The sequence below is a fragment of the Streptomyces oceani genome, assembly GCF_001751245.1.
Lineage (GTDB): Bacteria > Actinomycetota > Actinomycetes > Streptomycetales > Streptomycetaceae > Streptomyces > Streptomyces oceani.
Genome location: NZ_LJGU01000093.1, coordinates 11,727 through 68,955, shown reverse-complemented (window position 1 = coordinate 68,955; position 57,229 = coordinate 11,727). Strand labels below are relative to the sequence as shown.

At 69.4% G+C, this 57,229-nt stretch carries 48 protein-coding genes and 2 pseudogenes; 24 read left to right on the top strand and 26 right to left on the bottom strand.

Annotated elements, in window-relative coordinates; all coding sequences use genetic code 11:
• Positions 1-51 precede the first annotated feature (51 nt).
• Both AN216_RS01750 and AN216_RS01745 read left to right on the top strand, forming a co-directional pair.
• Positions 52-1,170: a quaternary amine ABC transporter ATP-binding protein gene (locus AN216_RS01750; RefSeq protein WP_070194777.1), complete on the top strand. Its 1,119-nt coding sequence runs from the start codon at positions 52-54 to the stop codon at positions 1,168-1,170.
• The gene (locus AN216_RS01745) at positions 1,163-3,778 is read left to right on the top strand and encodes an ABC transporter permease/substrate binding protein (RefSeq protein WP_070194776.1); all 2,616 of its coding nucleotides are present in this window, start codon (positions 1,163-1,165) and stop codon (positions 3,776-3,778) included. Before AN216_RS01750 ends, AN216_RS01745 begins: the two co-directional genes overlap by 8 nt.
• A 212-nt stretch (positions 3,779-3,990) precedes the next feature.
• On the opposite strand, the gene AN216_RS01740 is transcribed toward AN216_RS01745, so the two are convergent.
• The 3 genes from AN216_RS01740 to AN216_RS01730 form a co-directional block, all read right to left on the bottom strand.
• Entirely contained in the window at positions 3,991-5,286 is a 1,296-nt protein-coding gene (locus AN216_RS01740) for a glycoside hydrolase family 18 protein (RefSeq protein ID WP_420855677.1), read from the bottom strand.
• A 205-nt stretch (positions 5,287-5,491) separates the two neighbouring features.
• Positions 5,492-6,166, bottom strand: coding sequence for a response regulator (locus AN216_RS01735; RefSeq protein WP_070194775.1), 675 nt, complete (start codon positions 6,164-6,166; stop codon positions 5,492-5,494).
• A 200-nt stretch (positions 6,167-6,366) separates the two neighbouring features.
• Positions 6,367-7,653 carry a sensor histidine kinase gene (locus AN216_RS01730; RefSeq protein ID WP_070194774.1) on the bottom strand — a complete coding sequence of 429 codons (1,287 nt, stop codon included), beginning with the start codon at positions 7,651-7,653 and terminating at the stop codon, positions 6,367-6,369.
• A 158-nt stretch (positions 7,654-7,811) separates the two neighbouring features.
• On the opposite strand from AN216_RS01730, the gene AN216_RS01725 reads away from it, so the two are divergent.
• Positions 7,812-8,393 (top strand): hypothetical protein, encoded by a 582-nt coding sequence (locus tag AN216_RS01725; RefSeq protein ID WP_070194773.1) that lies wholly within the window; start codon positions 7,812-7,814, stop codon positions 8,391-8,393.
• A 199-nt stretch (positions 8,394-8,592) separates the two neighbouring features.
• Here the strand turns inward: AN216_RS01725 and AN216_RS01720 are convergent, their stop codons facing one another.
• The 3 genes from AN216_RS01720 to AN216_RS01710 form a co-directional block, all read right to left on the bottom strand.
• Complete coding sequence (locus tag AN216_RS01720) at positions 8,593-9,165, bottom strand: cob(I)yrinic acid a,c-diamide adenosyltransferase (protein ID WP_070194772.1); 573 nt, start codon at positions 9,163-9,165, stop codon at positions 8,593-8,595.
• 160 nt (positions 9,166-9,325) lie between these two features.
• Positions 9,326-10,081, bottom strand: coding sequence for an ABC transporter permease (locus AN216_RS01715; RefSeq protein ID WP_079166124.1), 756 nt, complete (start codon positions 10,079-10,081; stop codon positions 9,326-9,328).
• Between the two features lie 11 nt (positions 10,082-10,092).
• Positions 10,093-10,881 carry an ABC transporter ATP-binding protein gene (locus AN216_RS01710; protein ID WP_244502274.1) on the bottom strand — a complete coding sequence of 263 codons (789 nt, stop codon included), beginning with the start codon at positions 10,879-10,881 and terminating at the stop codon, positions 10,093-10,095.
• Positions 10,882-10,956: 75 nt separating this feature from the next.
• On the opposite strand from AN216_RS01710, the gene AN216_RS01705 reads away from it, so the two are divergent.
• The 4 genes from AN216_RS01705 to AN216_RS28945 all read left to right on the top strand — a co-directional run bounded on the left by AN216_RS01705 (position 10,957) and on the right by AN216_RS28945 (position 15,962).
• On the top strand, positions 10,957-11,595 hold the full coding sequence (locus AN216_RS01705; RefSeq protein ID WP_070194770.1) for a TetR/AcrR family transcriptional regulator: 639 nt from the start codon (positions 10,957-10,959) through the stop codon (positions 11,593-11,595).
• 175 nt (positions 11,596-11,770) lie between these two features.
• The gene (locus AN216_RS01700; RefSeq protein ID WP_070194769.1) at positions 11,771-12,619 is read left to right on the top strand and encodes a 3-hydroxyacyl-CoA dehydrogenase family protein; all 849 of its coding nucleotides are present in this window, start codon (positions 11,771-11,773) and stop codon (positions 12,617-12,619) included.
• A gap of 351 nt (positions 12,620-12,970) precedes the next feature.
• Positions 12,971-13,324: an STAS domain-containing protein gene (locus tag AN216_RS01695; RefSeq protein WP_070194768.1), complete on the top strand. Its 354-nt coding sequence runs from the start codon at positions 12,971-12,973 to the stop codon at positions 13,322-13,324.
• A gap of 118 nt (positions 13,325-13,442) precedes the next feature.
• Positions 13,443-15,962, top strand: coding sequence for a P-loop NTPase family protein (locus AN216_RS28945; RefSeq protein WP_070194767.1), 2,520 nt, complete (start codon positions 13,443-13,445; stop codon positions 15,960-15,962).
• A 147-nt stretch (positions 15,963-16,109) separates the two neighbouring features.
• Here AN216_RS28945 and nucS read toward each other — a convergent pair whose 3' ends face one another.
• A complete protein-coding gene (gene nucS / locus AN216_RS01685) occupies positions 16,110-16,790 on the bottom strand; it encodes an endonuclease NucS (RefSeq protein WP_070194766.1) in 681 nt (226 codons plus the stop codon).
• Between the two features lie 224 nt (positions 16,791-17,014).
• Between nucS and AN216_RS01680 the strand changes: the two genes are divergently transcribed.
• On the top strand, positions 17,015-17,407 hold the full coding sequence (locus AN216_RS01680; RefSeq protein WP_070194765.1) for an SCO5389 family protein: 393 nt from the start codon (positions 17,015-17,017) through the stop codon (positions 17,405-17,407).
• 85 nt (positions 17,408-17,492) lie between these two features.
• Here the strand turns inward: AN216_RS01680 and AN216_RS01675 are convergent, their stop codons facing one another.
• The 3 genes from AN216_RS01675 to AN216_RS01665 form a co-directional block, all read right to left on the bottom strand.
• Positions 17,493-18,590: an LLM class flavin-dependent oxidoreductase gene (locus tag AN216_RS01675; protein WP_070194764.1), complete on the bottom strand. Its 1,098-nt coding sequence runs from the start codon at positions 18,588-18,590 to the stop codon at positions 17,493-17,495.
• A 732-nt stretch (positions 18,591-19,322) separates the two neighbouring features.
• Positions 19,323-20,297: an ABC transporter permease gene (locus AN216_RS01670; RefSeq protein ID WP_070194763.1), complete on the bottom strand. Its 975-nt coding sequence runs from the start codon at positions 20,295-20,297 to the stop codon at positions 19,323-19,325.
• Entirely contained in the window at positions 20,294-21,469 is a 1,176-nt protein-coding gene (locus AN216_RS01665; RefSeq protein WP_070194762.1) for an ABC transporter ATP-binding protein, read from the bottom strand. Before AN216_RS01665 ends, AN216_RS01670 begins: the two co-directional genes overlap by 4 nt.
• A gap of 292 nt (positions 21,470-21,761) precedes the next feature.
• On the opposite strand from AN216_RS01665, the pseudogene AN216_RS29880 reads away from it, so the two are divergent.
• Positions 21,762-21,884 (top strand): annotated as a pseudogene (locus tag AN216_RS29880) (RNA-guided endonuclease TnpB family protein); the annotation flags it as partial.
• A gap of 242 nt (positions 21,885-22,126) precedes the next feature.
• On the opposite strand, the gene AN216_RS01655 reads toward AN216_RS29880, so the two are convergent.
• The 6 genes and pseudogenes from AN216_RS01655 to mce all read right to left on the bottom strand — a co-directional run bounded on the left by AN216_RS01655 (position 22,127) and on the right by mce (position 29,386).
• Positions 22,127-22,906 carry an ABC-2 transporter permease gene (locus AN216_RS01655; RefSeq protein ID WP_070194760.1) on the bottom strand — a complete coding sequence of 260 codons (780 nt, stop codon included), beginning with the start codon at positions 22,904-22,906 and terminating at the stop codon, positions 22,127-22,129.
• A 3-nt stretch (positions 22,907-22,909) separates the two neighbouring features.
• Positions 22,910-23,947: an ATP-binding cassette domain-containing protein gene (locus AN216_RS01650; RefSeq protein ID WP_070194759.1), complete on the bottom strand. Its 1,038-nt coding sequence runs from the start codon at positions 23,945-23,947 to the stop codon at positions 22,910-22,912.
• A gap of 156 nt (positions 23,948-24,103) precedes the next feature.
• Positions 24,104-25,084, bottom strand: coding sequence for a coiled-coil domain-containing protein (locus AN216_RS01645; protein WP_070194758.1), 981 nt, complete (start codon positions 25,082-25,084; stop codon positions 24,104-24,106).
• 29 nt (positions 25,085-25,113) lie between these two features.
• Positions 25,114-25,278 (bottom strand): annotated as a pseudogene (locus AN216_RS01640) (DivIVA domain-containing protein); the annotation flags it as partial.
• Between the two features lie 126 nt (positions 25,279-25,404).
• Positions 25,405-28,764, bottom strand: coding sequence for a polarized growth protein Scy (gene scy, locus AN216_RS01635; RefSeq protein ID WP_070194756.1), 3,360 nt, complete (start codon positions 28,762-28,764; stop codon positions 25,405-25,407).
• A 178-nt stretch (positions 28,765-28,942) separates the two neighbouring features.
• A complete protein-coding gene (mce, locus tag AN216_RS01630; RefSeq protein ID WP_070194755.1) occupies positions 28,943-29,386 on the bottom strand; it encodes a methylmalonyl-CoA epimerase in 444 nt (147 codons plus the stop codon).
• A gap of 132 nt (positions 29,387-29,518) precedes the next feature.
• Between mce and AN216_RS01625 the strand changes: the two genes are divergently transcribed.
• Both AN216_RS01625 and meaB read left to right on the top strand, forming a co-directional pair.
• Positions 29,519-30,724, top strand: coding sequence for an acetyl-CoA C-acetyltransferase (locus tag AN216_RS01625; RefSeq protein ID WP_079166122.1), 1,206 nt, complete (start codon positions 29,519-29,521; stop codon positions 30,722-30,724).
• Positions 30,725-30,793: 69 nt separating this feature from the next.
• Positions 30,794-31,753 carry a methylmalonyl Co-A mutase-associated GTPase MeaB gene (meaB, locus tag AN216_RS01620; RefSeq protein WP_070194753.1) on the top strand — a complete coding sequence of 320 codons (960 nt, stop codon included), beginning with the start codon at positions 30,794-30,796 and terminating at the stop codon, positions 31,751-31,753.
• 52 nt (positions 31,754-31,805) lie between these two features.
• Here the strand turns inward: meaB and AN216_RS27950 are convergent, their stop codons facing one another.
• Positions 31,806-32,240 carry a hypothetical protein gene (locus AN216_RS27950; RefSeq protein WP_070194752.1) on the bottom strand — a complete coding sequence of 145 codons (435 nt, stop codon included), beginning with the start codon at positions 32,238-32,240 and terminating at the stop codon, positions 31,806-31,808.
• Between the two features lie 131 nt (positions 32,241-32,371).
• Between AN216_RS27950 and AN216_RS01610 the strand changes: the two genes are divergently transcribed.
• Positions 32,372-33,037, top strand: coding sequence for a response regulator transcription factor (locus AN216_RS01610; protein ID WP_070194751.1), 666 nt, complete (start codon positions 32,372-32,374; stop codon positions 33,035-33,037).
• A 25-nt stretch (positions 33,038-33,062) separates the two neighbouring features.
• Positions 33,063-34,724 (top strand): sensor histidine kinase, encoded by a 1,662-nt coding sequence (locus AN216_RS01605; RefSeq protein ID WP_420855676.1) that lies wholly within the window; start codon positions 33,063-33,065, stop codon positions 34,722-34,724.
• A 57-nt stretch (positions 34,725-34,781) separates the two neighbouring features.
• On the opposite strand, the gene AN216_RS01600 is transcribed toward AN216_RS01605, so the two are convergent.
• Positions 34,782-35,276 (bottom strand): MarR family winged helix-turn-helix transcriptional regulator, encoded by a 495-nt coding sequence (locus AN216_RS01600; protein ID WP_070194749.1) that lies wholly within the window; start codon positions 35,274-35,276, stop codon positions 34,782-34,784.
• Positions 35,277-35,482: 206 nt separating this feature from the next.
• Here AN216_RS01600 and AN216_RS01595 point away from each other — a divergent pair, with 206 nt between their 5' ends.
• The 6 genes from AN216_RS01595 to AN216_RS01570 all read left to right on the top strand — a co-directional run bounded on the left by AN216_RS01595 (position 35,483) and on the right by AN216_RS01570 (position 41,177).
• Complete coding sequence (locus AN216_RS01595; RefSeq protein WP_070194748.1) at positions 35,483-35,842, top strand: DUF3817 domain-containing protein; 360 nt, start codon at positions 35,483-35,485, stop codon at positions 35,840-35,842.
• A complete protein-coding gene (locus AN216_RS01590) occupies positions 35,839-36,129 on the top strand; it encodes an MTH1187 family thiamine-binding protein (RefSeq protein WP_070194747.1) in 291 nt (96 codons plus the stop codon). Before AN216_RS01595 ends, AN216_RS01590 begins: the two co-directional genes overlap by 4 nt.
• Positions 36,130-36,254: 125 nt before the next feature.
• Positions 36,255-38,087 (top strand): glycosyltransferase family 2 protein, encoded by a 1,833-nt coding sequence (locus tag AN216_RS01585; RefSeq protein WP_079166121.1) that lies wholly within the window; start codon positions 36,255-36,257, stop codon positions 38,085-38,087.
• Positions 38,088-38,224: 137 nt separating this feature from the next.
• Positions 38,225-38,803 carry a MarR family winged helix-turn-helix transcriptional regulator gene (locus AN216_RS01580; RefSeq protein WP_107401866.1) on the top strand — a complete coding sequence of 193 codons (579 nt, stop codon included), beginning with the start codon at positions 38,225-38,227 and terminating at the stop codon, positions 38,801-38,803.
• An 85-nt stretch (positions 38,804-38,888) separates the two neighbouring features.
• A complete protein-coding gene (locus AN216_RS01575) occupies positions 38,889-39,221 on the top strand; it encodes a DUF3817 domain-containing protein (RefSeq protein WP_070194746.1) in 333 nt (110 codons plus the stop codon).
• Between the two features lie 255 nt (positions 39,222-39,476).
• Positions 39,477-41,177 (top strand): coenzyme B12-dependent isobutyryl-CoA mutase large subunit, encoded by a 1,701-nt coding sequence (locus AN216_RS01570; RefSeq protein ID WP_070194745.1) that lies wholly within the window; start codon positions 39,477-39,479, stop codon positions 41,175-41,177.
• A 158-nt stretch (positions 41,178-41,335) separates the two neighbouring features.
• On the opposite strand, the gene AN216_RS01565 is transcribed toward AN216_RS01570, so the two are convergent.
• Positions 41,336-41,953, bottom strand: a complete 618-nt coding sequence (locus AN216_RS01565; RefSeq protein ID WP_244502273.1) for a TetR/AcrR family transcriptional regulator — start codon at positions 41,951-41,953, stop codon at positions 41,336-41,338.
• A gap of 337 nt (positions 41,954-42,290) precedes the next feature.
• Between AN216_RS01565 and AN216_RS01560 the strand changes: the two genes are divergently transcribed.
• The 4 genes from AN216_RS01560 to AN216_RS01545 all read left to right on the top strand — a co-directional run bounded on the left by AN216_RS01560 (position 42,291) and on the right by AN216_RS01545 (position 46,546).
• Positions 42,291-43,259 (top strand): tetratricopeptide repeat protein, encoded by a 969-nt coding sequence (locus tag AN216_RS01560; protein WP_079166120.1) that lies wholly within the window; start codon positions 42,291-42,293, stop codon positions 43,257-43,259.
• 592 nt (positions 43,260-43,851) lie between these two features.
• The gene (locus AN216_RS01555) at positions 43,852-44,466 is read left to right on the top strand and encodes a DUF6230 family protein (RefSeq protein ID WP_070194742.1); all 615 of its coding nucleotides are present in this window, start codon (positions 43,852-43,854) and stop codon (positions 44,464-44,466) included.
• Between the two features lie 90 nt (positions 44,467-44,556).
• Entirely contained in the window at positions 44,557-45,201 is a 645-nt protein-coding gene (locus AN216_RS01550; protein ID WP_070194741.1) for a DUF6114 domain-containing protein, read from the top strand.
• Complete coding sequence (locus AN216_RS01545) at positions 45,191-46,546, top strand: ICP22 family protein (RefSeq protein ID WP_070194740.1); 1,356 nt, start codon at positions 45,191-45,193, stop codon at positions 46,544-46,546. Before AN216_RS01550 ends, AN216_RS01545 begins: the two co-directional genes overlap by 11 nt.
• 127 nt (positions 46,547-46,673) lie before the next feature.
• Here the strand turns inward: AN216_RS01545 and pyk are convergent, their stop codons facing one another.
• From pyk to pta, 3 genes are read right to left on the bottom strand one after another with little or no spacing between them, the layout of a single operon-like run.
• A complete protein-coding gene (pyk, locus tag AN216_RS01540) occupies positions 46,674-48,104 on the bottom strand; it encodes a pyruvate kinase (protein WP_070194739.1) in 1,431 nt (476 codons plus the stop codon).
• 46 nt (positions 48,105-48,150) lie between these two features.
• Positions 48,151-49,371, bottom strand: coding sequence for an acetate kinase (locus AN216_RS01535; protein ID WP_070194738.1), 1,221 nt, complete (start codon positions 49,369-49,371; stop codon positions 48,151-48,153).
• Positions 49,368-51,506 carry a phosphate acetyltransferase gene (gene pta, locus AN216_RS01530; RefSeq protein ID WP_070194737.1) on the bottom strand — a complete coding sequence of 713 codons (2,139 nt, stop codon included), beginning with the start codon at positions 51,504-51,506 and terminating at the stop codon, positions 49,368-49,370. The genes AN216_RS01535 and pta overlap by 4 nt, the downstream gene beginning before the upstream one ends.
• A gap of 384 nt (positions 51,507-51,890) precedes the next feature.
• On the opposite strand from pta, the gene AN216_RS01525 reads away from it, so the two are divergent.
• Positions 51,891-52,916: a 6-phosphofructokinase gene (locus tag AN216_RS01525; RefSeq protein ID WP_070194736.1), complete on the top strand. Its 1,026-nt coding sequence runs from the start codon at positions 51,891-51,893 to the stop codon at positions 52,914-52,916.
• 149 nt (positions 52,917-53,065) lie between these two features.
• On the opposite strand, the gene AN216_RS01520 is transcribed toward AN216_RS01525, so the two are convergent.
• From AN216_RS01520 to AN216_RS28940, 4 genes are all read right to left on the bottom strand, one after another.
• Positions 53,066-53,974 carry a carbohydrate ABC transporter permease gene (locus tag AN216_RS01520; protein ID WP_079166119.1) on the bottom strand — a complete coding sequence of 303 codons (909 nt, stop codon included), beginning with the start codon at positions 53,972-53,974 and terminating at the stop codon, positions 53,066-53,068.
• Positions 53,975-53,976: 2 nt separating this feature from the next.
• Positions 53,977-54,783: a carbohydrate ABC transporter permease gene (locus AN216_RS01515; RefSeq protein ID WP_107401867.1), complete on the bottom strand. Its 807-nt coding sequence runs from the start codon at positions 54,781-54,783 to the stop codon at positions 53,977-53,979.
• Positions 54,784-54,905: 122 nt separating this feature from the next.
• Positions 54,906-56,255, bottom strand: coding sequence for an extracellular solute-binding protein (locus AN216_RS01510; protein ID WP_070194865.1), 1,350 nt, complete (start codon positions 56,253-56,255; stop codon positions 54,906-54,908).
• A 191-nt stretch (positions 56,256-56,446) separates the two neighbouring features.
• Positions 56,447-57,133: a response regulator gene (locus AN216_RS28940; protein ID WP_070194734.1), complete on the bottom strand. Its 687-nt coding sequence runs from the start codon at positions 57,131-57,133 to the stop codon at positions 56,447-56,449.
• Positions 57,134-57,229 lie beyond the last annotated feature (96 nt).

Below are 57,229 nucleotides of genomic sequence, written 5' to 3'. Positions count from 1 at the left end.
CGGGATCTCCGTTGAGTCGTCGCTCACGTCAAGAAGGTGAATGTGCCCAGTATGAGAGCCGAACACCTCTACAAGGTGTTCGGGAGAAGAGCGGACCGGGCTGTGGCCCGGCTGGAAGACGGAACGGAACGTGACCAGCTTCGGGCGGAAGGTACCACCGCAGCGGTCGTGGACGCCTCCTTCGAGGTCGAGGAGGGTGAGATATTCGTTGTCATGGGCTTGTCCGGGTCTGGCAAGTCCACCCTGCTGCGGATGCTCAACGGTCTCCTCGAACCGACTTCGGGGCGGGTCCTGTTCGATGACGAGGACCTGACGGCGCTGCCTCCGCGTGAACTGCGCAAGGTACGCGCCCACAAGATCAGCATGGTGTTCCAGCACTTCGCGCTCTTCCCCCACCGGAGCGTGCTGGAGAACGCCGGCTATGGCCTCGAAGTGCAGGACGTGCCGCGTACTGAGCGTGAGCGGCGCGCCGCCGAGGCGCTGGAGATGACCGGACTCCAGGGGTGGGAGCGTTCCTGGCCGGACGAGCTGTCCGGTGGCATGCAGCAGCGCGTCGGCCTCGCTCGCGCGCTCGCCACGGACGCCGAGGTGCTGCTTATGGACGAGTCCTTCAGTGCCCTGGACCCGCTGATTCGCCGTGACATGCAGGATCAGCTCCTGGAACTCCAGAGGAAGCTGAAGAAGACCATCGTCTTCATCACCCACGACCTGAACGAGGCGATGCGCCTGGGCGATCGCATCGCAGTGATGCGTGACGGGCGGATCGTCCAGGTCGGCACCGCCGAGGACATCCTGGTGCGTCCGGCAACCGACTACGTCGCTTCCTTCATCCAGGACGTGGACCGTTCGCGAGTGCTGACCGCGGGCTCGATCATGGAGTACGCCGGGACCGACTCCGCCACGGTGCCCGGCCGCGGGCTCAGCAAGGCGCCGACAGTCACCACCGAGACACCGCTGGCCGAGCTGTTCGCTCCGTTCTCGGCCGGTGAGGACACGATCGTCGTCACGGACGGGTCGGGCATGCCGGTGGGGGTCGTCGACAGGGAGCGACTGCTGACCGTTCTGGCCCAGGAGCCGCAGGCCGCGGCCAACGGGAGCGGCGCGCCGAGCGTGCGGGACGCCGGTGCTCTCGGCGGTACCGAGGACGCCGAGGTGAGCGCACGTGCCTGAGTTCCATCCCGGTAACGCGGTCGAGAGCGCGGTGTCCTGGCTGCAACAGCACCTCGCCTGGCTCTTCGACTTCCTCAACACCGTCCTCACCGGTCTCTACGACGGTATGCACACGGTTCTGGGCGGCGCCGAGCCGCTGCTCATGGCGGGGATCTTCGCAGTCGTCGCCTGCTGGCTGCGCGGACTGGCGGCGGGGGCCGTCGGCTTCGTCGGCCTGGCGCTGATCGACTCGTTCGGGCTGTGGGGTGAGGCGATGCAGACGCTGTCGCTCGTCCTGGCCGCCGCCGTCATCACCCTCGCGATCGCGGTGCCGGTCGGTGTCCTTGCCGCGCGCAACAAGGCCGTCAGCGCGGCGGTGCGTCCGGTGCTCGACGTGATGCAGACGATGCCGGCCTTCGTCTACCTCATTCCGGGCGTGATGTTCTTCTCCGTCGGTACGACCCCCGGTCTGTTGGCGACGATCATCTTCGCGATGCCGCCCGGTGTGCGGATGACGGAGCTGGGCATCCGGCAGGTCGACGAGGAACTGGTGGAGGCGGCCGAGGCGTTCGGCACCCCGCCCAAGCAGACCCTCACCAGGGTGCAGTTCCCACTGGCGCTGCCGACGATCATGGCTGGTGTCAACCAGGTCATCATGCTCGCGCTCTCCATGGTCGTCATCGCCGGCATGGCCGGAGCGCCCGGTCTGGGCGAACGTGTCTACGCGGCGGTCACCCAGGTCCAGATCGGTCTCGGCGTGGAGTCCGGTCTCGCGGTCGTGATCCTCGCGATGTACCTGGACCGGATGACCAGCGCTCTCAACGCGCGGGTATCGCCGCTCGGCCGCCGTGCCGCGGCGAAGGCCACCGCGATGATGGGCCGTCTGCGCTTCACCCGCTACAAGCCGCACACATCCGTGGCGCTGTGCGGAGTCGTCGTACTCGCGCTGGTCGCGGGCGGTGTGAACCTCGTGAACTCCGGCTCCGACACCGAGGCGTCCGGATCCACCGACGTGGGTAAGGGCAAGCAGCTGAACATGGCCTACTACCCCTGGGACGAGGCCATCGCGACCTCCTACCTGTGGAAGGAGGCACTGGAGCAGCGGGGCTTCGAGCCCAGTCTGAAGCAACTGGACGCCGGCCCGCTCTACACGTCCCTCGCGCAGGGTAAGACGGACTTTCAGACCGATGCCTGGCTGCCCACGACACACAAGCAGTACTGGGACAAGTACGGCTCGAAGATGGAGAAGCTCGGCGCCTGGTACGGGCCGACCTCGCTGGAGCTGACCGTGCCCTCGTACGTCGAGGGGATCGATTCCCTGGCGGACCTGAAGGGCAAGGGCGAGAAGTTCGACGGCAAGATCATCGGCATCGAGTCGAGCGCCGGCGAGATGAGGATCCTCAAGGAGAAGGTCCTCAAGGACTACGGACTGGAGGGCGAGTACGAGGTCGTCTCCTCCAGCACGTCCTCGATGCTCGCCGAGTTGAAGAGCTCCATCCAGAAGAAGGAGCCGGTGGTCGTCACGCTGTGGTCGCCGCACTGGGCGTACAACGCGTACGACCTGACCAAGCTCGATGATCCCAAGGGCTCCTTCGGCGAGGGCGAGAACATCCACAACGTCGGGCGTAAGGGCTTCTCGACGGACAACCCGATCGTTGCGAGCTGGTTGAAGAACTTCCGGATGACGGAGGAGCAGCTCACATCGCTGGAGGCCCGGATCCAGGACGTGGGGAAGGGCCAGGAGCAGCAGGCCGTCAAGGAGTGGCTGAAGGACAACCCCGGCTTCCTGGACAAGATGGTGCCGGTCCCCGGCGGCGACAAGAGGAAGGGCGAGGGTGCGGGCAAGACCGTCAACATCGGCTACTTCCCCTGGGACGAGGCCATCGCGACGACCTACCTGTGGCAGAACATTCTGGCGGACCGGGGCTACAAGCCCCAGGTCAAGCAGCTCGATCCGGGACCGCTCTACACGGCCATGGCACAGGGGCAGATGGACTTCCAGACGGACTCCTGGCTGCCGACGACGCACGAGCAGTACTGGGACAAGTACCAGGACAGACTCACGGACGTGGGGTCCTGGTACGGCCCCACCTCGCTGGAACTGTCCGTGCCGAAGTACGTCAAGGGAATCGACTCGCTCGAGGATCTCAAGGGCAAGAGCGACAAGTTCGGTGGCAAGATCACTGGCATCGAGTCCAGCGCGGGTGAGATGAAGATCCTCAAGCAGGTCCTGAAGGACTACGACCTCGACCAGGAGTACGAGGTCGTCTCCTCCAGCACGTCCTCCATGCTCTCCGCGGTGGACAAGGCGGTGAAGCAGAAGGAGCCGATCGTGGCCACCACGTGGTCCCCGCACTGGGTCTACAACAAGTACCCGATGAAGAAGCTGAAGGACCCCAAGGACTCCTGGGGCGAGGGTGACGACATCCACATCACCGCCAAGAAGGACTTCGAGAAGGACTTCCCCGAGCTGTACCGCTGGTTGAAGGACTTCAGGATGTCCGAGGAGGATCTCGGTTCCCTAGAGGCCGCCATCCAGGACGGCGGCAAGGGAAACGAGAAGGAGTCCGCGCGCAAGTGGCTGGACTCCCGCCCCGGCCTGACGAACAAGCTGGCTCCCGTCGAGTGAGCGAGTGAGCGCGTTAGCGATCGAGGCGGAGCCCATGACAGAACGGGGAGGGTGGCAGGCGGAAGCCGCCCTCCCCGTTCGACTGTGCGGACAGCGCGTGCCGTACGGGCGTCGCTCAGGGATGCCGCGCGTGCCGTACGGACGTGGCCGTCCTGGTGCGAGCGCCGGGGACGAGCCCAGCGCTGGGGACTAGGCCGGGCGAGCTCTGGGGACTAGGCCAGGCCGCTGTCGATCGCACTGACCAGCTCGCCGTTACCGGTGTCGCCACTGAACTCCCAGAAGAAGGCTCCGCCCAGACCCTGTTGCTTGGCGTAGTTCATCTTCCCGCGGACGGTTTCGGGGGTGTCGTAGCTCCACCACTCGTTGCCGCAGTGGGCGTAGGCGGTGCCGGCGATGGTGCCGGTCGAGGGACAGGACTGCTTGAGCAGCTTGTAGTCCTCGATGCCCGCCTCGTACTTCCCGGCCGCGGGTCCCGTCGCCGAACCGCCCGGCGCGCTCTGGGTGACTCCGGTCCACCCACGGCCGTAGAAGCCGATGCCCAGCAGCAGCTTCTCGGCGGGGACGCCCTGCGCCTTGAGATTCTGGATGGCGTCGTCCGAGTTGAATCCCTTCTGTGGGATGCCGTCGTAGGCACGGAGTGGGGAGTGTGGAGCGGTCGGGCCCTGCTTGTCCCACGCGCCGAAGAAGTCGTAGGTCATGACGTTGTACCAGTCGGTGTACTTCGCCGCCGCACCGTAATCCACCTTGTCGAGCTTGCCGCCCTGTGAGGCGTCCGCCGTGATGGCCGCGGTGACCAACTGGTCGCCGAACTTCTTCCGGAACGCCTGCATCATGTCCGTCATCGCGTTCGGCCCGCTCGTGTCACAGGTGAGGCCGCAGGCGTTGGGGTACTCCCAGTCCAGGTCGATGCCGTCGAACAGGCCCTCCCAGCGCGGGTCGTTGACCAGCTGATAGCAGGACTCGGCGAACGCGGCCGGATTCTTCATCGCCTCACCGAAGCCACCCGACCAGGTCCAGCCTCCGAAGGACCAGAGGATCTTGAGGTCGGGCTTCATCTTCTTCAGCTTCAGGAGCTGGTTGAAGTTGCCGCGAAGGGGCTGGTCCCAGGTGTCGGCCTTGCCGTCGACGCTCTCCGCGGCGGTGTATGCCTTCTCGGTGGCGGCGAACTGGTCACCGATGGTGCACTTGCCGCCCTTCACGTTGCCGAAGGCGTAGTTGATGTGGGTGACCTTGTCCGCGGAACCGCTGGTGACGAGGTCCTTGACATGGTAGTCGCGGCCGTAGACACCCCACTCGGTGAAGTAGCCGAGGTTGATCTTCCCGGCTGCCTGGGGGCTGCCCGGGTCGGCTGCCACCGACCGTGCGGCTGCCCCGGAGCGTTCGGCGGCGGGCTTCCCGTCCGCCGGCGCTGGGGCGGCCAGCCCGACGAGCAGTCCGAGGGGTAGTAACAGGGCGATCGCGAAGGAACTGGCTCTGCGTGTCACACGTCGTGCGGTCTCAGATCTCAAGGGCGCTCCTCGAGTCGGTCCGGAGATCCCGGAGGGGGACGGGTGGGACCTGCGCCGCCTTTCGGGGTGCTCACGGAGCACCACCGGAGCGTGTGTGGGGCACGCTCTCCGCAGTATTCGGGACACTAAAGAGGTCTGGACCAATGGTCAATAGGTCTGTACCAAATCCGAGATTCCGGGTCACGCGCCTCCGCGGATTCGCCGGTCAGGGCCCACTGACGCCCAACTCCTGCGCCAGCACCGCCGCCTGGGTCCTGCTGCGGAGATCCAGTTTCCGCAGCAGCCGACTGACATGGGTCTTCACGGTGGCCTCCGCCATGTCGAGGCGGTGCGCGATCTCCGCGTTCGACATGCCCTCGCCGAGGCAGCCGAGCACCTGCTGCTCCCGAGGGGTCAGCTCCGACAGCCCCGTGGGGTTGGGTGGTTCGTGGCGTCCGAGCCCGGGCCGGGCGAACTCGGTGATCAACCGACGGGTCACTGTCGGGGAGATCATGCCCTCGCCACGCGCCACCGTACGCACCGCCTCGATGACCGCGGAGGCCTCGCTGTCCTTGAGCAGGAATCCGGCCGCTCCGGCACGCAGGGCTCCGAAGACGTACTCGTCCAGGTCGAAGGTGGTCAGCACCAACACGTCGGCCAACTGCTCGGACACCACCTGACGGGTGGCGGCGACCCCGTCCAGCCGGGGCATCTGCACGTCCATCAGCACCACGTCCGGGCGCAGTTCCCGCGCCAGCCGCACCGCCTCCTCGCCGTCCGCGGCCTCCCCGACCACGTCGATGTCACCGGCACTGCGCAGAATGAGCAGCAGTCCCGCGCGTACGGACAGCTGGTCCTCCGCGATCACCACACGGACGGCTGCTGCTGGCTGCTCGTTCACTACAACTCCTTCTCTGGCGAATGGCGAATCGGTGTGCGTCGAGGACGAACGGCGAACGTGTTGCCCCGCGGTGACGGATGCCGACAGTTGGCGGACACCGGCTCGCGTGGCTCGTGCGCGGCCAGGGCAGGCGCGCCGACCCGGCGCCGGTCGGACCGCGACTGGACGGACGGCGGCCGCTCAGCGGTACGTGCCGGGGCTTACGCACGGGACATCGGGAGCACGGCCCGCACTTCCCACACCTTGCCGCCGGCATCCGTGCTGACGGGGCCGGTCTCCAAGGTCCCGTGCAGCAACTCGACCCGTTCCCGCATCCCGATCAGTCCGGCGCCGGAACCGGGCGCTCGGGGACCCTGTGCGTCCCCGAGCGTGCTGGTCACCCGTACGGACAGGGACCGTCGGCTCTCCTCGGCGTATGCCACGCGCACCGTGACCACGCCGGGAACGGCGTGCTTCTGCGCGTTGGTCAGCGACTCCTGGATCACCCGGTACGCCGCCAACTCCACCGGCGCGGGCAGTGGGTCGGCGTCCGGCTGGCGGGTGTCGCTCAGCGTGAACGCGAAGCCCGGCGCCGCCGTGCCGCGCGCCCGCTCGAACAGGGTGTCCAGGTCGGCGAGGGTCGGTGCGGCGATCGGTCCGTCGGTGTCCTCCGCATCCCGGAGAATGCCGATCAGGCGCCGCATCTCGGCGAGGCCCTGCACGCTGTTCTCCCGGATCACGCCGAGCGCGTCATGGGTGGCGGAAGCGGCGGACGTGTCCGGGGTGCCCGAGATGTCCGCGGTGGCGGCGTCGGCAGCGTGTTGCGCGTCCCCCGAGCGCGTGGAGTTCTCGCTGAACGACAGCGCGGCCGTGGCGTGGATGGCGATCGCGGACAGATGATTGGCCACCAGGTCGTGGAGTTCCCGAGCCATCCGGGAGCGCTCCGCGTTCACGGCCTGTGTGCGGTCCATCTCGGCCAGCAGGGCCGTCTGCTCGGCGCGAAGCCGCTCCGCTGCCGCCACCTCGCGATGGTTACGGACGATCGCCCCGGTGAAGCAGGGGGCCATGAAGATCAACCCGATGCTGAGGCCGATCAGCAGGGACTCGGAGGAGCGCGTCGCGATCGGCGGCACGACCGTCGAGATGACGGTGAGCAGGACGCTGATCCAGGGAAGCCGGCGGGCCAGAGTCGGACGACCGTACACCACGGCGGCGTACACCAGGTCGGTGAACATCACCATGGTGGACACCAGAGTGCCCGCGCACACATCGAGGACCAGCGCGCCCGTCGCGAGTAGGAGGCCTGCCTGCGGGGCCGTACGCCGCAGCAACTCGGCCCCGGACATGACCGCGAGAGCGATCAGGGCGGCCCAATTCGGCACTCCGAACAGCGGTAGGTCGCCCCCCAGGCCCACCTCCCAGACCAGCAGCCCGCCGAGCAGGCCGCCGAGGGCGATGAGGACGTCGTCACGATGTGGACGGGTGGGACGGGGGAGCAGCCTGCGCATGGCTCCATGACAGCACGTCGCTCCCGGGCCGCGCGTCGCCACGGGGACGTACATCGAAGGATGCAGCCGGGGATCATCGTTGGCTACGACGCCTTTCCAGGCGGTGTGGAGGAGTGTGGGGTCGTGCAAGCAATGCCCGTACGAGAGGAGCCGGAACTGTGCTCGTCACTCTGATCATCGCGTGTGAGATCGGCTTCTGGGTGCTGCTCGCGGCAGGACTCAGTCTGCGCTACCTGCTCAAGATGCCCCGGGCCGGCGCCGGTGTGCTGTTGTGCGAGCCGCTCCTCGAGCTGGTTCTGCTGATCGCTACAGCGATGGACCTGAAGAACGGTGCCGAGCCAAACTGGATGCACGGGCTGGCTGCCGTCTACATCGGCTTCACCGCGACGCACGGTCACTACATGATGAAGTGGGCGGACGGACAGTTCGCCTACCGTTACGCGGGCGGCCCACGCCCGGTGAAGCGTCCGAAGTACGGCAGGGCTCGTACCGTGCACGAGTGGAAGATGAGCGCCCGGGCCGTCGGGGCCGCGGTGATCGCCGCGGCGCTGCTGCAGTGCGCGGTGTGGTACGTGGACAGTAGCGAGCAGAGCGAGTCGCTCCAGATGTGGCAGCTGCGGATGGGCTTCATCGTCCTGATCGCGCTGGTGGTCGCGGTCAGTTACACCCTCTTCCCGAAGAAGGCCCCCGCGGGACACGCCGAGGCCGAGGCGGCGGAGCAGCAACCGGCGCAGCGTTGAGCTGACAGCGAGCTGGCCAGGTCAGTCAGCGGACGTGGCGGCCGCGGCCGTATGGGCCGCGGCCGCACGGTGTGCGAGGGGCCATCCTCGCAACCGCTCCGAACGACACGGCTGGCTCAGCTCCACCTTCGGTGGGGCATGGGACCCGCTCACGGGTCATACCGTCTGGCAGCGGAGTCCAGACCGGGTCAACCGGAGGTCAGCGGTTCTCGCCCGGGACCCAGAGCACGTCGCCGACTTCCTTGTTGGCCGTGCGGGCCAGGATGAAGAGCAGGTCGGACAGTCGGTTGAGGTAGGTGGCGGTCAGCGGGTTCATCACCTCGCCGTGCTCCTCGAGCGCGCGCCAGGTCGAGCGTTCGGCTCGACGCACCACCGTGCACGCCTGGTGGAGGAGCGCGGCACCAACGGTGCCACCGGGCAGGATGAAACTGCGCAGCTTCTCCAGCTCGGCGAGGAAGTTGTCGCAGTCCGCCTCGAGCTTGTCGATGTAGCCCTGCTCGACGCGGAGCGGGGGGAACTCCGGCGCGTCGACGACCGGGGTGGCTAGGTCTGCACCCACGTCGAACAGGTCGTTCTGTGCTCGGACGAGCACTGTGCGTACGTCTTCCGGGAGTTGACCCAGGGAGACGGCCACGCCGATCGCCGCGTTCGCTTCGTTCGCGTCGGCGTAGGCCTCGATACGGGAGTCCGTCTTGGACGTACGGCTCATGTCGCCGAGAGCGGTGCTGCCGTCATCACCGGTGCGGGTGTAGATGCGCGTCAGATTGACCATGGGAAGAGCCTACGGCGTGGCTGCGCATCCGGGGCTTCGGCGCCTCCTGGCTCTCGCTGGGCGTTTCTCACTGGGGCCGTTGCGCGGATACGGCGGCTTACGATCGCCTGGCTTGTGTGGGGCCGTTGCCCGTTCGGTTCCCGGGGCAGTCCCGGGAGCCCTAGGCGCCCGCCCTTTGGAAGACACGTGTCCCGACGGTCAGGGAGACGACCGCGAGCAGCACCGCCACGCCGGCTCCGAGCGCCACCTCCGGTGCGAGGTAGTCGCCCACGAACGCTCTTCGGACCGCGTCCACCAGATATCGGAACGGCACGAAGTGTGAGATAGCGTCCAACCAGCCCGGGGCGAGCGTCATCGGCAGCAGTACGCCTGACAGAAGCGTCGCCGGCAGGTTCACCGAGTTGACGACCGGTGCGAACTCCTGCGGTGTGCCGACCCACATCGCCAGGGCGTATGACAGCGCGGCGAGGGCCAGGGCCAGCACGCCGACGAACGCGAAACCTATCAGCACCCCCAACAGCGGGGCCCGCAGCCCGAACGCCACTGCCACCAGTACCAGGAGCACGGACTGGGTGAGGAGTTGGACGATGTCGCGCAGCAGACGGCCGAGCAGCAGTGCCAGTCTGCTGACGGGCGTCACCCGCATCCGCTCGATGACGCCGTACTGCTTCTCCATGATGACGGTGAAACCGGCGAACGTGGACGTGAAGAGGCCGAGCTGGACCATGAGGCCCGGAACCAGAGTCTGCCAGGAGTCACCGCCGCCGTTCAGCGGGATGTCCTGGAGCAGTGGGCCGAAGAAGACGAGGAACAGCATGGGCTGCAGGAGTCCGAACAGCAGCGCGAATCGAGAGCGAAGCGTCATGCGGAGATACCGGCCGAAGATGACTCCGGTGTCGGTGAGTAGTTGTGTCACTGTGTGACTCCTCAGATCGAGAGTGCTGCGGTGCTGTCGTGCTGCGCCGGTCCGTGACCGGTGATGGCGATGAACGCGTCCTGCAACGTCGCGTCCGGCGAACCCCCGTGTCGCTCCTTGAGTTGTCTGGCGGTGCCCTCGGCAACGATCCGGCCCTGGTCGACGATGACCAGTCGGTCCGCCAACGCGTCGGCCTCGTCGAGGTAGTGCGTGGTCAGGACGACGGTCATGTCGAGCTCCGAGCGCAGACGGCGCACCAGGTCCCAGAGGTCCGCGCGGCTGCCCGGATCGAGTCCGGTGGTGGGTTCGTCGAGGAAGAGGATTTCCGGTTGGTGGGTGAGGCCCATCGCGATGTCCAGCCGGCGGCGCTGACCACCGGAGAGTGCCGCGCACTTGCGGTCCAGCAGATCCGTCAGGGCGAACTGCCGCGCCAGCTTCTCGGCTCGGACAGCCGACTCGGGCTTGGACGCGCCGTAGAGCCGTGCCTGGGTGGCGAGTTCCTCCCGCACGGTCACTTGTGGATCGACGCCGCCGGCCTGCGCGACATGGCCGATCCTGCGCCGCACCGCGCGCGGATCGTCCGTGAGGTCGCAACCCGCGACGCTCGCCGTGCCACCGGTGGGTGGGAGCAGCGTGGTGAGCATACGGAGCGTCGTCGTCTTCCCGGCGCCGTTGGGCCCCAGGAAGCCGAGGATCTCGCCTCGCTCGACGGTGAGGTCGACGCCGCGAACGGCTTCGACCTCACCGGTCCTGCTCCGGAAGGTGCGGGTCAGCTGGGTGGTGCGGATGGCGGCTGGCATGACGGGCATAAAACCAGAGCGTCTTAAAATTTGCAACGACTACAAAAATTGGTTCGCGCCAGGTATACTCTCGTCATGGTCGGACTCAGGGAGCGGAAGAAGCAGCAGACCAGGCTGCAGATCTCGGACATCGCGACGGGGCTGTTCCTGGAGCGTGGGTTCGACGCGGTGACCATCGCGGAGATCGCGGAGGCGGCCGAGGTCTCGGTGAACACGGTCTACAACTACTTCCCGGCGAAGGAGGACCTCTTCTTTGACCGGGAGTCGGAGCTGATGCGGCGGCCCTCCGACATCGTGCGGGAGCGGGAGCCCGGTCAATCCGCCGCCGAGGCCCTGCTGGAGCAGTTGCGGTCCGACCTTGACGCGCACTCCTGGGAGGTGGGGATGCATGAGGGGTTCGATCGGTTCGTCCGCTGCATCCGTGAATCGCCCGCGTTGCTCGCCAGGTTGTACGGCATGGAGCGGCGGATCGCGGAGCACCTCGCCGAGGTGCTCCGCGAGGAGGTGGCCGCCGATGCCGACGACCCCACGCCGGAGGCTGTCGCCACCCAGTTGGTCGGGATGAACAACGCCATCCATCAAGTGATCTGGAACGGCGTGTACATCGGCCACACGCGGGCGGAAGTCGGCCGTCGGGCGCGGCGAGACCTGGACGTCCACGCCTCCCTGCTGAGCGATACCGTTCTCAACTACGCCACGCGCCCGGAGATATGAGGCGGCTCCCCGAATCGACATGAAGCCACCCGGAACGGACGCTCTCGGTGTGATGTCCGCCATGTGAGACGTGACGCGCGTCTCCCGGCGTCCATGTTCGGGGCTCGAACCGCTAAAGTCCGCCACATAGTGTCACAGCGCCGCAGTGTCGCGGCGTCAGCGAAAGGTGGGTGCCGTGGCGAAGAAACTCGCCGTCATCGGAGCCGGGCTGATGGGCTCCGGCATTGCGCAGGTCTCGGCCCAGGCTGGTTGGGACGTGGTGCTCCGCGATGTGACCGACGAGGCGTTGCGCCGTGGCAGCGACGGCATCCGGGCTTCGTACGACAAGTTCGTCGCGAAGGGCAAGCTCGAGGCCAGCGCGGCGGACGAGGCGTTCGCCCGGATTCGTACCACCACCGAGCTGGCCGCGGTGGCCGACGCGGACGTGGTGGTCGAAGCGGTTTTCGAGCAGGTCGAGGTGAAGCAGGAGCTCTTCGGGATTCTCGACGGTCTGGTGAAGGACGAGGCGGTGCTCGCCTCCAACACCTCGGCCATCCCGATCACCAAGATCGCGGCGGCCACCAGTCGACCGGAGCGCGTGGTGGGCACCCACTTCTTCTCGCCGGTGCCGATGATGGGGCTCTGTGAACTCGTCCGTGGACACAAGACCAGCGACGAAACTCTCGCGACCGCACGTGGGTTCGCGGAGTCGACGGGTAAGACGTGCATCGTCGTCAACCGGGACGTCGCCGGTTTCGTGACCACGCGGCTGATCTCCGCGCTGGTGGTCGAAGCCGCGAAGCTGCACGAGTCCGGAGTGGCCTCGGCGGAGGACATCGACACGGCCTGCAAGCTCGGCTTCGGCCACGCCATGGGTCCACTCGCCACCGCTGACCTCACCGGCGTGGACATCCTGCTGCACGCCACGGACAACATTCACACCGAGTCCCAGGACGACAAGTTCGCCCCGCCGGAACAGATGCGGCGGATGGTGGACGCGGGGGATCTCGGCAGGAAGAGCGGACGGGGTTTTTACCCGTACTGACGCGATGCGGGGCGGGTGCGGCCGTAACCGCCCCGTCCCCGCAGCCGTTGGCCGAGAGCCGGAGGCGGCCGACGTGAGGTCGCCATCCAGGATGGGGCCACAGCAGGCGCCAGCGCGAATCCGAGTGCGCTGACCACTCGCCGGAGTGAATTCAGGTATCGGTTCGAGCACCACGAGCAACTCAGCCGTCCCCGCATCCGTCAGTTGCTCGGGGACATCCGAGAGCACCGAAGTACCAGAAGCACCAAGAGCACCCGCAGTGCAGGAAGTGCGCGAGTGCCTGAAGCACCAGAAGCACCGAAGTACCAGAAGTAAAGGCCACGCAGTCATTCACACTCTCCGGGAGCGGTTATGCACATCAGGGGCGACCACGCCGAGCTGGTCGTCGGAGGTCGACTGGACGTCCGCAGTGCCGCGGACGCCCGCACGGCCCTGCACACTGCCGTCGACTCCGGGATGGGCGACCTGGTGCTCGACCTCGCCGCCCTGGACGCCTGGGACGCGACGGGTCTCGGCGTCATCATGGGCGCGCACCGACGGGCCGGCCGTTGCGGCAGACGACTCGTGCTGCGTGACGTCCCCCCGCAGATGCAGCGTTTGCTCGTCGCCACCAGGCTGCACCGCATCCTGGCGATCGAGGGGGAGGCTCCGCCGGTCACGGATGCTGGGACTGGCAGCCAGCGGCAGATCCTGACCAAGCCGTGATGTCCGGGACCGGGACGCGCCTGCCCCAGCTCAGGAATACTGGTGCGCCGGGTCCACCCGAGACGCCGCGTACACCCGGGACCCCGGCGGCGACACCAGCATCATGGGGGCGGAGGCCATGGCTCAGCAGGACGACAACCAGCCCGCCGGCGACCAACCGTACGAGCAGAGCGTCGCGCCGCACGCTCATACGGTCCAGCTGATCTCGGGTGACTACCTCCTCACCGTCAACCCGGTCGACGGCAGCGAGATCGAGTCGTGCCCACCAGGGCGGCGACCCGCGAGGCCACGGAAGTTCGGCATCGACGAGCGTCCCGGCCCTCGGCACCCCGAACACTCGCTGACCGGAGTGCCTGTTCCGCCGGTGCCGGCCGCTGCCGTACTGCTGGAGCGTGAGGAGGAGCGCGCGGCACTCGCCCAGTCCCTTTCGCACGGCCGCTCCGTACGTCTCACGGGAGCACCGGGGACGGGACGCAGCGCCCTGCTGGACGCCGTCGCGGAGGACGTGGCGACCATCGCGCCGGACGGCGTCGTACGTCTCAGCGGGCACCGCCGCACGGCCGACGACGTGCTACGGGCGCTGTTCGCCGCCACCCACGACTCGCCGTACGTACGGCCCGATACCACCCCCTTGCTGGAGCTGCTGAGCACGGTGGGTGCGGTGGTGCTGGTTGACGATGTCGAGTTCGGCGGGTCAGAGCTGGACCGGCTGCTGGAAGCCGCCCCGGAGTGCGCCTTTCTCGTGACGGCGGCCCCGGGGGTGCCCGCACCCGACCCGATGTCGCGATTCACCGAGACGCAGCTGACCGGCCTGAGCCGTACGGGCTGCGCGGAGTTGCTCGAGCACGCCGTACAGCGCCAGTTGACCGAGCAGGAGACGGACTGGGCCGGGGACCTGTGGTTCGAGAGCGAGGGCCGGCCCCTGCTGTTCGTACAGGCCGGCGCGCTGCTGCGGCAACGGGACGCCGGTCGCGACGACATGACGCCCGGCACCTCGCCGGAGCCGCTGCCGCCTGCGGTCCAGCGGGGCGGTGCCCCGGGGTTGGTGGCCGTGCTCGCCGGCGGGCTGCCGCGTTCCGCCCAGGAGGCACTGTGCCTGGCGGTCGCCCTGAAGGGGGAACTGCCTCACCCGACCAGCCTGGCCGACCTGGTCGAGGACAGCTCCGCGGCGGAGGAGTTCGCCTCGCTGACCGCCTCCGGGCTCGTCAGCACCGCCGGTGGGCGCATGCTGCTGGCTGCCGGGGTCCTCGACGATCTGACGGTGGCGGGATACGGCGAGGGAGCCGCGATCCGGGTGACCAGTGTGGCGCAGCACTACGGCTGGTGGGTGGGCCAGTCCGTCGTCAGCGCGCCACGAGCCAGCGCCGAAGCCGAGGCGATACTCGCCGCGTTGCACGGCGTGCAGGAGACCGAGCAGCCGAGTACGGTCGTGTTGCTCGCCCGTGCGGCGGCCCCGGTCTTCGCCGGAGCGCTGCGCTGGGGCGCGTGGCAGCGTGCCGTACGTGCCGGGCAGGAGGCCGCTCGGGCGACCGGACAGGTCGACGAGGAGGCGTATTTCCGCCATGAGTTGGGGGTGCACGCGCTGTGCACCGGAGACCTGGAGCGGGCGCGGGGGGAGTTGGAAGCCTCGATCGCCCTGCGCGGCTCGTTCACCGACCGAAGCGGTACGGTCGCCGGCCGGCGGGCGTTGGCACTCGTGACGGACCAGGTCGCGGCGGCGGGAGGCGAGCCCGCGCTCGTCAGCACGCCTAGCTCTCCCAACCGGCGGGTGACTCCGACACCGGCGGCACCCGGTTTCGTGGCCCGGGGCGAGTCGCTGTCGGCCGCTGAGCACCGCACCGGGCAGCCGCATCCGCCCGAGTGGCCGCACGCTCTGGAGCCTCCGGCCAGTGGGGCCGCGTCGTCAGGGGGCGGTTCGTCCCCCGCGGGGGACGAACCGTCGTACGGGCCTACGTCGGTGGCCGGTTCGGGCGTGGCGGGCGGCGACCACCGGGACACGGACCGGGACGCGGGCGGCGTACCTCCGGTGCTGCCACTGGGCGCTGGCGCCCCGCCCGACGACCGGGAAGCGGAGACGCTCGTCTCCGCTGGTCCAGCGGCGCGTGGGGAACGTACGGGCTCACCGCGTCGACTCGCGGCGCTTGGCACCCGGCGGAACATGGTCGCGGCCGGAGCGGGTGCGCTGCTGGTCGCCGTGCTCGGCACCGTAGTCACCATCGGAAGCACCTCGAGCAGCAGTGAGGAGCGCTCGCCCGCGGACACCGTGCGGCCCGAGGACTCGACCCCGCAGGGGGCGGACAGCACGAAGCCCTCGGAAGATGTCAGCACTCCACCGGAGACCCCGCCACCACCCGCCTCTGAGCCCTCGGGTCCGTCCTCCGAGCCAGGACCGACCACGAGCGAGGAGACCTCCGCGCCGGAGAACTCCGACAGCCCGCCGAGCAGCTCGCCGGAGGATCCCACGACCAGTCCGGAGGACCCGACGACCTCGCCGGAGGATCCGGACCCCAGCTCCAGTCCGGCGGATACGCCCTCACGGGGGAGTTCACAGCCGCGGTCCGACACCCAGCCCGAGCAGCGGAAGCGCGGTACGGACGGCCCTCGGACCACCCAGCCGTCAGGGCCGTCGATCCGGTAGCCACCTCCCGGGTCCCGGGCCGGTCGGTCCGGTGGCCTGACGAACGCGGGCCGTTCGGGCGGGAGGGTGTGCTCGTTCGCCGCGCACGCACACCGTCCGACGACCCACCACGCCGCGAACCGGCCTGGTGTCATGCCCGTCCGGCGCTCAGAACAGCCGAAGCTTGTCGTCGTCGATGCCGCGTAGTGCGTCGTAGTCGAGGGTGACGCAGGAGATCTCCCGGTCCGCGGCGAGCGTACGCGCCTGTGGCTTGATCTCCTGGGCCGCGAACACGCCTTTGACCGGGGCCAGATGGGGGTCCCGGTTGAGTAGTTCCAGATAGCGGGTGAGCTGTTCGACACCGTCGATCTCGCCACGGCGCTTGATCTCGACCGCCAGTGTGGCGCCCTCCGAGTCCCGTCCGAGGATGTCCACCGGGCCGATGGCGGTGGGGTATTCACGCCGGATCAGCGAACAGCCCTCGCCCAGTGTCTCCATGCGGTCGGCCAACAGCTCCTGGAGATGGGCCTCCACGCCGTCCTTCACCAGACCCGGATCGGTCCCCAACTCGTGCGAGGAGTCGTGGAGCACCTCGGCCAGCGTGATGATGAGCTTCTCGCCGCCCTTGTTCTCCACCGTCCACACCTGGGCCCCGGTCTCCTGCTCCGGTTCGCTCTCCTTCAGCGTGCAGGGCGGCGACATCCAGTTCAGCGGCTTGTACGCGCGGTCGTCCGCGTGTACGGAGACCGAACCGTCGGCCTTCACCAGGATCAGCCGTGGGGCGAGGGGGAGGTGGGCGGTGAGCCGGCCCGCGTAGTCGACGGAGCAGCGGGCGATGACGAGGCGCATGGTCGGTCAGGCTACTGGACGTGGGCGACGTGTGGCGACGTGGGCCCGGTGTGGAGTCGGCGCACCGAGTGGCTTGTTGTGTACGCATTCGTCTGGTGCGTCCGAAGGCGGAGGCTTACGCTACGCATCAAGGGTGTCGCCGTCCGGAATTGCGTGACCGATGGCGGGGTTCCCGGTAACAGCCGTGAGATCCCGGGGCTCCCGGGGTCGCGAGAGGAGTACTCATGTCGCTCGACGTCTCACCGGCCCTTCTCGAGCAGGCCGAGCGAGGCGAGGTCGACGAAGCGGACTTCGTCGACTGCGTCCGTACGTCCCTGCCGTACGCATGGGAAATGATCAGCTCGCTGGTGGCCCAACTCACAGTGGACGGAGGAGAGTTCGCGGACAACCAGACCCCTCCGCCAGATGAGCGGGCGCGCGGCCAGCTATTGCGCGCGCTGGCGAGTGACGCCATACGCGGGGCGCTGGAACGTCACTTCGGCGTCCGGCTGGCCTTCCAGAACTGCCATCGCGTGGCCGTCTTCCCGCTGGACGGCGCGGTCGACGACCGGCTCGCGCGGTTCACCTCCGTGCGTGGCCAACTGCTCAACCAGTCGCCCGAGATGCGCGACTGCTGAGCACCCCGCCCGACCGCCCGGCGGTCGGCCCACGGGGGAGTACGGTGTGCCGCCGCGGCTTACCGGGGCGCGGCGGCACGCCCGTTCACCGCAGAAGCGGCAGTACCTCGCTGCCCAACCGGGCCACGTTGGCCTCCGTGGCGGCGAGGTCGCCCGTACCCTCCACCAGCATGGCGAAACGGCTGATTCCGGTCAGCTCTCTGGTCTCGCTGAGGCGATCGGCGCACAACTGTGGCGGGCCCACCGGGTGCAGTTCGCACAGCAGCCGGGTGTAGTCGTCGGGGTCGCGGGGCGAGCGTTCTCGGCCGTCCACGGTCCGGTGCGCGCCCAGCCCGGTCCGGAGCCAGCCCGGCATGGTCTTGGTCAGCGACTCGACCGCGGCCTCCCGGGTGTCGTCCAACTGCACCACACCGGCGGCGACATGGTCCCGGGCGGTCCGTGCCACCGCCTCCTCGGAGTGCCCGGCCGCCAACGCCGTGCGCCACCACAGCGCCGTCATCCCGGCCTTCTCCTCGTTTCCGCAGTGCATGCCCACCAGCATGGGAAGTCGACGCCGCGCGGCCAGTCGTACGGTGCCGGGAGAGGTGCAGGCCACCACGACCGGTGGCGCATTGTCCGTGTGGGTGTGGGTGTGGGCGTGGGCGGGTCTCGGCGGGGCGCCCTCGGCGGGCCCGGCAGTCGCCTCGACCCGGTCGTCCGGCCTGGGCACCACCGGGACCGTACGGAAGCGGTAGCGTGCGCCGTCCGCCCCGACCTGCGGTTCCCGCAGCCAGCGCAGCAGTAGGTCGAGAGCCTCCGGGAAGCCGTGCTCGTACGCCTCCGCGCCGCCGCCGAAGACCTCCAGGTCGATCCAGGGGCCACCTCTGCCCACCCCCAGCGTGAAGCGTCCGTCCGCGGTGAGATGGAGCAGCGCGGCCTGCTCGCCCAGGGCGACGGGATGCGCGTTCGGCAGCACGCTCACCGCGGTGCCCACCCCGATGCTCCTCGTCCGCCCAAGCAGTAACGCGGCGAGCGTCACCGCCGACGGGCAGGTGCCGTACGGGACGAAGTGGTGCTCGGCCAGCCACACCGCGTCCAGGCCCGCTCGCTCCGCTTCCTCCGCCGACCGCACGGCCCGGTGCAGCGCCTCCTGATGGCCCTGCCCGGGAAACTGCGCCGCCAGGACGAAAGCTCCAACGCGCATCCGGTTCCGCCTCCTCATGCCCGGCTCGTGCTCCCCAACGGCACCAACGCGCCCGCTCGGACAAAGGCACGGGTACCTGGAAAACGCCGCTCGGGGGAGTGGTCGTGGCAGGGTGCGTACGCTGGACGGGGAGGTCGGTGCCGCGACTCGGTCGCGTACCAGCACCAGTTGTCCAGCCCCGTGATCCCGTCCCAACCACAGTGACCCCGGCCCCGCCGAGTGAGGTGTCCCGTGTCTCCGCGTCGAAACCGTCCTCCCCGCGCCAGCGACAGGCCACTCGGGCGTGCTGACCGCGACACCGAGCCGGGCCGGTCGTACGGTCTGGAGCGGGTCGATGAGTGGCGCGGCGAGGAATGGCTCGTACGGCCGGTCGGCGGGGGCGCGGCAGGCAAGCGCTACCGATGTCCCGGATGTGACCAGGAGATCCCTGCGGGGGTGGCGCATGTGGTGGCGTGGGCGCGGCACGGGCCGGTGGACGACCGCAGGCACTGGCACACGTCCTGCTGGAACGCTAGGGAGCGCAGAGGCGCGCGGGTCCGGCGCTCGCGCGACGCTCCGCGCTACTGAGCCCAGCCGGGGGCCGCTGGAGCTCTGACGTGGCGGATCAGCTGAAGTGGTCGAGTGACGGAAGCGGTTGGGAAGTCCGCGGGTCGCCTCGTAGCACGAACCGGGTGGCGACGCGTCGATCCACGCGTCGCCACCCGGTCATGGCCATCGACCTGGACGGACGGGTCAGACGTCCCGAGAGGTGAGCATGGCGTACGCGCCAATCAGCGCCGCGACCGTCACCCCGGCCAGCAGGCCGAGATGGCCGGTGCCGGAGAGTGCCGCGTCACCCGGCAGCATGGGCGTCCCGAAGAGGGTGGAGAGGCCGTTCATCGGGGAGTACTCGAGAAGCGCCTCGGCGGTGTCCTTCAGGCCGGTACCGAGCATGATCGAGCCCGCGATCGGCGGTACGAGGATCACGCCCAGCATGGTGGTGATCGCTCCGGCGGAGTGCCGCAGCATCGCGCCGATCGCCAGGGCCAGCAGTCCGATCAGTGCGACGTAGAGACCCGCGCCGACGGTGGCATCCAGCCACTCGTCGCTGGTGGCGATCAGCTTGCCGTTCTCCACCGAGTCCTGCCGGTCCTCCGGAAGGCTGGCTGGGTCGACCTGCTGGCCGCCGACCATGGATGACTGGATCATCGCGGTGAGCGTGCTGGCCAGGGTCGTGGTCACGAACGCGACGAAGAAGAAGACGAGCGACTTGGCCAGCAGCATCCGGCCACGGCTCGAGCTCGCGGCGAGCGTGGTGCGGATCATGCCGGTGCCGTACTCCGAGCTGATCACCAGTACGCCCAGGGTGATCACGCAGATCTGTCCGAGGAGCAGCCCGAACTGTCCGCCGGCGAGCACCGGGGTCGTGCCGCCGTCGCTCGACCCCAGCGCCATCGCGGTCAACAGGCCGATGCCGACGACCAGCAGGAACATCACGGCCAGCGTCCACATGGTGGAGCGCACCGTGCGGATCTTCGTCCACTCGGACAGCAGGGAATGGCCGAGATGGGTCTTCTTGACGGGTATGGGGGAGGTGTAGCCGGCGACCTGTGCACCGGGAGCCGGCGCGCCCCCGGGTGGTCCGGACTGCTGCCCGACCGGGAAGCCCGGACCCTGGGACGAATCCTGCACGGGTGCGCCCGGCTGGTACTGCTGCGGCGTGCTCATCGGTGGTCCTCAGGATTGGTCGGGGCACTCGGTGCGGTCTGTGGTGGTGCGGGCTGCTGGCCCTGCGGCGGGTAGTAGCCCTGCCAGCCGGAAGCACCGGCGTACGGCTGCTGTGGGGGTGCGCCGGCGTGACCGTAGGGCGCACCCATCGGCTGCTGTCCGGGCGGGAGGGCGCCGTTGCCGTACGGCATGCCGCCCTGCTGGGCGTATCCGGGGGCGGGCTGCGCGACCTGTTGCAGCCCCGAGCGTTGGTCCTCGGTCGACCGGTAGTCCACCGCGCCCTGGGTCAGCCGCATGTACGCCTCCTCCAGCGACGCCTGGTGAGGAGACAGTTCCCAGAGGCGTACGTCCGCCGCGTGCGCCAGGTCGCTGATGCGGGGCAGCGGCAACCGGGACACCTTCAGCGCGCCGTCCTCCTCGCTCTCCACGAGCGCTCCGGCCTCGCCCAGCGTCGACACGAGCTTCTCGCGCTGCTGTTGGTCGCCCTCAGGGGTGCGAACCCGGGCGAAGTCAACGGAGTTCTGCGAGATGAACTCGGACACCGAGGTGTCCGCCATCAGCTGGCCGCGACCGATGACGATCAGGTGGTCGGCGGTCTGGGCCATCTCGCTCATGAGGTGGCTGGAGACGAAGACCGTACGGCCCTCGGCGGCCAGTTTCTTCATGAGGTTCCGCACCCACAGGATGCCTTCCGGGTCGAGCCCGTTGACCGGCTCGTCGAACAGCAGCACGTGCGGGTCGCCCAGCAGCGCGGCGGCGATGCCCAGCCGTTGCCCCATGCCCAGGGAGAATCCCCCGGAGCGCTTGCGCCCGACGTCCTGCAGGCCGACGACGCCCAGCACCTCGTCCACTCGCCGGGAGGGAATTCCGGCCAGTTGGGCCAGTGTGAGCAGGTGGTTGCGTGCGTTACGGCCGCCGTGGATGGACTTGGCGTCCAGCAGTGCTCCCACCTGTCGGGCGGCGTTCGGCAGTTGTCGAAAGGTGCGCCCGCCGATCGTGACCTGACCGGCACTCGGCGCGTCCAGCCCCAGGATCATCCGCATGGTGGTGGACTTCCCGGAGCCGTTCGGGCCGAGGAAGCCGGTGACGGAACCAGGTCGTACTTGGAAGGAAAGGTTGTAGACGGCCGTCTTGGCGCCGTAGCGCTTCGTGAGGCCGTGCGCCTCGATCATCGGATTCCTTTCGTGGATGCCCTCGCCTTCAAGCGGGGGGAGGAAACGAAACTCCCGCGGAGCAGGGCAAGGGGCGGTGTTTCGCCGCTAGGGCGAAAGATCGTGCTTTGACCCGAAGGTTTGGTCTTCACCGCCGTCTCGCAAATGTGTGAGCGTGGCCACGGCGCAGGTGTGGGCGCGGCGGGAGCGGGTCAACCACGACCAGGCCTCGGCGCTGCTGACGGCGTGGAAGAAGACCGGGGAGCTGGCCTGCTTGAACGAGAAGTCCCGGGCCTCGGCCGAGTACACGACCAGCGCGAGGAACCTCCTGGCCGCCGGGCTGGCGGTGTCGGCCTGTGGAGCCGGTGTAAGACCTCAACGGAGCACTCCGGGCGGACAGTCGGCGATGAAGCAGGAAACCCCACGGCGCGAGCCGCAGGACTCTCCCTCGTCTACGAGGGGGAAGAGGTCAATCTTGCCCCCTGTACGCAGTTCGTCAGGTCGCTCGGGGCAGAAGGCGCCCCACGACACGGTTAGGGAGGCTACAAGGGGGGTGCGTGGTTCCGCCAACAGCGGGTGGGATGTGTGGTAGTTCCGTGGAGGTCTGTACGGGCCCACTGGCCAGGCATGGCAAGGCACCTCACGCGAGCACCGTGGTGGCCGGCTGAGCCCGCGGACTCAAGCGTCTCGCTGGCGCAGCACGGCGTATCCCGCGACCAGTGCGGCGATCACCCAACCGCACATGATCAACAATCCGCCCCAGGGACCGTACGGACGGTCACCGCCACCCATGCTTCCCTCGACCACGGACATGATCATCGTGCCGGCCTGGTCAGGCAGATACTGTGCGACGTCCTTGGTCGCCTCCACTCCGCCGAGGATGTTGGAGATCAGGAAGAAGAAGGGCATCAGGATGCCGAACGCCAGCAGTGGACTACGGAGTACGAAGGCCACGCCCATGGTGAACAGCGCCATCAACGTCATGTAGAGGCCGCCCCCGATCACCGCCCGCAGGACGTTCGGCTCGTCGAGGGTGGTGCCGTAGCGGCCGAGCAGCTCCTGGCCGAGGAGGAAGGTGGTGAAACTCGTCACCATGCCGACGGCCAGAACGAGCAGGGTGGCCACGATGATCTTGCAGGCCATGAAGGTGCCGCGCTGCGGCACCGCTCCGAGGGAGCTGCGGATCATGCCGGTGCTGTATTCGCCGGACACCACCAGCACGCCGAAGGCGATCATCGCCAGTTGGCCGAGGGTCATGCCGGAGAAGCTGACGAAGGTCGGATCGAAGGTGGCCTTCTGCTCGACCGGCATGTCGGCGTAACTGGACTCCGTGAAGACGCAGATCAGCGCCGACAGTCCCACCGTCACGGCGAAGGCGCTGGCCAGCGTCCACAGCGTGGACCTGACCGAACGCACCTTGGTCCATTCCGACCGGAGCACCCGTGTGGTGTGTGCCATGGCTCAGCGTCCCTCCTTCCAGCCCTCGCCCCAGCCCCGGCCGGTGTCGCCCGGCGGCGCGGTGGCGTCGCCCGGCGAAGGAGCCGTCGGGCCCGCGGGTGGTCCGGCACCGGCCGCTCGCTCGGCCTCCCGCCCGCCCGCGTGCGCGTGGTACTCCACGGAACCCGCGGTCAGACGCATGAACGCCTCCTCCAGGGATGCCTGCTGCGGGCTCAGTTCATGGAGCACCAGCTGGTGCCGGGCTGCCAGCTCGCCGAGCCGCGCGGCCGAGGTGTTCTCGATCTCCATGGCGCCGTCCGCTGTCGGCACCGGCGTGATGCCCTCGCCACGCAGGATGTCCCGGGCCCGCTCGGGCTCCGGCGTGCGCAGGCGGACGTACGTCCGGGAGTTGTCGGCGATGAAGCCGGCCATCGAGGTGTCCGCCATCAGCCGCCCCTGGCCGATGACGATGAGGTGTTCCGCGGTCTGGGCCATCTCGCTCATGAGGTGGCTGGAGACGAAGACCGTACGGCCCTCGGCGGCCAACCGCTGCATGAGGGTCCGCACCCAGTGGATGCCTTCCGGGTCCAGGCCGTTCACCGGCTCGTCGAACATCAGGATGCTGGGATCACCGAGCAGCGCGGCGGCGATGCCGAGGCGTTGGCCCATGCCGAGGGAGAAACCCTTGGGGCGTTTGTGCGCGACGGACGTGAGGCCGACCGTGTCCAGCACCTCGGTCACCCGGCGCTCGGGGATGCCGTTGCTCTGGGCCAGGCAGAGCAGGTGGTTGTGGGCGGTACGGCCGCCGTGCACCGACTTCGCCTCGAGCAGCGCGCCGATGTAGTTCAGCGGGTCCCGCAGCTGGTCGTAACGCTTCCCGTCGATCCGCACGTGACCACCGGACGGACTGTCCAGGCCGATCATCATGCGCATGGTGGTGGACTTGCCCGCGCCGTTCGGCCCGAGGAAGCCGGTGACCACGCCGGGGCGCACCGAGAAGCTCAGGCGGTCGACGGCGGTCTTCGTACCGAACCGCTTCGTCAGCCCTTCCAGCTCGATCATACGACTACGCTACGTGGTCGACAGGCTACAGTCCACCGGAGCGGCCCCGTCCGGTCGTCTCTGGACAACCGGACGGGGCCGCTCCGATGGCGTCCGGCGGCTCAGCGGTGGCTGGGCGCCCGGACCATCGACGGGATCGGCGAACCGCCGAAGCCGTCAGCGGGACTGCTGGGCGGGCACCTGTTTGGTGGCCGCCTGCTCGCCGGATCCGGTCTCGGTCTCGGCGGCGGTCGCCCCCTCCTCGTCGGCCGGCTGCCCGGCCGCGGCCACGGCGGCGCCGGTGAGGGTGGCCAGCATCTCCCGGACGTTGGTCAGCTGCGCGTTGATGCTGTCCCGCCGGTTGGTCAGCGCGGCCAGCTCCCGCTCGGACTCGCTGCGCACCCGGTCCGCCTTGGCGTTGGCGTCCGCCACGATGTCCTCGGCCTGCCGCTGCGCGGTCTCCACGGTCTGCCGGGCACGCCGCTCCGCGTCCGTACGCAGCTTCTCGGCCTCCAGCCGCAGCTGCTCCGCGCGGTGCTCGATCTCCGCCAGCCGCTTCTCGGCCTTCGCCTGACGCGAGGCCAGGTCGCGCTCGGACTGCTCCCGCCGCTTGGCGAGGTTCGTCTCGAAGTCCGCGGCCGCCTGGGCGGCCTTGGCCCGGGTGTCCTCGAAGAGGGAGTCAGCCTCCTCTCGCTTCGACTGGGCGTCCTTCTCGGCGTCGTCCCGGAGTTGGGCCGCCTCGGTCTTCGCCTCCTCGACGATCTGCGCGCCGTCGGCCTCGGCCTTCTGCTTGCGTTCGGTGGCGAACGCCTCGGCGTCGTTCCGGACCTGTTGGGCCGCGCCCTCGGCGAGTTCGCGGTGTTGCTCCGCGGCCCGCCGCGCCTCCTCCCGCAGATCCTTGGCCTCCTCCTCGGCGAGGCGGAGGATCTTCTCGACCCGGGCGCCCAGACCGGCGTACGACGGCTCTGAGTCGTTGACCTGAGCCTGGGCGTTCTGGGTCTCGAGGTGGAGTTCCTCGATGCGCTTTTCCAGAGAGGTGATGCGGGCCAGTGCGCTGTCACGGTCGGCGACGAGCTTCGTGATGCGGTCGTCCACCTGTCCGCGGTCGTAGCCACGTCGAACGAGCTCGAAGCCGAACGGGGAGGAAGTGTCGCTCATGGGGTTCCTGTCGGGTCAGACGGGTTATCAGACTGCGTCTCGAGGTGGAGTTCCTCGATGCGCTTTTCCAGAGAGGTGATGCGGGCCAGTGCGCTGTCGTGATCGGCGACGAGCTTCCGGACGTGGTCGTCCACCTGTTCGCGGTCGTAGCCACGCCGTACGACGTCGAAGCCGAACGGGGAAGTGTCGCTCATGGGATTCCTGTTGGGGTCAGACGGGTTATCAGACGGGGGAGTCTCGGGGGGAATCCTAGGGGGCTTTGCGGCGTGTCATCGAGCTAATGCCCGTTTGTTCTGGAGAATGTGCGCACGTTCGAGTGGCTACCCATCAGAAGACTTGCCACTCGTGCGTGTCGTGCCTGCGGCAACACCGGCCTTGACACTGCCGTTTGAGCCGGAGTCCGTGCCCGAGCCAGCCTTCTTGCCGCCACCGGCGGCTCCGGAGCCGCCGGCGCCGCCCGACTCGAAGGACTCCAGCGCCTCAAGGACGTCCTGCACTCGCGAGATCTCGGTGTTGATGTCCTCCTGACGCCGCTCCAGCACCTCCAGTTCCCGGCGGCCCGAGTCGACCGTCTGCTGTGCCTCGACCGTGGCCTCGTCCCGGATCTGCTCAGCCTCCCGCAGGAGTTCGGCCCGCTTCTGCTCGGCCTCCTTCAGCAGCCCCTCGGCCTTCTTGACCGCGGCGATCCGCACCTTGCTCGCCTCGGAACCCGCCTCGGACACCATCGCGGAAGACTTCTCCTCGGCGTCCGCCAACTGCTCCTCGGCCGCCTTCACCAGCTTGTCGCAGCGCTCCCCGGCCGACTGCATGGCCTCGGCGGCCTCCCGCCGCGCCCGCTCGTGCAGTTGCTCGACCTCCCTCTCGGCACGCGTACGCAACTCCTCGGCGCGCTCCCGTACGGCCACGGCGTCGTTTCGCGCCTCGTCCAGCATGGTGTCCGAGTCGGCACGTGCCTTCTCGACCAGTTCCCGGCCCTCGGCCTGTGCCTCGGCCAACAGCCGGTCGGCTTCCCGGCGGGCGGCACTGACCATGCTGTCCGACTGCTTCTCGGCCTCGGTGGTGGTGTTGCTCGCTTCCTCCCGGGCCTGGTTCAACAGCTGGTCGGCCTGCTCGGCGGCCTCCGAGCGCTTCTTCGACGCGTCCTCCCGTGCCTCGTCCCGGAGTTCGTCGGCGGCCGTACGGACGCGCTCTGCCTCGGCCTTCGCCTCCGTGACCGTACGCTCCGCCGACTCCCGTGCCGAGTCCGCCTCTTCGCGGGCCTCCCGGCGCAGCGTGGCCGCGTCCGCCTCCGCGGACGAACGCTGCTCGGCGATCTCCGCCTCGGCCTGCTCACGCAGTCCGGAGACCGAGTCCCGCACCTGCTGTGCGGTCTCCTCCGCGGACGCCAACAGCTCGGCGGCTCGGCGTTCGGCCTGCTCCACCAGGTGCGCCGACTCCGTCTGCGCCTCCTCGACCCGCTCCCGCGCCGAGGACAACAGCTCCTCGCTCTGCTCCCGTGCCGAGGTCCGCTCCCGGTGTGCCTCCTCCCGAGCCTCCGACAGCAGCTGCTCCGCCTCCCGGCGCCGCCGGGCCGCCTCCTCCTGTGCCGCGGCCAGTGCCTCGGCCGCCTCCGTGCTCGTACGCTCCGCCGCGGCGTCCGCCTCGGCACGCACCCGGTCAGCGGTCTCCTGCGCTTCCTGACGCAGCCGCTCCGCTTCCGTGGCGGCTTCGGTACGCAGCTGTACGGCCACCGCCTCGCCGTCCGCACGGCTCTGCGAAGCGTCCGAGGTGGCCTCGTTCCGCAGCCGCTCGCTCTCCTCCTCGGCCTGCCGCTGGAGTGTCTGCCGGCGCTCGGCCGCCTCCTCCCGTAGCCGCTCGACCTCGGTACGACACTCCTCCCGCAGCCGGTCCGCCTCGGTCCGCGCCTCGCGCAGTGCCTCCTCGGCGGCCTCGGACTGCGCCGCCGCCTCCGAGCGCAGCCGCTCCAGCTCGCGCTCGGTCTCCGACCGGCGATCCACCGCTGCCTGTTCGGCGTCGTCCCGGATGCGCTGCGCCGCCTCGTCCGCCTCCGTACGGGTCCGCCCGGCCTGCTCCTCCGCGCCGCCGCGCAGCTCCTCGGCCTCCGTACGCGCCCGCTCCAGCGCCTCCTCGGCCTGCTTGCGCAGAGCGGTGGCCCGCTCGATGGCCTCCGTACGGACGCGTTCGCTCTCCGTGCTGGCGTCGCCCCGCATGTCCTCGGCGTCGGCCTTGGCCTTGGCCAGCAGTTCCTCGGAGCTGGTTGCCGCCTCCTCGATCTGCTGGACGGCGTCCCGCCGGGCCTCCCCGCGAATCCGCTCGCCCTCTTCGACCGCCTCGCCGCGCAGCTGCTCCGCCTCACCCCGCAACCGGCGGGCCTCCTCCTGGAGTTCGACGGTCTTGGCGCGGTAGTCCTTGGTGTCGTCCTTGGCGGCGCCCTTCAGCTCCTCCGCGGTGTCGTGCGCCTCGGAACGCAGCCGGTCGGCCTCCTCCTCGGCCTCGACCCGCAGCCGCTCCGCCTCCTCGGCCGCCGCCTTGGTGGTGGCCTGGGCGTCCTCCGCCGCCTTGTTCAGCACGTCCTCGGCCGTACGCGCCGCCTCCGCGAGCTGGTTCGCGGACTCCTCGGCGGTGCGGGTCCTGGCCTCCTCGCGCGCCTCCGCGACCAGCCGTTCGGCCTCGGAACGGGCGTCCGCGCGCAGCTGCTCGGCTTCCGCCCGGATGCTCTCGGACTCCTCGGTGGCCGTCCCGACCAAGCGGGCGACCTCGCTCTTGGCCGTACGAATCCGCTGCTCGTTCGTGGACTCGGTGTCGACCAGCTTCCGCTCGGCCTCCTCCCGGGCCTCCTCCAGGGTGCTCGCTGCCTCCGTACGCGCCTCCCGGAGGGCCGCCTCAGCCTCCTGCGACCGCTGCTCGGCGCGGCGTACCAGCTCCGCGGCCTCCCGCCGAACGTTCTCGCTCTCCGTGCTGGCGTCGCTGCGCAGCGTCTCGGCCTGGTCGGTGGCCTCCTGGGCCTGTTCCGAGGCGGTGGTCAGCAGTCGCTCGGCGTCCGCGCGGGCCCGGCGGAGCAGCGCCTCGGCCTCGGCTCGGGCGGACTCGGCCTCGTTGTTCAGCCGGCTGCGGGACTCCTCCGCCAGCCGCTGCGCCTCGGCACGCGCGCTGGCCAGGGACTGCTCGGCCTCCTCCCGGGTCTCCTCCATGAGGCGCCGAGCCTGCTGCTCGGTTCGGGTGCGCAGCTGCTCGGCCCACGCGACGTTGTCGTTGACGTGCGACTCGACGGTGCTGCGACGCTCGGAGAGTTCCTGGTCGAGCTGCTGGCGCCGGCGTACGGCCTCCGCGTGCAGCTCGGACTCGAGTTGGGACTGCCGCTCGGCCTGTTCCTGGAGCAGCCGCTGAGTCTGCGCGCGGACGTCGCGCAGCTCGCGTTCGGCGTCCGCCCGCAGCTGGTCGGCCTGGAGTTGGGCGTTGTGCAGCAGCTGCTCGGCCTGCTGGGAGAGGTTGTCGTATCCCGCGGGTCGGAAGGCGAGGGCGCGACGTGCCTCGTGCAGCTTGGCGCGCAGCACCTCCACCTGGTAGCCGAGGTCGTCGGCGTGCTCGACGGCCTTCTCGCGCTCTTTCCGGAGGCGCTCCATCTCGGCCTCGAACTGCGAGAGGTGGTCGTCAGCCTCGTAGCGGTCGTAGCCCCGCACTGCGCGGTCCCATCCGTCCCCTGGTCGTTGTGAAGTGAACTGGCTCCATCCCCGGCCCCCGTGCACGGGAAATGGTGTCAGATCATCGGCGGAACATGGACCGAGCGCAGCCCGGAATACTCCCAAGATCTCGGAGAGTCCGCCCCGACCGCTACTCTACCGGCCGTGGAAGCGGACGTCAGTGGTCCGTTGCCGTGGAGTGGCCCGCTGACGTCACCAGTTCGGTCAGCACGCCGTGGCAGTCCTTGGGGTGCAGGAAGGTGATCCGGGAGTCCATGGAGCCACGGCGGGGGTTGTCGTACAACACCCGTACGCCCTTGTCCCGGATGCCCTCCGAGTCGGTGTCCACGTCCGCGGTGCCGAAGGCGATGTGGTGCACCCCCTCGCCGTTCTTGTCCAGCCACTTGGCGACGGTGGAGTCCGCCCGCACCGGCTCCAGCAACTGGATGTACGAGGCGCCACCGTCGTCTGTGCCGTTGATCCGCAGCATGGCCTCGCGGACGCCCTGGTCCTCGTTGACCTCGGTGTGGAAGACCTCGAAGCCGTAGGTGGCACGGTAGAACTCAGCAGTCGTGTCCAGATCGAAACAAGCGATCCCGATGTGATCAATACGTGTCAACATGCAGACAGTGCAACGGTTCCCCTGTGATTACGCAACGTGCGCACGGTCACAGTGACATACCGGTGACCCGTCGGCGTACCGCTCAGTATCTTGGAGATAACCCTCGTTAACTTCCCGCTGGAAGGGAACCTCATGTCTGCTACGTCCAGCAGTACCACTTCCGTGATCGTCTCCGGCGCTCGTACGCCCATGGGGCGAATGCTCGGGTCACTGCAACCATTCTCCGGGGCTGACCTGGGCGGATTCGCGATCAAGGCCGCCTTGGAGCGGGCCGGTGTCAGCGGCGAGCAGGTCGAGTACGTGATCATGGGCCAGGTGCTCCAGGCCGGGGCGGGGCAGATCCCGGCGCGGCAGGCGGCCGTGCGGGCCGGCATCCCGATGGACGTCCCGGCGCTGACCGTGAACAAGGTGTGCCTCTCCGGGCTCGACGCCATCGCGCTGGCGGACCAACTCGTACGCGCCGGGGAGTTCGACGTCGTCGTCGCCGGTGGACAGGAGTCCATGACCAACGCGCCGCACCTGCTGCCCGGTTCCCGGGCCGGGTACAAGTACGGCGCGGTGGAGGTGCTCGACTCCATGGCCCACGACGGGCTCACCGACTCCTTCGAGCAGGTGGCGATGGGCGAGTCGACGGAGAAGCACAACAGCCGCCTGGGCATCCGCCGGGCCGAGCAGGACGAGATCGCCGCCGCCTCGCACCAGCGGGCAGCCGCCGCGCGGGAGAACGGAACCCTCGCGGCCGAGATCACCCCGGTCGAGATCCCGCAGCGGCGCGGTGAACCGCTCGTGTTCGACCAGGACGAGGGCATTCGTCCGGACACCACCGTGGAGTCCCTCGGCAAGTTGCGGCCCGCCTTCGCCAAGGACGGCACCATCACCGCCGGTTCCGCCTCGCAGATCTCGGACGGCGCCGCAGCTGTGCTCGTGATGAGCCGCGCACGGGCCGAGGATCTGGGCCTGGAGTGGATCGCGGAGATCGGGGCTCACGGCAACGTCGCCGGTCCCGACAACTCGCTCCAGTCCCAGCCGTCCAACGCCATTCAGCACGCCCTGAAGAAGGACGGCCTGGCGGTCGACGATCTCGACCTGGTGGAGATCAACGAGGCGTTCGCGGCGGTCTGTGTGCAGTCGGTCAAGGACCTCGGCATTCCGGCGGAGAAGGTGAACGTCAACGGCGGCGCCATCGCCCTGGGTCACCCGATCGGCATGTCCGGCGCCCGCATCCTGCTGCACCTGGCGCTCGAACTGCGGCGGCGCGGTGGTGGTACGGGCGCCGCCGCGCTGTGTGGCGGTGGCGGTCAGGGCGACGCGCTGATCCTGCGCGTCCCCGGGAAGTGACCGATCACCCGGACTGACTCCGGGCTGACCCCAGGTTGACCAGGTGCGGAACGGTAAGGAGCAGGGCTGATGGTGGACGTCGCCCAGTTGGTGACACAGGCGCGGGAAGGTCGACCACGAGCCGTGGCTCGGCTGATCTCGCTGGTGGAGGGTGCGGCACCGCAGCTGCGCGAGGTGATGGCCGCGCTCGCCCCGCGCTGCGGCAACGCGTACGTCGTCGGGCTCACCGGCGCGCCCGGTGTCGGCAAGTCGACGTCCACCTCCGCGCTCGTCTCCGCGTACCGGCGGGCCGGAAGGCGGGTCGCCGTGCTGGCGGTCGACCCGTCCTCGCCGTTCTCCGGAGGGGCGCTGCTGGGTGACCGCGTGCGGATGAGCGAACACGCCTCGGACCCCGGCGTCTACATCCGCTCCATGGCGACCCGCGGCCACCTCGGCGGACTGGCCTGGGCGGCGCCACAGGCGATCCGGGTGCTGGACGCGGCCGGCTTCGACGTGATCATCGTCGAGACGGTCGGCGTCGGTCAGTCCGAGGTGGAGATCGCCGCCCAAGCGGACACCAGCGTGGTGTTGTTGGCCCCCGGCATGGGGGACGGCATCCAGGCGGCCAAGGCGGGCATCCTGGAGATCGGCGACGCGTATGTGGTGAACAAGGCCGACCGGGATGGCGCCGACGCCACGGTCCGCGAGCTGAACCACATGCTCGGCCTGGGCGAGGCCCGCGCTCCTGGGGACTGGCGGCCTCCCATCGTCAAGACGGTCGCCGCCCGCGACCAGGGAGTCGACGAGGTGATCGAGGCACTGGACAAGCACCGGGCCTGGATGGAGGAGCACGGGGTCCTGGCCGAACGGCGTTCCAAGCGTGCCGCGCGCGAGGCGGAGACCATCGCGCTGACCACACTCCGGGAGCGGATCGGCGAACTACGCGGTGGCCGGCGCCTGGACGCCCTTGCGGAACGCATCGTCAGCGGCTCGCTGGATCCGTACGCCGCGGCGGACGAGTTGATCGCCGGGCTCACCGGGGTCGACTGACCGGGGCCCGGCCGGTACGGACCGTACCGGCCAGGCGCCGCGCTTGCAGGGGTTAGTCGCGGTCGTCGTCCCGGTCGTCCCGGTCGTCGCGGTCGTCCTTGTCGTCGTCCCGGTCGTCGCGGTCGTCGTCGCGGTCGTCCTTGTCGTCGTCCCGGTCGTCCCGGTCATCGCGGTCGTCGCGGTCGTCGCGGTCGTCGCGGTCGTCGCGGTCGTCCCGGTCGTCCCGGTCGTCGTGGTCGTCCTTGTCGTCGTCCCGGTCGTCCCGGTCGTCGCGGTCGTCGCGGTCGTCGCGGTCGTCGCGGTCGTCCCGGTCGTCCTTGTCATCATCCGTCGCCGACGATCGCGAGTCGCTCTGACTGCTGTTCGTCCGCTCCTGGTCGCCGTCGTCATCGGTGGCGACGGCAGCCGCCGTCCCTCCTACCGCCAGCGTGCCGGCGGCGACCGCGGCGATGAGCAGATTCCGCCTGCGGGCGAGTCCACGGGACATGGTGACTCCGTTTCGTAGCGTTTCGCCCCGACCTGCTGGCCGGTGACATGCTCCAAACTCGCAGCCGGATGCTGAAGCCAACCTGAAGGCACCTGAAGATCAGTTCAGCTTGCGTCGGGCAAGCTGGAGGCATGCGCCTGCTGATCGTGGAGGACGAACGCCGACTGGCCGTATCGCTCGCCCGCGGCCTGACGGCCGAGGGCTTCGCGGTCGACGTGGTGCACGACGGAGTCGAGGGACTGCACCGGGCCACCGAGGGAAGCTACGACCTGATCATCCTCGACATCATGCTGCCCGGCATGAACGGCTACCGCGTGTGCGCGCGGCTCCGGGCGGCCGACGACTGGACACCTGTCCTGATGCTGACCGCCAAGGACGGTGAGTACGACGAGGCAGAAGGTCTGGACACGGGCGCTGACGACTACCTGACCAAGCCGTTCTCGTACGTCGTCCTGCTGGCGCACGTACGCGCGCTGCTGCGCCGGCGCTCCCGGGCGGGAACTCCCGTCCTCCGACTCGGCGAACTCCTCGTCGACCCGGCCGCTCGGCGGGTGTGGGTCGGTGCCCGCGAGATCAGCCTGACCAGCAAGGAGTTCGCGGTGCTGGAGCAACTGGCGACGCGTGCCGGGGAGGTCGTCTCCAAGGCGGAGATCCTGGAGCACGCCTGGGACTTCGCCTACGAGGGGGATGTGAACATCGTCGAGGTGTACGTCAGCGCGTTGCGGCGAAAGCTCGGCGCCGGGTGGATCAGCACCGTTCGGGGCGCTGGTTACCGGCTGGTGGACGCCGGTGCGTAGGCGTTCCGTACGTACCCGGGCGGCCGTGGGCGCGACACTCGTGGTCGCGCTGGCGCTCGTCGCCGCCGGCTTCCTGGTGATAGACACCCTCCGGGGGCGGCTGGGGGACACCGCTCGGCTGCAGGCGGAGTCGGCCGCTCGCGAGGTGGCCGCGCAGGTCAGCGACGTCGGCGACCGGGGCGTTCGCGGTATCGAGGGGCTGGACGGTGAGGAGCCGGTGCAGATCGTGGACGCGGGGGGCCGGGTCCTCGGCGCCACCGAGGGGCTCCATGGCCGGCCCGCCCTCGCCGAGTTCCACCGACCGCCCGCCGGCGACCACGAACCGCGACCCGACGCGTCCGCCTCCGACGACACGGACGAGAGCGCCGACGACGGCGGTGACGACGGTGCCGATGACCAGGAGGAGGACTCCCACGAGGGCCAGGACCAGGATCAGGACCAGGACGAGGGGAACGATGACCCGTCCGGCGCCGAGTCGCCGTCGAAACGCGTGACCGTCGACCGGAACAGTGCCGACCGTACCCTCACCCTGTCCGTGGACGAGGACGGCGAGGTCGATCCGCCCGGCGAGGCCACCGGGCAGCAGGACTTCCGCGTGGTCGCGGTGCAGGCGGTCACCCGCGACGACACCCCGGTGACCGTCTACGCCGGCGTCTCGCTGGCGAGTCAGGAGCGTGCCGTCGAGTCGGTCCGCAGGTCAATGCTGATCGGGCTGCCCGTGCTGCTGGCGGTGGTCGCGGCGGTGACCTGGCTGGTGACCAGGCGGGCCCTGCTCCCGGTGGAGGGTATCCGGCGGGGGATGGCGGAGATCACCGGGAACCGGGACCTGAGCCGTCGGGTGCCCGAGCCGGCCGCGCGGGACGAGGTGGGCGCGCTGGCTCGTACGACGAACGAGACACTGGCGGCCCTCGAGGAGTCGGTGGAACGGCAGCGCCGGTTCGTGGCCGACGTGTCGCACGAGCTGCGCAGCCCCATCGCCTCGCTGCGTACCCAGTTGGAGGTGGGCGCGGCGCACCCCGAACTGCTCGACCTGGAGGGGGCCGTGCAGGACACCGTGCGCCTCCAGGAACTCGCGGCCGACCTCCTGCTGCTGGCCAGGCTGGACGCGGGGGAGCGGCCCGGAGACACCCGGCTGTCCCTGCCCGCGCTCGTACGGGCGGAGCTGGACCGGAGGGCCGACGTCGAGCCTCCGGCGATGTCGGTCGAACTCCCGGAGCCGGATGGCGGGACGACCTCCACGGCGGTGTCGGGGGAGGCCGAGGTGCTGGGCAGCCGGGGCCAGTTGACCCGGGTCCTGGGCAATCTGCTGGACAACGCGCGGCGGCACGCCGAATCCGTGGTGCGGGTGGTCGTGCGTACGGACGGTGCGGAGGTGGTTCTCGCGGTGACCGATGACGGGCCGGGGGTGCCGGAGGAGGAGCGGGAGCGGATCTTCCAGCGTTTCGTACGACTCGACGACGCGCGCAGTCGGGACGCGGGAGGCGCTGGGCTGGGTCTGGCCATCGCCCGCGACGTGGCCGAGCGGCACGGCGGGACGCTCGCCGTGCGCGCCGCCACAGGTGGCGGCGCCTGCTTCGAGTTGCGCCTGCCAATGGCCGCCGAGGCTGGCACGACCACGCACGCGGCCAGCGACGCGGACTCCCCAAGGGACAGCGCCACGGACACCCGCGACGAGCCGGCCGGCTAGCTGGCGGGCGGCGTGCCGGACTCGTCAGCCCGGCGCGTGCCGGGCAGCGGCGCCGGGTCAGACCGCCGGCTTCCCGCCCGCCTCGCACTCCGCCCCGAGCAGGTGATCGGCGACCGGGTCGAGTGCCTTCTGCAGCTGGGCCAGCGCCTCCGCCGGCAGTAGGTCGATGAAGTGTCGCCGCACCGAGGCCACATGGTGGGGTGCGACGCGCAGCATGGTCTCCCAACCCTGCTGGGTGAGCACGGCGAACAGTCCGCGCCGGTCCGAGTCGCAGCTCTCCCGGCGCACCAGCCGGGCGTTCTCCATCCTGGTGATCTGGTGCGAGAGCCGACTCTTCGACTGGAGCGTGCGGGTGGCCAGTTCGCTCATCCGCATCCGCTGCTCCGGCGACTCCGAGAGGTTGACCAGGATCTCGTAGTCGTTGTTGGTGAGACCGAACGGCTGGAGGTCGGCCTCCAGCTGGTGCATGAGCAGCCGGCTCACGTCCAGGTGTGTGCGCCACACGCGCTGCTCTTCGTCGCTGAGCCAGAGCTTGCCGTTGTCGGTGTCCATACCGGCGACTTTACCGCCGCGTCACGGGGACGCGGCACGTTCGCCGGTGCTGTTCCCTCCCGGAACGCCCTCACCCGGAGCCGCGCGGGGACCCCTTCCCGAGGGCACCCCTGGTGTCCGTACTGTCCGGAACACCTGCCAGACTGAGTGCGCCCTGTCTGTCATCGGGAGCCGGTCGCTCCCGCCCGCGTACGAAGGCGCATCCCGTGGACATCAAGACCGCCGCCGCCCTGCACCGGCTCCGTCTCGTCTCCGTGCCGGAGGCACTGTCCTTCCCGGCACTGCTTATCTTCGGCTCGCTGCTGAGCCGCGTCTCGGACATCGACTTCCTGATGATGCCGCTGGGGCTCATCCACGGTGTGCTCTTCGTGGCGTACCTCCTGCTCCTCGCGGACGTGTGGCGGCACACCCGGTGGCCCCTGTCCCGGGTGGCGTTCTTCGTGCTGCTCGCCGTGCTCCCCTTCGGCGGGCTGTACGGCGACCGGGTCCTCAAGCGGGACGAGGAGGCCGGCGTGATCGCGGTCCGGGCCCGGAGGGAACCGGCCGAAGACGCGGTCAACCCGTGATCGTGGCCTTCTCCGTCACCCCGCTCGGCGTCGGCGAGGATGTGGGGGAGTACGTCGCGGACGCTGTGCGGGTCGTACGCGAGTCCGGGCTTCCGCACCGTACGGACGCGATGTTCACCTCCCTGGAAGGTGACTGGGAGGAGTGCATGACGGTGGTGCGCCAGGCCGTCGCGGCCGTGGAGGAGCGGGCGCCACGCGTCTCGCTGGTGCTGAAGGCCGACATCCGGCCCGGAGTCGTCGACGGTCTGACCGAGAAGGTGGAGACCGTGGAGCACCACTTGTCCTGACCCCTCCGCCACTGCTTGACCAGGGCGCGAGGCTCCGCTGCCCCGCTCGGCCGTATCCAGCTCGACACTGACCGTTATGTCCACTTTCGTGGCTGTATCGGGTTAGTTGATCGGCTGGAGGACCAGTGGCGCCGATAGGCTACGACTACGACACGTACAGCCGTCTCGCCGGACCGCTCACCGAGGCGGAGCCGGCGTACCGGGTGCGCTATCGCAATCTGCTCTCCCAGGCACCGCACCGAGCGGTCGGCATGCTGCTGATGACGGCGGCGCCCAGCATGTCCCTGGTACTGCTGATCTGGCTGGTGTGGCCGACACACTGGACCCAACGCGACGGCGGCACCCCGTGGATGGTGCTGCTCGACTCGACGGTGCTCGTCTCGCTCGGACTGATCGAGGTCTTCCGGGTGGTCAACGTCGTGTCCATGGCGCACGCCACCCTGGTCGCCCGCGACCCGGTGCCGGTACGTCCGGAGCCGGGCACCCGGGTCGCGTTCCTGACGACGTACGTGCCCGGCAAGGAGCCGATCGCCATGGTGCGGGCCACGCTCGCGGCGGCGGTCCGGCTGCGTCACGAGGGCACGCTGCACGTCTGGCTGCTGGACGAGGGCGACGACCCGGAGGTCAAGGCCCTCTGCCGGGAGTTGGGGGTGCGGCACTTCACCCGTAAGGATGTACCCGAGTGGAACCGGCCGCGTGGCCCACACCGCGCACGCACCAAGCACGGCAACTACAACGCCTGGCTGGACGCGCACGGTGAGGACTACGAGTTCTTCGCCTCGGTGGACACCGACCACGTGCCGCTGCCCGGCTTCCTGGAGCGCATGCTGGGCTACTTCCGTGACCCGGACGTCGCCTTCGTCGTCGGCCCACAGGTGTACGGCAACTACGAGCACGCGGTCACGAAGTTCGCGGAGAGCCAGCAGTTCCTCTTCCACACGCTGATCCAGCGGGCCGGAAACCGCTACGGCGCGCCGATGTTCGTCGGTACCAACAACTGCGTGCGGATCTCGGCCCTACGGTCCATCGGCGGGCTGCAGGACTCCATCACGGAGGACATGGCAACCGGCTTCGAACTGCACCGTCGGCGCAATCCGGCGTCCAACCGCCGCTGGCGCTCCGTGTACACCCCCGACGTGCTGGCCGTCGGCGAGGGTCCGGTCTCCTGGACGGATTTCTTCACCCAGCAGTTGCGCTGGTCCCGCGGCACCTACGAGACTCTGTTGAAGCAGTACGGCCGAACCAGCCACCGACTCTCCGCCGGACGGCTGTTCAGCTACTCGCTGATGCTCGCCTACTACCCGATGAGCGCGCTCACCTGGATTCTCGGCGCGATCAGCTGCGCTCTGTTCCTGTGGCTCGGCGCGTCCGGCATCCAACTCTCGCCGTCCGTGTGGCTGATGCTCTACAGCGACGCCGCCGCGCTCCAGGTAGGCCTGTACCTGTGGAACCGGCGGCACAACGTCTCCCCGCACGAGCCCGCTGGCTCCGGCGGCTTGGGGGGCATGGTGATGTCCGCGCTGTCCGCCCCGATCTACGCCCGATCGCTGGTCGCAGCGGTCCTGCGCCGGCCCTGCCGGTTCGTTGTGACGCCCAAGGGCGGCTCCGCGAGTCTCGACCACTCCGCCACCTTTCGTACGCACCTGGGGTGGGCGGTCGTACTGGGCGGGTCGCTGCCCGTCTCGGTGGCGCTCGGGAACACCCACGTGGCGATGCGCTTCTGGTCGCTGCTGGCGCTCACGGTGGCCATCGCGCCCGCGCTGACCTGGTGGATCAGCGAGTACCGGGCCGGGCGCCTGCGGCCGGCCGGGAAACCGGCGACGGTGCTCGGCGGTCGGACGATACGCGCCGTGCGGCTGGTTACCGGCACTCCGCCGGCGCCGGTCACGGTGGAACAGGCCGGTCAGCCCGCGCGCGGCGAGCCGGAGTCCACGCTCGCCACCACCTCGGGTTCCTGAGGCCGATGGCCGCTCGGGAGGCGGAGGCCCGTGCCTTGGACGCTGGGACGTCCCGACCGCTGACTGTCGGCCGGCGAAGTCGGTCAATGGCTGAGACGCCCCTGGCCAATATGTGACTGCCCGGTACCCTCGGGTGCGTGCCGAAGCCGCTCAGCCTGCCGTTCGATCCGATCGCCCGAGCCGACGAGCTGTGGACCCGCCGTTGGGGGGCGGTCCCCTCCATGGCCGCGATCACCTCGATCATGCGCGCCCACCAGATCCTCCTCGCCGAGGTTGACGCAGTGGTCAAGCCCTACGGCCTGACCTTCGCCCGATACGAGGCGCTGGTGCTGCTGACCTTCTCGAAGGCGGGCGAGCTGCCCATGTCGAAGATCGGCGAGCGGCTGATGGTGCACCCCACCTCCGTGACCAACACCATCGACCGGCTGCGGAAGTCGGGTCTCGTGGCCAAGCGTCCCAATCCGGAGGACGGTCGAGGGACGCTCGCGGTGATCACCGAGAAGGGTCGGGAGGTGTGCGACGCGGCGACCGAGGAGCTGATGGCCATGGACTTCGGGCTCGGTGCCTACGACTCCGGGGGCTGCGAGGAGATCTTCGCGCTGCTGCGCCCGCTGCGCGTCGCGGCGCAGGACTTCGACTCCGATGACGAGCCGCGTGTGTCGGATGAACCGCGTGCCTCGGACGAGTCCGACGCCGCGCGGCCCGACCCGTCGTAGTGCGGTCCGCTCGGAGTCACCCGCTCCGGTAGCCACTACCCGGGCCCCGCGAAGATCGCCGAGAGCGGACGGATAGGCTCCGAACATGAAGAAGAGCGTGCTCACTCGCTACCGGGTGATGGCATACGTCACCGCCGTCATGCTGCTGGTGCTGTGCACCTGCATGATCTTCAAGTACGGCTTCGACACCGGGGAGACCGCGACACTCATGGTGTCGCAGGCGCACGGGCTGCTGTACATGATCTACCTGGTCTTCGCCTTCGACCTCGGCCAGAAGGCCCGTTGGAGCTTCGGCAAGCTGCTGTGGGTGCTGCTGTCCGGGACTCTTCCCACCGTCGCGTTCTTCGTCGAGCGCCGGATCGCGCGCGAGGTGGAGCCGCTGATCGCCGGCGCCGAGCGGGAGCCCGCGCGGGCCTGAGCGGCGGTACGCCGAGCCGGCCGGCGAAACCGACCGGCCGTATGCGCCGGCCCGGCGAACCGACCCGGCTGTGTGAACCGGCTCAGCCATGCCTGTGCGCCGAGGTCCGGCCCCAGCCGACACGCGCCACGCCGGCCGACGGCTCTTGCGCCGGGCCGTTCCCGGGCGGACAATTAGTAGGACGTCCTAGTAATTTACCGCCCGCAGCCGCCGCCGGAAACCCCGCGGTCTGGGGCGCAGAGAGGCGAGACAGGCATGGATGCTGAAGCCATCGAACAGGGCAGGCTCCGCTGGCAGGCGCGATACGACGCGGCGCGCAAGCGGGACGCGGACTTCACCACGCTCTCCGGTGACCCCGTCGACCCGGTGTACGGTCCGCGCGCGGGCGACTCGTACGAGGGGTTCGAGCGGATCGGCTGGCCCGGCGAGTTCCCGTACACCCGAGGGCTGTACGCCACCGGATACCGCGGCCGCACGTGGACCATTCGACAGTTCGCCGGCTTCGGCAACGCCGAACAGACCAACGAGCGCTACAAGATGATCCTGGAGGCCGGTGGCGGCGGCCTCTCGGTCGCCTTCGACATGCCCACCCTGATGGGCCGGGACTCGGACGAGGAGAAGTCGCTCGGTGAGGTCGGTCACTGCGGGGTCGCGATCGACTCGGCCGCGGACATGGAGGTCCTGTTCCGGGACATCCCACTGGGCGAGGTCACCACCTCGATGACCATCTCGGGTCCGGCCGTTCCGGTGTTCTGCATGTACCTGGTCGCGGCGGAACGGCAGGGCGCCGACCTCGCGAGCCTGAACGGCACGCTGCAGACGGACATCTTCAAGGAGTACATCGCGCAGAAGGAGTGGCTCTTCCAGCCCGAGCCCCACCTGCGGCTGATCGGTGACCTGATGGAGCACTGCGCGCGTGGCATCCCCGCGTACAAGCCGCTGTCGGTCTCCGGCTACCACATCCGGGAGGCCGGCTCGACGGCCGCGCAGGAGCTGGCGTACACGCTCGCGGACGGCTTCGGTTACGTCGAGCTGGGACTGTCCCGTGGCCTGGACGTCAACACCTTCGCCCCCGGTCTCTCGTTCTTCTTCGACGCGCACCTCGACTTCTTCGAGGAGATCGCCAAGTTCCGCGCCGCACGTCGGATCTGGGCCCGCTGGATGCGCGACGAGTACGGCGCCACCTCGGAGAAGGCGCAGTGGCTGCGCTTCCACACCCAGACCGCGGGAGTGTCGCTGACCGCCCAGCAGCCGTACAACAACGTCGTACGCACAGCCGTGGAGGCGCTCTCCGCGGTGCTCGGCGGAAGCAACTCGCTGCACACCAACGCCCTGGACGAGACCCTGGCACTGCCCAGCGAGCAGGCGGCGGAGATCGCGCTGCGCACCCAGCAGGTCCTGATGGAGGAGACCGGGATCACCAACGTCGCCGACCCGCTGGGCGGTTCGTGGTACGTCGAGCAGCTGACCGACCGGATCGAAGCCGACGCCGAGAAGGTCTTCGAGCAGATCAAGGAGCGTGGTCGACGCGCCGTGCCGGACGGCAACCATCCGGTCGGACCGATCACCTCCGGCATCCTGCAGGGCATCGAGAGCGGCTGGTTCACCGGCGAGATCGCGGAGGCCGCCTTCCAGTACCAGCGGGCCCTGGAGAAGGGCGAGAAGCGGGTGGTGGGCGTCAACTGCCACACCGGCTCGGTCAGCGGCGAGCTGGAGATCCTCCGGGTGAGCCATGAGGTGGAGCGCGATCAGGTGCGGGTCCTGGGGGAGCGCAAGGCGGCCCGGGACGAGGCGGCCGTACGGACCGCGCTGGAGGGCATGATCGCCGCCGCTCGTACGTCCGAGAACATGATCGAGCCCATGTTGGACGCCGTACGTGCCGAGGCCACGCTGGGCGAGATCTGCGGGGCGCTGAAGGAGGAGTGGGGGGTCTACACCGAGCCGCCCGGCTTCTGACGGTCCCTGCCCCGGCACGGCTGCTCACGACTCCTCAGCACGGCTTCTCGGCCGGTTCGACACGCGGCGGACCGGCCGAGGGCGTTTGACGGTGCCTGCCGCACTGGCGGAACCGCCTGGCGGAGCCGCCGGAGCCCGACGAGCCGCGGGCCGTCAACTCAGTACGCTGAGGCCGAATCGCTCGCCTCGTCCAGCGAGCTGAGGCCGCCCAGCAGCAGCTCGGTGAACATCGTCGTCCACGCGCCGTCCACCGGCTCCGCGCTGACCAGCGCCCGGTGCACGACCGCGCCGGCGATCACGTCGAAGATCAGGTCCACCTGGCGGGCGGCCGTCCCGGGATGCGGCGCGGAGGTCAACTCCCCCCGGCGCTGGGCCCGGTCCCGTCCCTCCTGCACGAGGTGCTTCTGGCGCTGCACGATGGCTTCGCGGATGTGCACCCGCAGCGCGGGGTCACGGGTGGACTCGGCGACGACCGCCATCAGCGAGGTCTTGGTCTCCGGGCGCTCCAGCAGGGTGGCGAACGAGCCGACGACGCCCTCGATATCGCCCCGCAGGCTGCCCCGGTCGGGCAGCTCGAGTTCGTCGAAGAGGATCGCGACCGCGTCCACCACCAGTGCGCTCTTGCTCGGCCAACGCCGGTAGAGGGTGGTCTTCGCCACGCCCGCGCGCGCTGCCACGTGCCCCATGGTGAGTTTCGGCCAACCCAGTTCGACCAGTGTGGCGCGGGTGGCGTCGAGGATCGCACTGTCTGCCGCAGTGCTGCGGGGGCGGGCCATGGCGCGCACCCTACCCATCCCGGCCCGGTGGCCGAGCAGAGGTCGTGCCGGTCGCGCGGTGTGGCTGGCCGTACCGGCGGTGACGCGCCGATGGCCAGCGTAACCAGCGCATCAGAGCTGCCGTGGTCGTCGGGGCCCGGGGATGCACCACCGCTCAGTCTCCCGGCGTCCCGGAGCGTGGACGCCCGTTGGGAGCCGCCGACCCTCCGGTGTTACGCTACGAGTCGTATCGAAATGGCTCCTGGCTCGTCCGCCATAGCGGACGGGTCGGTGCGACAACCACGCGCCGGGTGGGGACCCGGCAACGAACGCCGCGCGAAAGGGGGAGACTGGTCTCATGCAGCCACGCAATATGTCCATGAGCGGAGTGGTCGACCTCGCCGCGGTTAAGGCGGCCGGAGAGGCCAAGCAGAAGGCCGAGCAGCAGCGGGCCGACCCGGCCGGCGGCGGTGGTTCCGCGCCGGCCGGCCTGGTGATCAATGTCGACGAGGCGGGTTTCGAGGCGGACGTGCTCCAGCGTTCCGCCGAGGTTCCGGTGGTCATCGACTTCTGGGCCGAGTGGTGCGAGCCGTGCAAGCAGCTCGGGCCGATTCTGGAGCGCCTGGCCCAGGAGTACGCGGGACGCTTCCTGTTGGCCAAGGTCGATGTCGACAGCAACCAGATGCTGTTCCAGCAGTTCGGAGTGCAGGGCATTCCCGCGGTCTTCGCGGTGGTCGCCGGTCAGGCGCTGCCGCTCTTCCAGGGCGCGGCCCCGGAGCAGCAGATCCGGGAGACCCTGGACCAGTTGATCCAGGTCTCCGAGGAGCGCTTCGGTATCACGGGCCTGCAGGGAGTGCCGCAGGCGGAGGCCGAGGAGGCACAGGAAGAGGAGCCGGAGCCCGCGGGGCCACCGGAGGACCCCGCGCTGGCGGCCGCGCACCAGGCGTTGGACGAGGGCGACATGGAGCGCGCGGTGCAGGCGTACCGCGACGTCTTGGCACAGGACCCGGGAAACACCGAGGCACGCCTCGGCTTGGGGCAGGCTGAGTTGCTCGGGCGGGTCCAGGGCCTGGACGCCCAGCAGGTGCGCAAGGAGGCCGCGGACCAGCCGACGCTGGTCGACGCGCAGTTGAGGGCCGCCGACCTGGACATGGTCGGTGGGCATGTCGAGGATGCTTTCGGCCGAATCGTGGAGACCGTGAAGCGGACCGCGGGGGACGACCGGGAGCGGGCACGCCTCCGGCTCCTCGAGCTGTTCGAGGTGATCGGCGCGGAGGACTCCAGGGTGGTGACGGCGCGTAGCGCACTGGCTCGTGTGCTGTTCTGATCCGTTCCGGGGAACTCTTCACCACTCATTGATTTAGCGACATCGATGGCTGCGTTTTGCCAAAACTTGGTGAAGCGTGGCCATCGTTACGTTCGGTGAGTCGTGATCGGACTGTGTCTATGACATGTCCGGATAAGGGACTTTCTATGGCGACGGCCGCCGGAAGCGTTGGGTGACGGTTTCCGGGTGACTGAAAGGCCACCGCTTCCGAGATCATTACTCGCAAGTAATGAACCCCTTGTGCGACGGCCCGAGATGGACCACGATCGGCCAAGCTCGGTCCATTCCAGTCCGTCAACCAGACGGAAGTGCAAGGGTGATGGGTCCCCACCGAGCGGTCCGGCAGCTATCATCGCCGGTCCACGGGCAGGGGGGTCTCTGCCGCCTGGTAGGGCCTGTCCGTCATGCAGGGTTGCGCGAGAGCGTGGCCAGTGGTTGTCGCTCGGGGGTGATCGCCGACAGCTCGGACGCGCGTACGCTTACGGGTCTCCAGATGACGGCGTTCCCCTTCCCGAGGACGTAGCACTTCTCCCATCCCAGGTATGGGTCCGCAGGCCGTACCGGAGATGTACGTCCGAGAAGGAGGAAAGTCATGGAGTCCCTGGCTCGTGGCGGGACCAGATGGAAGCGGTTCGCCGTTGTCATGGTGCCCAGCGTTGCCGCTACCGCCGCCATCGGAGTCGCCCTGTCGCAGGGTGCTTTGGCGGCATCGTTCAGTGTGTCCGGCCAGCAGTTCAAGGTGACCGCGGACCGGCTGGAAGCCAACGGCTTCGCACAGTACGGCGCTGTCGACAGCACCAAGAAGGGCAACAAGCCCGTCACGGTCGTCGGCATGAACGAGGCGGAGATCAAGAATCTCTGCCAGTCCGTCGTCATCCCGGTGCCGGTGTTCGGCGATGTCTCGATGAAGCTCAGCGCGGGCGGGGGCAGCACCCCGGTCGAGGCCAAGAAGCTGTACATCGACGCCGACAAGTTGTCGACGAACGCCACGTTCAAGAACATCGACATCGGTGTCTCGGTCGACGACACGACCAAGGGCCCGGGGCCCAACAAGGGTGACAAGTACCTGGAGGGCTCCTTCGCCCAGCAGGCGGAAAGCGTCGTCTTCACGGACGTCAAGCAGCGCGCCTGGGCCACCACGGCCGGAACGTTCAAGCTGAGTGGCCTCAAGATGGACGTCAAGAAGGGCGCCCACGAGTGCTACTGACGCACTGATCGTACGGGCGCGAGGGCCCGACCTCGTGCCCGTACGGCCGCTCCCCATGCAACTTTGTGCCAGTCCCGAGGAGCTGTACGTATGAGCGCCGACACGCGAGAGCAGCCGATGGATCGGTTTGCCCGGATACGCGCCAATTTCCGGGTGTGGCGAGGACAACGCCCGTTCTGGGGAGGGATGCTGACCCTGCTCGCCGGCATCCCGATCATGTACATCCCGTACCAGAATCTCACCCTGGGCTCCCTGACCATCCGGATGTCGACCACGGCGGGCGCCGGCTCCCTGATCATCGGCGTGCTGCTGATCGTGCTCGGGCTGACGATGTGGTTCCAGCCGCAGTCGCGGGTCTTCTCCGGTGTCGCGGCGATCCTGCTGGCCCTGGTCTCGCTGGTGGTCTCCAACGTAGGTGCCTTCCTCATCGGCTTCCTGCTGGGGATGATCGGCGGCGCTCTGGGCATCTCCTGGGCGCCCGGCACGCCTTCCGGGAGCGAACGGTCCGCGAGGCACGGCAGAACCTCGAGCGGCGTGGCCGGGGACCGTGGTGCGGACAGCGGCGACACGCACGACGAGGGCACGGACCGGGTCGGTACGGCTGCCACGGAGCACGGCACCGCCGCCGCGGACGCGGACGGCGGTCAGAACGACTTGTCAGTCACGGGAACGGCTTCGTCCTCTCCGAGCGGAGCCGATGCGAACCAGGCGAACGGGAGGCACGGTGCCGGGTGACGAGGCACGGGAGGAAACGGGCACCGTAGCGGACGCCACGGCGGACACCGGACGCGCGAGAACCGGCCCGCGACACGCGGCCCCCAGGAAGCCGCTGTTGACCCGGCTGCACCTCCCGGCAGGCAAGGCGATAGCCATGGCGGCGATGCCGTCCGCGGTGCTGATGGGCATGGGTCTCACGCCACAACTGGCGAGCGCCAAGCCGCAGCCCAAGAACCCCTTCAAGGACGGGCCCTGTGTGTCCGCTCCGGACAAGGAGGAGGAGGCGCGGGCCGACGCCGCCGAGAAGGCGAAGGAGAACTCCCAGAAGCAGGCCGAGGAAGCCGAGGAGGCCAAGGAGAAGGCGGAGCGGCAGGCCGAGAAGCGGAAGGCCGCGGCCGAGCGCGCCGAGAAGGAGAAGGCCGAGAAGGAGAAGGCCGACGAGGCGGACCCCGCGCCGGAGGAGTCCCCGTCCGGCACGGACGGCTCCGACTCCGCCGAGGACTCCGGGAGCCCGGCCGAACCGGAGCCGGAGCCCTCCGAGTCGGAGTCCAAGAACCCGCTCGACCCGCTGGGCGTGGGCGAGAAGCTCAAGGATCTGCTCACCCCGGGAGAGAAGAACGAGCAGGAGGACGACGAGTCGGCCACCCCGACACCGGAACCCTCCGACCCGGGCACCGGCGGCTCCGACAAGCCACAGTCGCCGGGCGACGACGCCGACAAGCCGGGCGACGGGAAGTCCGACGAGGACGGTACGGGCGAGCGGGGCGACGGCACCGACGGTTCCGCCCCGGGCGAGCAGCCCGAGCCCACGCCGTCCGAGAGCGAGGCGGAGAAGGGGCAGGACGAGCCCGAGGCCGATGCGGGCGCGGACGAGGACGGGAAGAAGCCGTTCCCCTGTGTCGAGGAGAAGAAGGTCGACGGTGAGGATGAGAAGACCCCCGTCACCCTCCCGAACCAGCCCTGGGAGCTGCAGGCGTCCAAGCTCGCTCTGCACGGCCTCGACTACGAGGGCGTCGTCAACGTGCGCACGGCGGACGGCGGCTCCAAGCAGGCACTGAAGTTCACCGCGGACAGCGTCGACATCGACGACCTGCACCAGATCGTCGGTGGCCCGAACGGCACGCGGTACCACGTACGGGCCGCCGAGGGGTCCACCTCGACCATTCGGAACGGTCAAGTGACCATGTACACCGAGCGGTTGGAGGGCAACCTCTTCGGGATCATCCCGATCGTCTTCGACCCCGAGCACCCGCCGCCGCTGAACGTCCCCGAGGCGATGTTCACCGACGTCAAGGTCCAGCAGGCCGGCCAGTTCGGCGGCACGCTCAGCATCCCGGGGCTCCAGCAGGAGATCACGCAGTAGCGACCCTGGGCCGGTGCCGCGCCGCGCGGTGCCGGCCCGGAGTCACGACGGGGCTCGTACGGAGGGGGAGTTCCCCGCCCGTACGAGCCCCGTACGCGTGTGGTCACGCCGTCGGTCGGACGCCGGGTCAGATCTGCTCCTCGCCGCCCAGGTGGTGCACCCGCACCATGTTGGTGGTGCCCGGGACGCCGGGAGGCGAACCCGCCGTGATGATCATGGTGTCGCCCGCGTCGTAGCGCTTGAGCTTCAGCAGCTCGGCGTCCACCAGCTCCACCATCTCGTCCGTGGTCTCCACATGAGGCGCCACGTACGTCTCCACGCCCCAGCTCAGGGTGAGTTGGTTGCGGGTCGGCACATCCGTGGTGAAGGCCAGGATGGGCTGGAGCGTCCGGTACCGGCACAGCCGACGGGCGGTGTCCCCGGACTTGGTGAAGGCGATCAGCGTCTTGGCGTTCAGGAAGTCGGCGATCTCGCAGGCCGCCCGGGCCACCGAACCCCCCTGCGTACGCGGCTTCTTGCCCGGCACGAGCGGCTGCAGGCCGCGGCTGAGCAGTTCCTCCTCCGCCGCCTCGACGATCTTCGACATGGTCTTGACGGTCTCCGTCGGATACTGCCCGACGGAGGACTCGGCGGAGAGCATGACCGCGTCCGTACCGTCCAGGATGGCGTTGGCCACGTCGGAAGCCTCGGCACGGGTCGGCCGGGAGTTGGTGATCATCGACTCCATCATCTGGGTCGCCACGATCACTGGCTTGGCGTTGCGCCGGCACAGCTCGATCAGCCGCTTCTGCACCATCGGGACCTTCTCCAGCGGATACTCCACCGCCAGGTCGCCGCGTGCCACCATCACGCCGTCGAAGGCGAGCACGACCTCCTCCATGTTCTCCACCGCCTGCGGCTTCTCCACCTTGGCGATGACCGGCACCCGGCGCCCCACCTCGTCCATGACGCGGTGCACGTCGCGTACGTCCGCGGCGTTCCGTACGAAGGACAGCGCCACGAGGTCGGCGCCCATCCGGAGCGCGAACGCCAGGTCCTCGACGTCCTTCTCGGAGAGAGCGGGGACGTTCACCGCGGCGCCGGGCAGGTTGATGCCCTTGTGGTCGGAGATCACTCCGCCCTCGATGACGATGCACCGCACCCGCGGCCCGTCCACCTCGGTCACCTGCAGCGCGACGTTCCCGTCGTTGATCAGGATCGGATCGCCCTTGGTGACGTCACCGGGCAGCCCCTTGTACGTGGTGCCGCAAACCGACTTGTCGCCCTCGACGTCCTCGGTGGTGATGGTGAACTCCTCGCCCCGCACGAGCTCCACCGGGCCCTCCGCGAAGGTCTCCAGGCGGATCTTGGGGCCCTGCAGGTCGGCGAGCACCCCGACGGCCCGGCCGCTCTCCTCCGCGGCCTTGCGAAGCCGTTGGTACCGCTCCTCGTGCTCGGGGTGGGTGCCGTGGCTCATGTTGAACCGGGCCACGTTCATCCCCGCTTCGATCAGCGTTTTCAACTGTTCGAAGGAGTCGGTGGCGGGACCGAGCGTGCAGACGATTTTTGAACGGCGCATGGAGGGCATCCTCTCATTTTGTTCAAGTGCGAAACGTTGGGTCGTGTCATGTGCTGGTGCCGTCCCCGGCGACCAGCGAGTAGGTCTGCCGGGCGATCTCCAGCTCCTCGTCGGTCGGCACGACGGCGACGGCCACCCGGCTGCCGGCGGGGGATATGAGCCGCGGTTCCTCGCCGCGGATCGCGTTCAGCTCCGGGTCGACCGCCAGACCCAGGCCCTCCAATCCACCGGCCGTGGCCTCCCGTACGGGCGCGGAGTTCTCCCCCACGCCGGCGGTGAAGGCCACCGCGTCGACTCGGCCGAGCACGGCGACGTAGGCGCCGACGTACTTCTTCAACCGGTGTACGTACACGTCGAAGGCCAGCCGTGCCGCCCCGTCGCCCTGCTCGATCCGCCGCCGGATCTCCCGCATGTCGTTGTCGCCGCACAGCCCGACCAGGCCACTTCGCTTGTTCAACAGGGTGTCGATCTCGTCCACCGACATCCCCGCGACCCGGGAGAGATGGAAGATCACCGCCGGGTCGATGTCCCCGCTACGGGTGCCCATCACCAGCCCCTCGAGCGGAGTCAGCCCCATCGAGGTCTCCACGCACACCCCGCCCCGTACCGCCGAGGCGGAGGCGCCGTTGCCCAGGTGCAGCACGATGACGTTCACCTCGTCCGGCCGTTTGCCCAACAGCCGCGCGGTACGCCGGGAGACGTACGCGTGCGAGGTGCCGTGGAAGCCGTAGCGCCGGACCCGGTGGCTGTCGGCGGTCGCCACGTCGATGGCGTACCGGGCGGCGTGCTCCGGCAGGGTGGTGTGGAAGGCGGTGTCGAAGACGGCCACCTGCGGCAGCCGTGGGTTCATGGCCTGTGCGGTACGGATGCCCCGCAGGTTCGCCGGGTTGTGCAGCGGTGCCACCGGGATAAGCCGTTCGATCTCCCGCAGCACCGGCTCGTCGACGACCGTCGGCTCGGTGAACCGCCGGCCGCCGTGCACCACCCGGTGACCGACCGCCGCGAGCCGCGGGGAGTCCAAGCCCATCCCGTCCGTGGCCAGTTCGCTGGCGACCGCCTTGAGCGCGGCGGCGTGGTCCGGGATCGGCTCGTGCCTGGCGCGCTCCGCGCCCTCGCCGGTCAGCGGCGTGTGGAGCAGCCGGGAGGTCCCCTCGCCGATGCGTTCCACCAGCCCGGTCGCCAGCCGGGAGTCGTCCGTCATGTCCAGCAGCTGGTACTTCACCGAGGACGAGCCGGAGTTGAGTACGAGCACCCGCGTGGCGGTCATGCCGCGCCGCCCTTCTCCGGGCCGCGGATGGCCGACTGGGCCTGCACTGCGGTGATCGCGACGGTGTTCACGATGTCCTGTACCAGCGCACCCCGGGACAGGTCGTTGACCGGCTTGCGCAGCCCCTGTAGCACCGGCCCGACAGCCACCGCGCCGGCCGACCGCTGCACCGCCTTGTAGGTGTTGTTGCCGGTGTTCAGGTCCGGGAAGATCAGCACAGTCGCCCGGCCCGCCACCTCCGAGCCCGGCAGTTTGGTCGCGGCGACCGTGGGATCGACCGCCGCGTCGTACTGTATGGGCCCCTCCACCAGCAGTTCCGGCCGGCGCTCGCGAACCAGGCCGGTGGCCTCCCGCACCTTGTCCACGTCCGCGCCGGCGCCCGAACTCCCGGTGGAGTACGACAGCATGGCGATCCGTGGCTCCACGCCGAAGCGGGCTGCGGTCGCGGCGGACTGGATGGCGATGTCCGCCAACCGCTCCGCGTCGGGGTCCGGATTGATCGCGCAGTCGCCGTACGCCAGCACGCGGTCGGCCAGGCACATGAAGAATACCGAGGAGACCACGTCCGCCTCCGGCTTGGTCCTGATCACCTCGAAGGCGGGACGGATCGTCGCCGCCGTGGAGTGGGCCGCGCCGGACACCATGCCGTCCGCCAGCCCCTCCCGCACCATCAGCGTGCCGAAGTACGAGACCTCCGCCACGACGTCGTACGCCAACTCGTGCGTGACGCCACGGTGCGCGCGCAGTTCGGCGTACAGGCCGGCGAACCGCTCGCGCAGCGGCGAGATCCGCGGGTCGACGATCCGCGCGGTCGCCGCGCTGGTCTCCGGCACCTCCCCGGCGCCGAGCAGCGGCAGGTCGATGCCCAGCTCGGCGGCCCGCTTGCGGACCGCGGTGTCCTCGCCGAGCAGGGTCAGGTCGCAGACGTTGCGCCGCAGCAGGACCTCGGCGGCGCGCAGCACGCGCTCCTCCGAGCCCTCGGGAAGCACGACGTGCCGGCGGTGCGCGCGGGCCCTTTCGATCAGGCTGTGCTCGAACATCATGGGCGTGACCCGGTCACTGCGCAGCACCGAGAGCCGGTCGGTAAGCCGGGCGCCGTCCACCTGCGACTCGAACAGGCCCAGCGCCAGCTCCGCCTTACGGGGCGTGGTCGCGGTCAGCTTCCCCTGGAGCGAGAAGAGTTCGGCGGCGGTGGGGAAGGAGCCGGCGGGCACCGCCAGCACCGGGGTGCCCGGCGCCAACCGGGCGGCCAGCGCCATCGTCTGCTCACCCGGCCGCTCGTCGAGAGTGAGGACGACCCCCGCGATCGGAGGCGCGCCCGCGGAGTGCGCCGCCAGCGAGCCGATGATCAGGTCCGCGCGGTCGCCTGGCGTGATGACCATGCAGCCCTCGGTGAGGGCAGGCAGGAAGGTGGGCAGGTGCGCGCCGCCGAAGACGAAGTCGCGCACGTCCCGGGAGAGCCCCGTGTGGTCCCCGAGCAGCACCTGTGCGCCCAGCGTGTCCCGGACCTGCCCGACGGTCGGGGCGGACAGCGCGGGGTCCTCCGGGAGGACGTAGACCGGCTCGGGCAGCCGGGCGCCCAGCGTCCGGGCGGCTTCCTGGGCCTGACCGTCCCGCACCCGGTTGGCGATCATGGCGACCACCTCGCAGCCCAGCGAGGTGTACGCGTCATGCGCGTTGTGCACCTCGGCGACCACGGACTCGGCGGTCTGGTCGTAGCCTCCGACCACCGGGAGCACGGACGCGCCGAACTCGTTGGCCAGTCGGGCGTTCAGGCCCAACTCCGCCGGCAGACCGGTGTCCGCGAAGTCGGTGCCCAGCACGAGCACCGCCTCGTAGTCCCGCGCCACCGTGTGGAAGCGCTCGACCAGCCGGGCCACGAGTTCGTCGGTGCCCTGCTCGGCCTGCAGGGTGCTGGCCTCGGCGTACCGCATGCCCACGACGGTGCCGGGCGGTTGGGTCAGCCGGTATCGGGAGCGCAGCAGGTCGTATATCGGGTCCGGGCCGTCGTGCCCGAGTGGCCGGTACACCCCCACTCGGTCCACCTGGCGGGTCAGCAGCTCCATGACCCCCAGCTCGACCACCTGTCGTCCGTCCCCCCGGTCGGTGCCGGTCACGTACACGCTGCGTGCCACGCGTGCTCTCCCATTCCTGGTTCAGCCGGGTATGCCTGACGTCTTCGGTTGTGTGTACGTCCGTCTGCGGCGCGGCCTCGGGACGTACGCTTGCTACGGCTTTCCCCGATGCCCGCGGAAATTCCCCCACCGGCAGCTTCGGCGCCGGTTCGCGGCCGCCGGGCCCGGTCGCGCGGGCTCGCTGCGGGTGGGGAGACCACGGGATCACCACTCGGGGTGGGCTCTATCCTTGACCGTACCCGCGCATCCTCGTCGGCCGCGCGGCAGGAGTTCGGGTGGTGGACACCCGGGGCAGTATCTGTTCAGGCCGTGAAACAATCCCCCGTTCAACGGGACTTACGAAGTCCACCAGCGAGCACCCAGCGAGCAGGAGAAGCGAACCCCATGCGTATCGGAGTCCTCACCGCGGGCGGCGACTGCCCTGGTCTGAACGCCGTGATCCGGTCGATCGTGCACCGCGCCGTGGCCGACCGGCAGGACGAGGTCATCGGTTTCGAAGACGGCTTCAAAGGACTGCTGGACGGTCGGTACCGGCAGTTGGACATCAACTCCGTGAGCGGCATCCTGGCCCGCGGCGGCACGATCCTGGGTTCCTCCCGCCTGGAGCGGGACCGGCTCCGCGAAGCGTGCGACAACTCCGAGGAACTGATCGAGCGGCTCGATCTGGACGCGCTCATCCCCATCGGCGGCGAGGGCACCCTCACCGCCGCGCGGATGCTCGCGGACGCCGGTCTGCCGGTTGTCGGGGTGCCCAAGACCATCGACAACGACATCTCGGCCACCGACCGCACCTTCGGCTTCGACACGGCCGTCGGTGTCGCCACGGAGGCCATGGACCGGCTCAAGACCACCGCGGAGTCACACCAGCGGGTGATGGTCGTGGAGGTCATGGGGCGCCACGCGGGCTGGATCGCGCTGGAGGCCGGCATGGCGGCCGGCGCGCACGCCATCTGCATCCCGGAGCGGAACTTCCAGGTCGACGACCTGGTCAAGATGGTCGAGGAGCGGTTCGCACGGGAGAAACGGTTCGCGCTGATCTGCATCGCGGAGGGAGCGCACCCGGTGGAGGGCTCGATGCCGTACGAGAAGGGGGTCATCGACCAGTACGGCCACGAGCGGTTCGTCGGAGTCGGCAACCGGCTCGCGGTGCAGTTGGAGCACCGGCTGGGCAAGGAGGCCAAACCGGTGATCCTCGGTCACGTCCAGCGGGGCGGCACGCCGACGGCGTACGACCGGGTGCTGGCGACGCGCTTCGGCTGGCACGCGGTGGAGGCCGTGCACCGGGGCGAGTTCGGGCGGATGACGGCCCTGCGCGGCACGGAGATCGGTATGGTCCCGCTGGCGGACGGCGTGGAGCAGCTCAAGCGGGTGCCGCAGGACCGGATGGACGAGACGGAAGCGGTCTTCTGAACCGCAGCGGACGTCGGAGCCACCCTGACCGCCGCGCGCTCGCTCCCGGGGCGGCGCGCGGCGGTCAGGGTGTTCGCTGGCACGCCCCTGGCACGCCGTGGCTGGCACCGCCGGGCCTGGGCACCGCGTACGGCGGGCCGTTCCGGGGCTCAGCCCTTGACCCCGCCGCCGAGGGTGAAGCCGCCACCGAGGCGGCGGGAGATGAGGATGTACAGCACCAGGACCGGGGCGGAGTACAGCATTGAGAAGGCGGCGAGTTCACCGAAGGCCACCGCGCCGTAGTTCCCGAAGAAGGTGAAGATGCTGACCGCCGCCGGCAGCTTCTCCGGGCTCAGCAGCAGCATGAACGGGACGAAGAAGTTCCCCCACATCATGATGAAGCTGTAGATCGTCACCACCGTCATGCCCGGGCCCATCAGCGGCACGATGACGCGCAGCAGCGACTGCCACCAGTTCGCTCCGTCGGTCCACGCGGCCTCCTCCAGCACCACCGGGACGCCGTCCATGAAGTTCTTCATCAGCCATACGGCGAACGGCAGTTGCGAGGTGGCCAGGAAGAACGCGGTGCCGTGCATGGTGTCGACCAGGTTGATCTGCACGAACAGGGCGTAGACCGGCACCATCACCGCCGTGATCGGCAGGCAGGTGCTGAAGAGGATGGTGAGGAGGTACGGCCGACTGAACCGGGAGCGGAAGCGGGACAGCGGATAGGCCGCCAGTGAGGCGCAGAGCACCGTCAACAGGGTGGCCCCGCCGCAGATCAGCAGGCTGTTCCACATCGGGGTGAAGGTGATCTCGTCGGTCAGCACCGCGGAGAAGTTGTCCAGGGTGGGATCGGTCGGTGGCCGTACCTTCAGGTTCGCCTCCGCGTTCAGGGAGGCGAAGACCAGCCACAGCAGTGGCACGACGAACGCGGCCGCGAGCACCAACAACCCCGCGTCGGCCGCCAGTCGCTGCCGGCCTCGGCGACTCAGCCGGCGACCAGGTCGCAAAACCGGCCGGCGGCCCGACCGGTCGCTGGGCCGCGCCCCCGTACCAGCACGAACGGCGCTGGACATGCTCAGACCTCCTCGCGCATCAGGCGCAGATAGACGAGTGAGAAGAGCGCGCCCACCACCAGCAGGAGCAGCGCGACCGCGGTGCCGTAGCCGATCAGCGCCTTGTTGAACGCCTGGTCGTACATGAACACCGGCAGGGTGGTGCTCCGGTTACCCGGGCCGCCGCGGGTCATCGCCCAGATCAGTCCGAACACGGACAGCGTCTGCAGCGTGTTCAGCATCAGGTTGGTGCCGATGGAGCGGCGGATCATCGGCAGCGTGATGTACCAGATCCGCTTGATCCCGTTGGCTCCGTCGACCTGCGCCGACTCGGAGACCTCCGTGGGGATCTCGGAGAGCGCGGCCGAGTAGATCAGCATGGAGAAGGCGGTGCCGCGCCAGATGTTCGCGAACGAGACGGCCAGGATCGGCAGTGTGTACAGCCAGTTCTGGCTCGGCAGGTGGAGCCAGTCCAGGATCGAGTTGAGGGTGCCCTCCTTGTGGAAGAAGGTGTAGAGGAGGAAGCCCGCGACGATCTCCGGCACCACCCAGGCGCAAATGACGACCGCGCCGGTCACCGACCGTACCGCCTTGCTGGCCCGCTGCATGAGCCCGGCGAGCAGCAGCCCGAGGGTGTTCTGGCCGACGATCGAGGAGAGCAGGGTGAAGACCAGGGTGAGGACGACCGCGTTCAGGAAGTCGCTGTCCTGGAAGGCGCGTCGGAAGTTCTCCAGGCCGACGAAGGACGAGGTGGCCTGCCCGGTCAACTGCATGTCGGTGAAGGCCAGATAGGCGCAGTAGCCGATCGGCCCGGCCAGGAAGAGCAGCATCAACGCGGTGGCGGGGGCGACCGGCAGCCAGCGCCAGTACCGTCCGCCGTTCGCCCGGCGCCTGGCCCTCTCGGAGCCGGGCGCCTCTCGTCGTTCGGGCGGTGCCGTGACCTTGACTGTACTCACCGTTTGGTTACCGCCCCGTCCGTGATGGAGCGCACCTGCTTGTCGTACGCCGCCGCCGCCTCCCGCGGACTCGAGTCGCCGGTGGTGACCTGCTCCATGGCCTCCGTGATCGCCGTGGAGACCTGTGGGTACACCGGCAGCGCGGGCCGGTAGTGGCTGACGTCGACCAGGTCGGTGAAGAACTCCGTGCGGGGCAGCGACTTCTGGTACTCCGGGTCCTCGGAGACGTCGTCCCGTACGGAGATCTGGGAGCCGCGGAGGTACCACTCGCGGGCGTTCTTCGGCGTCTGCATGGTCTCGATCAGCTTCCAGGCGAGATCGGGGTTGCCGGAGTGCTCCGGGATCGACCAGGCCCAGCCGCCGGACATGCTCACCTTGCCGGGTGCGGCGCCGTGCTGTGTGGGCATCGGGGTCACGCCCATGGTCTCCGACCATTCCGGCCAGGGTTTGCCGCCGGTCTTGAGCCACTGCTGGCTGAGGAACGACCCGTCCAGCGCGATGGCCAGCTTGCCCTCGGGCAGGTACTCCGTCGGCACCTGCGTCTGGATGTTGGGGGACAGCGCCTCGGAGACGGGCGGGCCGAGCTTCTCCGAGTACACCGACTCCACGAAGCGGAGGCTGTCCTCGAAGCCCTCGCTGCCGATGATCCACTTCTCCCGCTGCTTGTCGTAGAGCGGGTCCTCGGTGCCGTAGAGCAGCATCTCGAAGCCCTGCATCGCCGCCGCCTCACCGGCAGCCTTGCCGGTGAAGACGTTGAACGGGATGACCTCCGGCACCCGCTTCTTGATGGTGCGGGCGGTCTTCAGGACGTCGTCCCAGGTCCTGGGCTTCCAATCGGTGGGCAGGCCGGCCTTCTCGAAGATCTTCTTGTTGTACCAGAGCCCGCGGGTGTCGGTGCCGTCCGGGACGCCGTACGTCCCGCCGTTCGGGCCCTGGGTGGCCTCCTTGGCGGCGTCCTGGTACTCGCTCCAGTCGTCCCAGTCCTCGAGGTAGCGGTCCAGCGGCTGGAGATAACCGGCCTCGATGTCGGACCGGATCAGGAAGGAGTCCTCGTAGACCACGTCCGGCGCGGTGTTCGGGGACCGCATCATGACCTGGATCTTGGTGTAGTAGTCGTCCTGCGAGGCCTGGATCGGCACCGGCTTCACCTCCTTGCCGGGATACGCCTTCTCGAACTGCTTCGCGACGTACTCGACGTAGTCCTCGCGCACGGTCACCTGGTTGTTGGTGTCCTTCTGGAAGGCGACCTCGATGACGTCCGGATCGTCGGTGGTTCCACAGCCCGTGAGCGTGCCCACGGCGAGTGCCGCGGCGACGGTCAGTGTCAGCGGAACGATGGCGCGCACGAGCAGGACCTCCTCGGCCACGGGGCCGGACGCCCTGATCCGTCGGCCTCACGGGGCTGCTGCTCGGTGAAGGTACGGGCGTCCTAATGACAGGTCAATGGGAGGAACACAAATCCCCGATCGTCACTGAAGGTAAGGAAATCGTCTCCGAAGGCAACCGCCGGTCGCCGACGGCACGGGCGGCGCGGGGCTCAGGGAAGCCAGCGGTAGCAGTACTCGGGCCGTCCCACCTGGCCGTACTGCGGGCGGCGTTCGGCACGACCGGATTCCACCAGGTGCTCCAGATACCGACGCGCGGTGATCCGGTTGACGCCGATCTCCTCCGCGGCGGCGGTCGCGGTGCGGCCGTCCGAACGGGCGGCCCGCAGGGTGCCGGTCACCGACTCCAGAGTGGCCGCGCTCAGCCCCTTGGGCAGGGTCGCGGGACGCGGCGTACGCAGCACGGAGAGCGCGCGGTCCACCTCGGCCTGGCTGCCGGCCTCGCCCCCCGCGCTCGCACGGAACTCCGCGTACTGCTGCAGCCGGTCGCGCAGGGTGGCGAAGGTGAAGGGCTTCAGCACGTGTTGCACGACGCCGAGCGCCACCCCCTCGCGTACGACGGTCAGTTCGCGGGCGGAGGTCACCGCGAACACGTCCGTCATGTGGCCCGCTCCGCGCAGCGTACGGACGAGGGACAGGCCGTGGCCGTCCGGGAGGTAGAGGTCCAGCAGGATCAGGTCCACGGGCGACCGGTCGAGCGCCCGTGCGGCCTCGGCCCGGGAGTGCGCGACGCCGGCGACCCGGAAGCCGGGGACCTTGGCGACGTACTGGACGTGCGCGTCCGCGGCCACCGGATCGTCCTCGACGACCAGCACCCGGATCGGACCGGAGGTGGTCATACTCCCGCCTCCGTACGCTCCGGGGCCGGTCGCCCGCCCTGTCGGGGGAGCGGGGCCCGTTCGCTGCTCGCCTGCCCGCCGGTCGCGGCCGTGCTC

What these genes read in the sequence shown, in the direction of transcription:
- AN216_RS01625 (WP_079166122.1), top strand. Translation starts at nt 29,519, where the DNA reads ATGTCTGCTACGTCCAGCAGTACCACTTCCGTGATCGTCTCCGGCGCT.
- AN216_RS01515 (WP_107401867.1), bottom strand. Translation starts at nt 54,783, where the DNA reads ATGCTGCTCTTCCTGGCCGGGCCGATCGGCTACTGCGCCTATCTGGCC.
- AN216_RS01710 (WP_244502274.1), bottom strand. Translation starts at nt 10,881, where the DNA reads ATGCCAGCCGCCATCCGCACCACCCAGCTGACCCGCACCTTCCGGAGC.
- nucS (WP_070194766.1), bottom strand. Translation starts at nt 16,790, where the DNA reads ATGCGCCTCGTCATCGCCCGCTGCTCCGTCGACTACGCGGGCCGGCTC.
- AN216_RS01610 (WP_070194751.1), top strand. Translation starts at nt 32,372, where the DNA reads ATGCGCCTGCTGATCGTGGAGGACGAACGCCGACTGGCCGTATCGCTC.
- AN216_RS01650 (WP_070194759.1), bottom strand. Translation starts at nt 23,947, where the DNA reads ATGATCGAGCTGGAAGGGCTGACGAAGCGGTTCGGTACGAAGACCGCC.
- AN216_RS01670 (WP_070194763.1), bottom strand. Translation starts at nt 20,297, where the DNA reads ATGAGCACGCCGCAGCAGTACCAGCCGGGCGCACCCGTGCAGGATTCG.
- AN216_RS01560 (WP_079166120.1), top strand. Translation starts at nt 42,291, where the DNA reads ATGCAGCCACGCAATATGTCCATGAGCGGAGTGGTCGACCTCGCCGCG.
- meaB (WP_070194753.1), top strand. Translation starts at nt 30,794, where the DNA reads ATGGTGGACGTCGCCCAGTTGGTGACACAGGCGCGGGAAGGTCGACCA.
- AN216_RS27950 (WP_070194752.1), bottom strand. Translation starts at nt 32,240, where the DNA reads ATGTCCCGTGGACTCGCCCGCAGGCGGAATCTGCTCATCGCCGCGGTC.
- AN216_RS01525 (WP_070194736.1), top strand. Translation starts at nt 51,891, where the DNA reads ATGCGTATCGGAGTCCTCACCGCGGGCGGCGACTGCCCTGGTCTGAAC.
- AN216_RS01675 (WP_070194764.1), bottom strand. Translation starts at nt 18,590, where the DNA reads ATGCGCGTTGGAGCTTTCGTCCTGGCGGCGCAGTTTCCCGGGCAGGGC.
- AN216_RS01695 (WP_070194768.1), top strand. Translation starts at nt 12,971, where the DNA reads ATGCACATCAGGGGCGACCACGCCGAGCTGGTCGTCGGAGGTCGACTG.
- AN216_RS01565 (WP_244502273.1), bottom strand. Translation starts at nt 41,953, where the DNA reads ATGGCCCGCCCCCGCAGCACTGCGGCAGACAGTGCGATCCTCGACGCC.
- AN216_RS01645 (WP_070194758.1), bottom strand. Translation starts at nt 25,084, where the DNA reads ATGAGCGACACTTCCTCCCCGTTCGGCTTCGAGCTCGTTCGACGTGGC.
- AN216_RS01600 (WP_070194749.1), bottom strand. Translation starts at nt 35,276, where the DNA reads ATGGACACCGACAACGGCAAGCTCTGGCTCAGCGACGAAGAGCAGCGC.
- AN216_RS01665 (WP_070194762.1), bottom strand. Translation starts at nt 21,469, where the DNA reads ATGATCGAGGCGCACGGCCTCACGAAGCGCTACGGCGCCAAGACGGCC.
- mce (WP_070194755.1), bottom strand. Translation starts at nt 29,386, where the DNA reads ATGTTGACACGTATTGATCACATCGGGATCGCTTGTTTCGATCTGGAC.
- AN216_RS28945 (WP_070194767.1), top strand. Translation starts at nt 13,443, where the DNA reads ATGGCTCAGCAGGACGACAACCAGCCCGCCGGCGACCAACCGTACGAG.
- AN216_RS01705 (WP_070194770.1), top strand. Translation starts at nt 10,957, where the DNA reads ATGGTCGGACTCAGGGAGCGGAAGAAGCAGCAGACCAGGCTGCAGATC.
- AN216_RS01555 (WP_070194742.1), top strand. Translation starts at nt 43,852, where the DNA reads ATGGAGTCCCTGGCTCGTGGCGGGACCAGATGGAAGCGGTTCGCCGTT.
- AN216_RS01575 (WP_070194746.1), top strand. Translation starts at nt 38,889, where the DNA reads ATGAAGAAGAGCGTGCTCACTCGCTACCGGGTGATGGCATACGTCACC.
- AN216_RS01750 (WP_070194777.1), top strand. Translation starts at nt 52, where the DNA reads ATGAGAGCCGAACACCTCTACAAGGTGTTCGGGAGAAGAGCGGACCGG.
- AN216_RS01520 (WP_079166119.1), bottom strand. Translation starts at nt 53,974, where the DNA reads ATGTCCAGCGCCGTTCGTGCTGGTACGGGGGCGCGGCCCAGCGACCGG.
- AN216_RS01550 (WP_070194741.1), top strand. Translation starts at nt 44,557, where the DNA reads ATGAGCGCCGACACGCGAGAGCAGCCGATGGATCGGTTTGCCCGGATA.
- AN216_RS01680 (WP_070194765.1), top strand. Translation starts at nt 17,015, where the DNA reads ATGTCGCTCGACGTCTCACCGGCCCTTCTCGAGCAGGCCGAGCGAGGC.
- AN216_RS01655 (WP_070194760.1), bottom strand. Translation starts at nt 22,906, where the DNA reads ATGGCACACACCACACGGGTGCTCCGGTCGGAATGGACCAAGGTGCGT.
- AN216_RS01730 (WP_070194774.1), bottom strand. Translation starts at nt 7,653, where the DNA reads ATGCGCAGGCTGCTCCCCCGTCCCACCCGTCCACATCGTGACGACGTC.
- pyk (WP_070194739.1), bottom strand. Translation starts at nt 48,104, where the DNA reads ATGCGCCGTTCAAAAATCGTCTGCACGCTCGGTCCCGCCACCGACTCC.
- AN216_RS28940 (WP_070194734.1), bottom strand. Translation starts at nt 57,133, where the DNA reads ATGACCACCTCCGGTCCGATCCGGGTGCTGGTCGTCGAGGACGATCCG.
- AN216_RS01720 (WP_070194772.1), bottom strand. Translation starts at nt 9,165, where the DNA reads ATGGTCAATCTGACGCGCATCTACACCCGCACCGGTGATGACGGCAGC.
- AN216_RS01535 (WP_070194738.1), bottom strand. Translation starts at nt 49,371, where the DNA reads ATGACCGCCACGCGGGTGCTCGTACTCAACTCCGGCTCGTCCTCGGTG.
- AN216_RS01570 (WP_070194745.1), top strand. Translation starts at nt 39,477, where the DNA reads ATGGATGCTGAAGCCATCGAACAGGGCAGGCTCCGCTGGCAGGCGCGA.